The sequence below is a fragment of the Achromobacter sp. UMC71 genome (assembly GCF_014170305.1).
Lineage (GTDB): Bacteria > Pseudomonadota > Gammaproteobacteria > Burkholderiales > Burkholderiaceae_B > Achromobacter.
Map to the genome: position 1 here is coordinate 1 of NZ_LZZT01000058.1, position 57,428 is coordinate 57,428.

A 57,428-nucleotide genomic window follows, 5' to 3' on the forward strand; every position below is an offset into this window, starting at 1 on the left:
CGGGCTCGGCGGCCGGCGCCGCCGGGGCTGCCACCGGAGCGGGGGCTTGTTCGGCCTGGGCCGGAGCCGAGGCTTCAACCGGGCGGGCTTCAACTTGCGTGGCCTGGGCTTGCGCCGGGGCGTGCGGGGTGTCGGCCTGGGGCGCTTGCGCCGGGGCGGCTGCGGGGGCCGTGGTCACGGCCTCGGCTTGTTCGCCGGCGTCGTCGTCCGAGCCATCGTCCAGTTGCTCGTCGTTGCCTGCCACGCCGGATTCTTCCTGGCTGCGGCGGCCACGGCGGCTGCGGCGGCGACGGCGCTTGCGTTCCGGATCGGCGCCGGCTTCGGCGCCTTCCGCGGAAGCGGGAACGCCATCGGCGGTCTGTTCGGCGGCGTCGGCCTGTTCGGCCGAGGCATCGGCGGGCAGCTTGGCTTCAGGCAGCGCGGTCGCGACCGTCTGGGCCAGGGCGGCAACCATGCTTTCCTGTTCGCTCATCGGCGCGTCGGACTGGCCCTCTTCGCGGCGGTTACGGCCACGGCCGCGGCGGCGGTTGCGGCCAGCGCCAGTGTCGTCGCCATTGGCGTCCACGGCGACGTCGGGACGGTTCGACGCTTGCGCGGTTTGCACGGCCTGATCGCGTTCACCGCGGTCGCTACGCTCGTTGCGGTTGTTGCGTTCGCCGCGTTCTTGGCGCTCGCCACGCTCGCCTTCGGGGCGGCGGTTGCCACGGATGTGGTGGCGGCCGCCTTCGCTGGCCTCGGCGCTTTCAGCGCGAGGTTCGCCACGGCGGTTGCGGTTGCGGTCGGAGCCGTGGCGTTCGCCGCGGCGTTCCTGGCCGTCGTGGCCGCTGCGGCCCTTGCCGCCGCGCGAGGACGACGAGGCGCGCTTGGCGCTGGTGTCTTCCTGGGCGGCGGGGGCTGCCTTGGCGGGTTCGGCGTTGCCGGTCAGCCAGCCGACCAGGCGCTTGAACAGGCCGCCCAGGCCGCCCGACTGCGCTTGGGCAGCGGCGGGGGCCGGCGCCGGAGCGGGCGTCGACACGGGAGCGGGCTGCGACGGGGTGATGCCCTTGACCAGCGCTTCCGGACGGGCCTTGATTTCGCTTTCGCGCGGCTGCCAGGGGGCGTCGGTGGCCGGCGCTTCAACCAGTTCGAAGCTGGTCTTCAGTTCTTCCAGGCGCGGGTCATCGTGGCGCAGGCGCTCGATGTGGTGGTGCGGGGTTTCCAGATGCTTGTTGGGGATCAGCATCAGGTTGACCTTCAGGCGGGCTTCCATCTTGGTGATGTCGGCGCGCTTTTCGTTCAGCAGGTAGGTCGCCACGTCGACCGGCACCTGGGCGTGGACCGCCGCGGTGTTTTCCTTCATGGCTTCTTCCTGCAGCAGGCGCAGGACGTGCAGTGCGCTGGACTCGGCGTCGCGGATCACGCCGGTGCCGTTGCAGCGCGGGCAGGTGATGTGCGAGCCTTCGTTCAGGGCCGGACGCAGGCGCTGGCGCGACAGTTCCATCAGGCCGAAGCGCGAGATCTTGCCCATCTGGACGCGGGCGCGGTCGAAATGGAGGGCATCACGCAGGCGCTGTTCGACGGCGCGCTGGTTCTTGCTGTCTTCCATGTCGATGAAGTCGATGACGATCAGGCCGCCCAGGTCGCGCAAGCGCAGCTGGCGGGCCACTTCGTCGGCGGCTTCCGAGTTCGTCCGCAGGGCGGTTTCCTCGATGTCGGCGCCGCGGGTGGAGCGGGCCGAGTTGACGTCAACGGAAACCAGCGCTTCGGTGTGGTCGATGACGATGGCGCCGCCGGAAGGCAGCGTGACCGTGCGCGAGTAGGCCGTTTCGATCTGGTGTTCGATCTGGAAGCGCGAGAACAGCGGGATGTCGTCGCGGTAGCGCTTCACGCGCTGGACGTTGTCCGGCATCACCACGCTCATGAACGCGGTGGCCTGGTCGGCGATTTCGTCCGTGTCGATCAGGATCTCGCCGATTTCGGGCGAGAAATAATCGCGGATGGCCCGGATGACCAGGCTCGATTCCAGATAGATCAGGATGGGCGCGGAATTGTCGCGCGCGGCGCCGTCGATGGCCGTCCAGAGTTGCAACAGGTAGGACAAGTCCCACTGGAGCTCTTCGACGTTGCGGCCGATGCCGGCGGTGCGGGCGATGATGCTCATGCCCTGGGGCAGCTCGAGCTGCTCCATGGTGTCGCGCAATTCCTGGCGGTCTTCGCCCTCGACGCGGCGCGAAACGCCGCCGCCACGGGGGTTGTTGGGCATCAGGACCAGATAGCGGCCGGCCAGCGAGATGAACGTGGTCAGGGCTGCGCCCTTGTTGCCGCGTTCTTCTTTTTCGACCTGGACGATCAGTTCCTGGCCTTCGCGCAGGGCGTCCTGGATGCGGGCGGTGCGGACGTCGACGCCTTCCTTGAAGAAGCTGCGGGCCACTTCCTTGAAGGGAAGAAAGCCGTGGCGGTCTTCGCCGTAGTTGACGAAGCACGCTTCAAGGCCGGGTTCGATCCGGGTGATGACACCTTTGTAGATGTTGCCTTTGCGTTGTTCGCGGCCGGCAGTCTCGATGTCTAGGTCGATGAGTTTTTGCCCATCGACGATAGCGACGCGTAGTTCTTCCTGGTGCGTCGCATTGAACAGCATGCGCTTCATGAGAGGGTTTCTCCGTTGTCATGACGCGCCGATATCGGCGCGTGACCTCGGGCCACTCGGGCTGCGGCTGAAGCGAGCAAGAAGATGCGGACCGTACCTGGGCGGCGCCCAGGCGTATCCGCCGCGGGTCAGGCGGGCACGTCGTGCCGTGGGGCACGGGGTTCTTTCAGCAGGAGGGTCAGCTTCACTGAATGTGGTTTGACGGAAATGTGCTGTGAACGGCAGTTGCGGTCGGATTGGTTGCCTACACGCAGCTGGTGCTTTAAATATGCGACGATTCTTGCAGTGCTTCAAGCCGCTTGCGGCATGCAACGGACCTGCTGGGACAGCGGGCAAAGTGAATGCCACACCACTATCCGGCAGGGCGCGGTTGCGCCGGCGACCAAATGACCCAGGGGTTGAATGAGCAGGCAGTACAATGGCGGCCCACGCGCTCGACGGAGTTGCGTACTTGAGTTGCATCTCTACGCCAGCGGCTGATTCAGCCCCTTAAGGCTGTCCCGATTATATGTCGCTTTCCGCAATGCGCAAAGAAACTTCCTCCCCTATGGCAACCCCTTCCGTCCGCATGGTGGAGGTCGGTGCCGAGCATGCCGGCCAGCGCCTGGATAATTACCTGATGCGCCTGTGCAAGGGTGTCCCCAAAACCCACATCTACAAGGCCATCCGTGGCGGCGAGGTCCGGGTTAACAAGGGACGCATCTCCGCCGACTACCGCATCGTCGAAGGCGACATGGTCCGCATCCCGCCGTTGCGGCTGCCGGATCCGGGCACGCCCAAGCCGGTCCCCGGTGCCGAATTCCCCGTGGTGTTCGAGGACGACGCGATGCTGGTGGTCGACAAGCCCGCCGGCGTGGCCGTCCATGGCGGCAGCGGTGTGTCGTTCGGCGTCATCGAGCAGTTGCGCGCCGCCCGCCCCGATGCCAAGTTCCTGGAGCTGGTGCACCGGCTGGATCGCGAAACCTCGGGCCTGCTGATGGTCGCCAAGAAGCGCAGCGCGCTGCTGGCCCTGCACGCCATGCTGCGCGAGGGGCGCAGCGACAAGCACTACCTGGCCCTGGTCGAGGGCGATTGGGTCAATGACCGCCAGCACATCAAGCTGGGGCTGTCCAAATGGACCACCCAGTCGGGCGAGCGCCGGGTCAAGGTCGATCCTGACGGTCAGACGGCCCACACCATCATCACCCTGAAACAGCGTTTCGGCGGCTACAGCCTGGTGGATGCCGAATTGCGCACCGGCCGCACCCACCAGATCCGGGTGCACCTGGCCGCCAGTGGCTTTCCCATCGTGGGCGACGATAAGTATGGTCACGACGAGGTGCGCGCCGAATTCTCGCGCCTGGGCTTTGGCCGGATGTTCCTGCATGCCCACCAATTGACCCTGGCCCACCCCCTGACGGGAGAGCCGATGACGCTGACAGCGGAATTGCCGCCTGCCTGCCGGAAAATACTGAAACAACTGGAGTCGGTCTGATATGTCGTATTCGCTGGTCGTTTTTGACTGGGATGGAACCCTGATGGATTCCACGCACAGCATCGTGGCCGCCATCCAGGGCGCCTGCCGCGATCTGGAGCTGCCCGTACCGTCGGCGTCGGAAGCCAGCTGGGTGATTGGTCTGTCCCTGGAAAGCGCCTTGCGCCGCGCCGTGCCGGAACTGACCCAGGCGATGCTGCCGCGCTTCCTGGAGCGCTACCGCACCCACTATCTGCTGCGCGATCCCGAGCTGCGCCTGTTCGACGGCATTCCCGAGCTGCTGACGGAATTGGCCGGCCAGAACGTCCGCCTGGCCGTGGCCACGGGCAAGAGCCGGGTCGGGCTGACCCGCGCGCTGGCCGCCACCGGCCTGGGTCCCATGTTCGACGCGACCCGTACCGCCGACGAAACCTTCAGCAAGCCGCACCCGGCCATGCTGCACGAACTGATGGTCGAGCTGGACGTCGACCCCGCCCGCGTGGTGATGGTGGGCGACACTTCGCACGACCTGCAGATGGCCGCCAACGCGGGCGTGCATGGTCTGGGTGTGACCTACGGCGCGCATACCCTGAAGGAACTTGAGGGTTGTTCGCCCCAGGCGGTGCTGGAAAGCGTGCCCTTGGTGCGCGAATGGCTGCTCAGCCGGACGCTGGCGGCCGCCGCCTGACGCGGCATTTCCCCTGAATCAAGGCGGCAATGACCGGCGGGCGGCGGGCAAGTGGCCGCCTGTTTCGGGAACGCCCGCGTCCGGTCCGGGTCTATCCCTGATGCCCGCTGGCGCTGCCGGCGGAATATCATGGGGCCGCGCAACGTCCATGGTTTGCGCGCGGGCCGGCAGCGATCCGCGCTGGCCCCCAGGAGACCCCGATGCTGATACGCAAGCCCGATGACATCCTTCCGTCCGATATCACCCCCGAGACGATGTGGCGCTCGCGCCGCGAGCTGATCCTGCGCGCGGGCGTGGCGGCGGCGGGGCTGGGGCTACCCGGCTGGGCAGCTCGCAGCGCGTTTGCACAGGATGCCGACGCGCTGGTCGGACGACCCAATGCCGCGTTCAGCGTCATGGACAAGCAGACGTCCCTGGCGGATGTCACGTCATACAACAACTACTACGAGTTCGGCGTGGACAAGGGCGAGCCCGCGGCCAACGCCGGTAAGCTGCAGACGCGGCCCTGGACGGTCAGCGTCGAGGGCGAGGTCGGCAAGCCGCGCACCTTCGGCATCGAAGATCTGCTCAAGCTGGCGCCCATGGAAGAGCGCGTCTACCGGCTGCGCTGCGTCGAAGGCTGGTCCATGGTGATCCCCTGGGTCGGCTACTCGCTGTCGGCTTTGCTCAAGCAGGTCGAGCCTACGGGCAACGCCAAGTACGTGGAATTCGTGACCGCCGTGCAGCGCGAGAACATGCCGGGTGTGCGCGCGGCCATCCTGGACTGGCCCTATGTCGAGGGGTTGCGCATCGACGAGGCCATGAATCCGTTGGCAATGCTGGTCTTCGGCGTCTACGGCAAGGTGCTGCCCAACCAGAATGGCGCGCCCGTGCGTCTGGCGGTGCCCTGGAAATACGGCTTCAAATCGGGCAAGTCGCTGGTCAAGATCCGGCTGGTGGAAAAGCAGCCGGTGTCCTCCTGGATCAAGGCGGCGCCGCAGGAATACGGCTTTTACGCCAACGTGAATCCCACGGTGCCGCATCCGCGCTGGAGCCAGGCGACCGAGCGGCGCATCGGCGAAGACGGCCTGTTCTCGCCTAAGCGCAAGACCTTGATGTTCAACGGTTATGCCGACCAGGTCGCCTCGCTCTATCAGGGCATGGACCTGAAGGCCAACTACTGACGCCATGACCGAAGCGAGCAGGGTGGCCGGCGCGGCCGCCACGCGCAAGCCGCAGTGGTCGGCGCGGGCCGTGGGGCGTTTCAAGCCTCTGCTGTTCCTGCTGGGGCTGACGCCTTTCGCCCGCTGGATCTGGCTGGGTTTCAACAATGGCCTGACCGCCAACCCGGTGGAATTCCTGACCCGATCGTCCGGCACCTGGACGCTGGTCTGCCTGCTCGTCACGCTGTCGATCACACCCTTGCGGCGATTGACCGGTCAGCCGGCGCTGGTGCGCCTGCGCCGCATGTGCGGGCTGTTCGCGTTTTTCTACGGGGCCATGCACTTCATGGCCTGGGTCTGGTGGGACCGCGGCTTGGACCCCGCGGCCATGCTGCAGGATATCGGTGAGCGACCATTCATTACGGTGGGTTTTGCCGCTTTCGTGCTGATGACGGCGCTGGCGGCCACTTCGACCCAGTGGGCCATGCGCAAGCTGGGCAAGCGTTGGCAGCCGCTGCACCGCGCCATCTATCTGATCGGCCTGCTGGCGTTGCTGCATTACTGGTGGCACAAGGCCGGCAAGAACGACCTGACCCAGCCCGCCCTGTATGCCGCCGTGCTGGCGTTGCTGCTGGGGTGGAGGCTGGCGGCGTGGTGGCGCCGGCGCCGGGGCTAGGCCCGACGCCGTTGCCATCCGTGCATGTTGGCGGGGTGCCGGCCGCGGGTCACAGCATCGCCAGCATGATCGCCGCCGTTTCGGCGTCCGGCTGGCCGTCGTGCCGGGCGGGACGGTAGTGCATCTGGAAGGCGGCCAGCACATTGATCGTGGCGCGATCCAGCGTGCCGTTTTGCGGGCAGGCGTAGCCCAGCCGCTGCAATTGCTGCTGGAACCAGGCGGCATCGGGCGTGCCCTGGATCTGCAGGCGCGCCAGGTGCGAAGCGGCGCCCGCTTCGTCGTACCAGCGGCCGATGCCGGCCGCGGCCAGTTGCTTCCAGGGGAACAGGGGGCCAGGATCCACCTTGCGCTGGGGCGCAATGTCGCTGTGGCCCACCACGTTCTCGGGGGCAATGCCGTTGCGCTGGATGACGTCGCGCAGCAGCAGGGTCAGGGCGCGGATCTGCTTGTCGCCATAGGCGTGCCATTGCGGCTTGCCATCATCGCCGTCGGTCCAGCCCAGGTTGACGATTTCGATGCCGACCGACGTGCTGTTCATGGCGTTCAGGCCAAACCACGAGCTTTCGCCGGCATGCCAGGCAGCGCGGGTTTCGTCGACCAGCCGGTAGGTCCGACCTGATGTATTGATCAGGTAGTGGGCGCTGACCTTGCCCTGCGACAGCAGCCGCATCGACAGGGCGTCGTCGGCCGAGGTGTAGTGCAGCACCACGAAACGCACCCGGCTGCTTTGGCTGACGGCGGTGACGGAAGTGTCCAGGTCCAGGCCGGCGGGGCCTCGGTGCGCGCAACCCGCCAGGGCCGCGGCGGCCAATAGAACGGCGGCGAAACGGATCATGTCAGCGCGCCAGGTACAGGAACAGCGTGGGCATCTTGTCCAACTGCGGCGCGGGCTGCTTTTTCCAGTCGGCGATGCTGCGGGTGGCGATCCATTCGTCGGTGGTGGTCAGGGCGCGCGCCACGCACAGCTTGGTGTCGCCTTTCAGGCTGGCCAGCAGCGTCGCGAACATGGCGGCATTGCGGTAGGGCGTTTCGATCAGCAACTGGGTCTGGTTGTGCTTGGCCGAGTGCAGTTCCCAGGCCTTGAGCTGCTTGGCGCGCTCGGCGGCATCCACCGGCGCATAGCCGTGGAAAGCGAAGCGCTGGCCGTCCAGTCCGCTGGCCATCAGGCCCAGCAGGATGGACGAGGGGCCAACCCAGGGCTTGACCGTCACGCCCAGCCGGTGGGCGGCGTCCACGACCTTGGCGCCCGGGTCCGCGACGGCCGGGCAACCGGCTTCGGAAACCAGGCCGATATCGGCGCCTTGGCGCACGGGTTCCAGCCAGGCCTTGATCTGCGCTGCGTCGGTCTTGTCCGTGAGCGTGTGGATGGTGATTTCCTGCAGGGGGCGGCTGGTCCCGATCTGCTTGAGGAAGGCGCGCGCCGTCTTGGCGTTTTCGGCGATATAGGTGTCCAGCTGGCTGGCCAGCGCCCGGGCGTCGGCGGGCAGCCAGCTTTCGGGCGCGGCTTCGCCCAGGCCGACGGGGATCAGGTGCAGCGAGCCGCTCATGCGGGCGCTCCCGGGGCGTGCAGTGGATCCAGCCCGAACTGGCCCAGCATCCGCGTCAAGGCGATCAGCGGCAGGCCGATGATGGCGGTGGGGTCGTCGCTCTGGATGCTTTCCATCAGGGCGATGCCCAGGCTTTCCGCCTTGGCGCTGCCTGCGGTATCGTAGGGTTCTTCGGCGCGCAGGTAGGCGTCGATGGCGTGGTCGGACAACTGCCGGAAGCGGCACCGCGTAACAATGTCGGCTTTTTCCACCCGCTGGCCGTCAGTGACCGCCAGCGCGCTGTGAAATTCCACGATTTGTCCCGAAAGCGCCCGCAATTGGGCCTGGGCGCGCGGAAAGTCCCCCGGCTTGCCTATCGGCTGGCCGTCAATCGTGGCGACCTGATCCGATCCGATAACGATGCTGCCCGGGTGCGAAGCCGCCACCGCCATGGCCTTGGCCACCGACAGGCGCAGGGCCAGCGCCTCGGGCGTTTCGCCCGGGTGTGGCGTTTCGTCTACATCGGGCGAAATGGCGGCAAAGGGCAGCCGCAGGCGGGTAAGCAACTCTTTGCGGTAGCGCGAGCTGGAAGCGAGGATCAGGCTAGGTCGTTGGGGCATGCGGTATTTGACGCTGATACGTAAGTCACAGTATTATCTAACGTTTTGCGGCATTTTTGCAGTGCAATAGCAGCGCAGTGAGGTACAGCGGTCTAGAAGCGCGGTACTGGAAGTGCGGTGCTGGGGTGCGGTACTGCGGTACTAGAAGCGCGGTGCTAGAGGCACAGTGCCAGAGGCACGGTACTAGGCGGGCGAGCTGAAAGCAGCGAGCCTGAAAGCAAAAGCGGCCGCGAATGCACAGGACTCTGTGCGAAAGGACTGATTATCAAGCCCATCGACGCATTCGCATTCGCCCACCAGGGCAGGGAAGCGCAAGGCACCATACCTCTTGTGCGGTTGACGCGCGCGGTTGACGGGTTACCCGAGCAGCCGCTGGGCGACGCCGGGCTCGTGACGTGGTCCGCGCGCGGCGAGATGGGCAAGACGGGGCTGGTGCTAGGCCAGCCGCTCTTGCGCATCCGTGTGCAGGCGAATCCGGTCGTGGTGTGCCAGCGGTGCAATACGCCGTTCGCCTACCCGGTCGACAGCGAAGTTCTGCTGCAGCTGGTCAAGTCTGAAGACGATCTCGACGACGGCATTGCCGGTGGCGACCACGCCGCCGGTCTTGACGACGAGGACGACGAAGACGGAGAAGTGGAAGGTAAAGGTTTTGTGTCCAACCAACCTGAAAAGGTGGTGGGGTCGCATCATTTCGATCTGCTGGCCCAGATCGAAGATGAGCTCATTCTGAGCGTTCCGTATGTGCCCAAGCATGATGTATGCCCGGGCGCGCAGGCCAACGACAACGAAGCTTCCCAAGAGCCCGTTGTCAAGCGTCCGTCGCCGTTTGCGGTGCTGGAACAACTGAAGCACAAAGATTGAGATCAACATCGGGCCGCATCGCGTACAATGCGCCCCGTTTCTAGGAGTCATCATGGCTGTTCAACAAAACAAGAAGTCCCCGTCCAAGCGCGGTATGCACCGCTCGCACGATTTTCTGGTGAATCCGTCGACGGCTATCGAACCCAACACGGGCGAGACCCATCTGCGTCACCACATCAGCCCCAACGGCTTCTATCGTGGCCGCAAGGTCCTGAAGACCAAGGCCGACGAATAAGGCCCCGGGCCGAACTCGTACTCGGACCAATTCGGCTGAGCGCTGATACCTGGCACCCGTGATACGCATCGCCATAGACTGTATGGGCGGAGACTTCGGTCTGCCCGTCACGATTCCGGCTGCGATCGAGTTCGCCCGGCAATTTCCGGATACCCGGCTATTGCTGGTCGGGCTTCCCGACGCTATCGAAGCGGCGCTCTCCGAGCACCGCGGCGTGGCGCGTGATCGTCTTGAAATCGTGGCGGCTTCCGAAGTCGTCACCATGGACGACCCGGTCGAGGTCGCCCTGCGCCGCAAAAAAGACTCCTCCATGCGCCTGGCCGCCCAGTCCGTCAAGGACGGGCGCGCCGACGCCTGCGTTTCCGCGGGCAATACCGGCGCCTGGATGGCCATTTCACGCTACGTGCTCAAGACGCTGGACGGCATAGACCGGCCCGCGATCGCCACGTCCATTCCGAACCAGACGGGCCGCGCCACCACGGTGCTGGACCTGGGTGCGAATGTGGACTGCACGGCCGAGCACCTTCTGCAATTCGCCATCATGGGCGCCGCGCTGTCGCAGGCGGTGGACCATCGCGAGAACCCCACTGTGGGCTTGCTCAACATCGGCGAAGAGGTCATCAAGGGCAACGAGGTCGTCAAGGAAGCCGCCGAGCTTCTGCGCGCCAGTCCCCTGAACTTCTACGGCAACGTGGAAGGCAACGACATTTTCAAGGGCACGGTCGACGTCGTCGTCTGCGACGGTTTCGTCGGCAACGTCGTGCTCAAGTCCGTCGAAGGCCTGGCCAAGATGTTGTCCAGCGTCATTCGCGAAGAGTTCAAACGCAACCTGATCACCCTGCTGGCCGGCGTGCTGGCCAAGCCGGTGCTCAACCGCCTGCGCAACCGCGTCGACAACCGCCGCTACAACGGCGCGGCGCTGCTGGGCTTGCGGGGCGTGGTCATCAAGAGCCACGGCTCGGCCGATGCCTACGCTTTCGGCTTTGCGCTGCAACGGGCGCGCGAAGCCGTAGTGAGTAAACTGCTTGAGCGCACCGCTCAGACGGTCGCACAGATCAACCAGCGCGTTCAGTCGGGCTCGGGCGCTTCGGCGCTCGAATCGGGCGCGGCTGGGGACACCGCTTGATGGATACCGCAATGAAATATTCCGTGATCGCGGGCACCGGCAGTTTCCTGCCGGAACGCGTGGTTTCGAATGATGCCCTGGCAGCCGAGCTGGCAACCCGCGACATCGCCACTTCCGACGAGTGGATCGTTGAGCGCACCGGCATCCGCCAGCGCCATCTGGCCGAACGCGGCGTCACCACCAGCCAGCTGGCCACCGAGGCCTCGCGCCGCGCGCTGGCCGATGCGGGCGTCGATGCTTCTGACGTCGACCTCATCGTGCTGGCCACGTCCACGCCCGATTTCGTCTTTCCCAGCACTGCCTGCCTGGTGCAGGCCAATCTGGGCGCCAAGGGCTCGGCCGCCTTTGACGTACAGGCAGTGTGCAGCGGTTTCGTCTACGCGCTGACCACCGCCGACAGTTTCATCCGTGCCGGCCGCGCGCGCTGCGCCCTGGTGATCGGCGCCGAAGTGTTTTCGCGCATCCTCGACTGGAACGACCGCAGCACCTGCGTGCTGTTTGGCGACGGCGCTGGCGCAGTGGTGCTCAAGGCTTCCGACAAGCCCGGCATCATGGCCGCGCAACTGCACGCCGACGGCAGCCAGATGAAGATCCTCAGCGCCGCCGGCAACGTGGCCTATGGCGACGTCACGGGCGACCCTTTCCTGCGCATGGACGGACAGGCGGTGTTCAAGCAGGCCGTCACGGTGCTGGACCGCTCGGCGCGCGATACCTGCGCCGAAGCCGGCATCGAGGTCAGCGACGTCGATTGGCTGATTCCGCACCAAGCCAACGTCCGCATCCTGAATTTCCTGGCGCGCAAGCTTGCCGTGCCGGTCGAAAAGGTTGTCATTACCGTCGACAGCCACGCCAATACCTCCGCGGCCAGCGTGCCGCTGGCCCTGGACGCCGCGCGCCGCGATGGCCGTGTCAAGCCGGGTCAGCTCATCCTGATGCAGGGCGTAGGCGGCGGATTCACCTGGGGTTCCGTACTGGCCCGCATGTAAGGGCAAGTCCGGCCTGGGCGCGTTACCGCGTCCATCCGGATGGTGCGCCCGACATTCCCACAGACTCTGAATCAATCCACACGGTCAAACATGAAAATCGCTTTTGTCTTTCCTGGCCAGGGTTCCCAGTCGGTCGGCATGCTGGACGCCTGGTCCGATGTCGCCGCCGCGACCGACGCCGTGGCGCGCGCCTCGCAGGCGCTGGGCCAGGACCTGGGCGCGCTGATCGCGCAAGGCCCCGCTGAACAACTGAACCTGACCACCAATACCCAACCGGCCATGCTGACGGCCAGCGTCGCGTTCTTCGCAGCCTGGCGCGCGGCCGGCGGCCGCATGCCCGATGTCGTGGCCGGTCACAGCCTGGGCGAATACGCCGCGCTCACCGCCGCCGGTTCGCTGGCGCTCGAAGACGCGGTGCGCCTGGTGCGCGTGCGCGCCGACGCCATGCAGGCTGCCGTGCCCGTGGGCACCGGCGCCATGGCTGCCATCCTGGGTCTGGACGACGACGCCGTGCGCGCCGCCTGCGCTTCGGCGGCCCAAGGCGAAGTGGTCGAAGCCGTCAATTTCAATGCCCCGGCGCAAGTCGTGATCGCGGGCCACAAGGCCGCCGTCGAACGCGCCTGCGAACTGGCCAAGGCCGCGGGCGCCAAGCGCGCGCTGCTGCTGCCGGTGTCCGCGCCGTTCCACTCCAGCCTGCTCAAGCCTGCCGCCGACGTGCTGGCCGGCGCCCTGGCGACGGTGAACGTGTCCGCGCCCCAGGTGCCGGTGATCAACAACGTCGACGTCGCCTCGCCCGTCGAGCCCGGGGCAATCCGGGATGCGCTGGTGCGTCAGGCATGGCATCCTGTGCGCTGGGTGGAAACGCTGCGCGCCATGAAGGCGCAGGGCGTGACCCACGTCATCGAATGCGGTCCCGGCAAGGTACTGGCCGGCCTGACCAAGCGCATCGATCCCGAACTTACCGGCTTGGCCATCACGGATCCGGCTTCGCTTGAAGCCGCGCTGGCCGCGGTTAACGGAAATTAAGAGCATGGAAAACACCTCGATCGAATTGCAGGGCAAGATGGCCCTGGTCACCGGCGCCACGCGTGGCATTGGCCGTGCCATTGCCCACGAACTGGCCGCGCGCGGTGCCGTCGTCGTAGGCACCGCCACGTCCGAGTCCGGCGCTGCCTCCATCACCGAAGCCCTGGCGCCGTTCGGTGGCCGTGGCGTGGTGCTGGACGTGACCAACGCCGAAGCCTGCGACGCGCTGATCGAAACGCTGGGCAAAGAGGGGGGCGGCCCCCACATCCTCGTCAATAATGCAGGCATCACCCGCGATACGCTGGCAATGCGCATGAAAGACGACGACTGGTCCGCCGTCATCGACACCAATCTGGCATCCGTCTTCCGCCTGTCGCGGGCCGTGCTGCGCAACATGATGAAGGCCCGTTGGGGACGCATCATCAACGTCACCTCGGTGGTGGGTTCCAGCGGCAATCCCGGCCAGGCGAACTACGCCGCCGCGAAGGCCGGCGTGGCCGGCATGTCGCGTGCGCTGGCCCGCGAACTGGGCAGCCGCAACATCACCGTCAATTGCGTCGCGCCGGGCTTCATCGATACCGACATGACGCGCGCCTTGGGCGAAAACCAGACCGCCGCGCTGCTGCAGCAGATTCCGCTGGGCCGTCTGGGCTCGCCCGCGGACATCGCCCATGCGGTGGCCTTTTTGTCCGGGCCGCAGGCGGGTTACATTACCGGCACCACCCTGCACGTCAACGGCGGGATGTACATGCAATAAGTCACGAAGCGCGCGGGCGGCCCAGGCCGCCACGCCGTTGCCGGGCAACCGGCGAGGCAACGCGCGATTCACCGGAAACGCCGCACGCCGGTATTCCTGCGCCCCAAGGGCGACAGATCGAAGTGCGCGGTGTTATTTTTGTCACGGCCTGGCGTTTGCAGTACTCTGCGCTTGGCTATAATTCGCGGGATTTTTCCCATTTGGAGATCTGCATGGAAAGCATCGAACAGCGCGTCAAGAAGATCGTCGCTGAACAACTTGGCGTGAACGAAGCCGAGATCAAGAACGAATCCTCCTTCCTTGACGACCTCGGTGCCGATTCGCTCGACATGGTCGAACTGGTCATGGCGCTCGAAGACGAATTCGAGACCGAGATCCCCGACGAAGAGGCCGAAAAGATCACGACCGTGCAACAAGCGATTGATTACATCAATTCGAACGGTAAGCAGTAAGCTCAGCCTATATCCTTCTGGTTGCCCGAAATTCGATTTCGGAGTCAACCGGGAACCGGGGCGGTTTCAGGAATTTGCCGTGTGGTTCACGCGCGGGACGGGGGTTAAAGCCCGACCCGCTTTTGCGTGTTCCGCACGTGCAGTGCATCCCGAAAACCGCCTTTCTTTTGTCTGTTTGAGGAGTCATCCGTGAAGCGACGAGTCGTCATCACTGGCCTTGGTATCGTTTCGCCTGTTGGCAACGACCTGACCACCGCTTGGGACAATATCGTCAACGGACGTTCTGGCATCAGCCGCATCAGCCGTTTCGATCCCTCGGCCATCACCACGCACATCGCCGGCGAAGTCAAAGACTTCGACATCAGCGCCTATATCTCGTCCAAAGAAGCCCGCCAGATGGATACCTTCATCCATTACGGCCTGGCTGCCGGGATGCAGGCCTGGCGCGACAGCGGCCTGGAAGTCACCGACGCCAACGCCGAGCGCATCGGCGTGATCGTGGGCTCGGGCATCGGCGGCTTGCCGCGCATCGAGGAAACCCAGGTCGAGTACATGGCCAAGGGGCCGCGCCGGATCTCGCCGTTCTTCGTGCCGGGTTCGCTGATCAACCTGATCTCCGGCCACCTGTCTATCGCCTACGGCATGAAGGGTCCCAGCTACGCCGTCGTGTCGGCCTGCACCACGGGCCTGCATTGCATCGGCGACGCAGCCCGCCTGATCGAGTACGGCGACGCCGACGTCATGCTGGCTGGTGGCGCCGAGTCGACCGTGTCGCCGCTGGGCATCGGCGGTTTCGCCGCCATGCGCGCGCTGTCGACCCGCAACGATGATCCTCAGACGGCATCGCGTCCCTGGGACCGCGACCGCGACGGCTTCGTGCTGGGCGAAGGCGCCGGCGTGCTGGTGCTGGAAGAATACGAACACGCCAAGAAGCGCGGCGCGCGCATCTATGGTGAGTTCGCAGGCTACGGCATGAGCTCGGACGCGCATCACATCACGGCCCCCGACAAGGACGGCCCGCGCCGCGGCATCATCAACGCGCTGCGCAACGGCGGCCTGAACCTGGAAGACATCCAGTACGTCAACGCGCACGGCACCTCGACGCCCCTGGGCGACAAGAACGAGACCGACGCGCTGAAGCTGGCTTTCGGCGACCATGCCAAGAAGCTGGTGGTGAACTCGACCAAGTCCATGACCGGCCACCTGCTGGGCGCGGCCGGCGGCATCGAGGCCGTGTTCACGACCTTGGCGGTCTACAACCAGGTCTCGCCTCCGACCATCAACATCTTCAATCAAGATCCGGAATGCGATCTGGATTACTGCGCCAACGAGGCGCGGCAGATGAAGATCGACGTCGGCCTGTCCAACTCGTTCGGCTTCGGCGGCACCAACGGCTCCATGGCCGTTCGCCGGGTCTGATTTGGAAGGCCCGGGCCAGGGGCGCTGGACGTTTCGCGTGCCTGTCTTGCGGCCGCGCGGCGTCGCGGCGCTTCCGGCCTTGGCGCTGGCCGCCGCGGTGGCCAGCACGGTGACCGCGGCCACCTGGCATGGGGCGGCCTGGACGGCAGCCGCCATCCTGGCGTCCCTGCTGGCGGCGGCCGGGCTGTTACACTCGATCCGTAGCAGCCTGTCCCCGGTATCGGCATTGCGCACGGCGCCCGGGGCCGGCCGCTGGCAGGTGCGCCTGCCAGGCGGCTGGCAGGACGCGGCGCTGGTGGACCAGCACCGCGGGCCGGCGTGGCTCACGCTCACCTTGCAGCCCTTGCCCTCCGGGAGTACGGCCTTTAACCACAACAATGTAACTTTCACCGTCTGGCAGCGGACGTCACGACCCCAGGCCTGGCGGCGTCTATGCCTGCTGGCTGGCGCGGCGCGGCGTGCGTCCACGGCGGTCCGCCTGCGGGAGGCCTCATGAGCGAGCGCGAAGTCGACGCCGAGCTTGTCGCCCGCGTCCAGCGGGGCGACAAGAAGGCCTTCGATCTGCTGGTGCTCAAGTATCAGCGCAAGATTCTTCGCCTGCTGGCCCGGATGATCCGGGACCCGTCCGAAATCGAGGACGTGGCCCAGGAAGCGTTCATCAAGGCCTATCGGGCCTTGCCCCAGTTCCGGGGCGAAAGCGCGTTCTATACCTGGTTGTATCGCATCGCCATCAATACGGCCCGCAATTGGCTTGCCTCGCAGGGCCGACGGCCGAGCGCGCCCAATGCGATAGAAACGGAAGACGGTGAAACTTTTAACGAAACCGACAACCTAACCGATATAAGCACGCCGGAATCCATGGTCGCCAGCCGCGAAATCGCCGAAACGGTGAACGCGGCCATCGAGGAATTGCCCGAGGAATTGCGTACCGCAATTGTCCTGCGTGAAATCGAAGGTATGAGTTACGAAGACATCGCCCAGAGCATGGACTGCCCCATTGGTACGGTGCGTTCCCGCATTTTTCGTGCGCGCGAAGCCATCGCAACCAAGTTGCGCCCATTGCTTGGCACCGATGCCGAGCGTCGCTGGTAAGGAGTGGCAGTCATGCAGACAACAGCAGCCAAGTCCGTCGTTTCTTCCGATATCTCCTGGGAGGAATCCGTTTCCGCCTGGATGGACGGTGAAGAATCCGACGATATTCTCCCTGGCCTGTCGACCCGAGAAGGGCGGCAGACCTGGGATACCTATCACCTCATCGGTGATGCCCTGCGCAATACCGATCTGGCGTTGACGCCCAGCGCGGGCTTTCACGCCCGCCTGTCGCGCGCCCTGGACGCCGAATTGCCGATCGTGGCGGCGCCCCGGCGCCGTTCGCCGTTGCGCATGGGCCTGTCTGGCCTGGCCGTGGCGGCCGCGGTGGCTACCGTCGCCTGGGTGGCCCAGCCGTACCTCGCGGGCGGCTCGCCCGGCACCGAGACGCGCGTGCTGGCCGACGCCAGCCTGAGCGGCACCGACACTTCGGGCCTGAGCGACTACCTGGAGGCCCATCGCCAGATGGCCGGCCCCAGCGCGGTGCGCCAGGTGTCGTTCGATGTCGGAGCGGGACGCTGATGGCCTTAGTGCTTCCGACCCGCTGGCCGGTGCTGGGACGGGCTGCCTCGTGGCAAGCCCACCGCGCTGGCTGGTTTGCCGCTACGCTCCTGACCGCTTTCCTGGCCGCGCACGAACCCGCGCGCGCCGCTGATTCCACGCCGGCCCAGCAGGGCGACGACGTGGTTCAGCTGCTCTCGCGCATCCAGCAGGCGGCGCGCAAGCAGGACTACGCGGGCGTGTTCATGTATCAGCAGGGCGAGATGATCCAGTCCTCGCGCCTGGTGCACATCCTGGACGGCACCGGCGAACGCGAGCGACTCGAGATCCTGGACGGCCAGCCGCGCGAATATCTGCGCCACAACGAAGACGTCCAGTGCCTGATCCCCGAGCGCAAGACGGTCCTGATCGAGCGCCGCCGCGGCGACCGCTTCCCCGGCCTGTTGCTGGGCAATCCGGCCAACCTGACCGAACACTACAAGATCCGTACTGAATCGGCCTTGCACCGGGTGGCCGGGCGCGAGTGCCGCCTGATCACTATCGAACCGCTGGACAAGTTGCGCTATGGCTATCGCCTGTGCGCGGACGTCGAAACCAATCTGCTGCTGAAGGCGCAGACGCTCAACGCCGCCCGCGGCGTGGTCGAGCAGGTGTCGTTCACCTCGCTGCGCCTGGGCGCCGAAGTCGATCCGCAATCGCTGACCTCGCGCTGGAACACGCGCGACTGGAAGGTGCTTGAACCCTCCATGAAGCCGGTCGACCTGGGCGCGCTGGGCTGGCGCATTCCGGCGCCCAAGGGCTTTTCCGTGGTTATGCAGGTGTCGCGCGCGATGGGGCGCGGCGCGACGGTGAACCAGATGGTGCTGTCCGATGGGCTGGCGGCGATCTCGGTGTTCATCGAACCCTACGACAGCCAGCGCGATCATCACCCGCCGCCTGGCGCGGCGCAGCGCGGTTCGATCACCGTCTACGGCACCCGCATCGCCGATTACTGGCTGACCGCCGTGGGCGAAGTGCCCGTGGCAACGCTGGAACAATTGGCGGAAGCGACAGAATACGTACCCGTGGCGAACGCTCCGGCGGCCGGCTCCAAGTGACCGGCCTCTGCGGCAAGAAGTAAATTCGGAGCAATCTATGAAAGCATTGATGGTGTCGAACCCTGGTCTGCGGCGCTTTCTGGCGGCCGCGACGGCGGGGCTCTTGATGTCGGCCGCCTTGGCACCGGTGTCGCAGGCGCAGACCGCCGCGGCCGCCGCGACCGATACGCCTACCCCGACGGTGGCGTTGCCTGACTTCACCAGCATCATCGAGAAGGCCGATCCGGCGGTGGTGAACATCCGTACCACCGCGACCGTGCCGATCCGCGGCGTGGGCCCGGGGGGCAACGACCCCGCCGAGCTGTTCCGCTGGTTCTTCGGCCCGGACTTCCAGCCGCCGGGCCAAGCCCCGGGCCAGCGCCAACGTCCGCAGCCGCAGCAGCCGCAACCCGAAGAGCGCACCGTGCCGCGCGGCGTGGGTTCGGGCTTCTTCATTTCCGATGACGGCTACATCATGACCAATAATCACGTGGTCAGCGATGCAACCGACATCTTCGTCACCCTCACCGACGGCCGCGAATTCAAGGCCAAGGTGATCGGCACCGACGAACGCACCGACGTGGCGCTGATCAAGATCGAAGCCAAGGACATGACACCCCTGGTCATCGGCGATCCCAAGAAACTCAAGAAGGGCCAATGGGTGCTGGCCATCGGTTCGCCGTTCGGCCTGGATTCCACGGTAACGTCCGGCATCGTCAGCGCCATCGGCCGCGACACCGGCGAATACCTGCCGTTCATCCAGACGGACGTAGCGGTCAACCCGGGCAACTCGGGCGGTCCGCTGATCAACCTGGCCGGCGAGGTGGTGGGCATCAATTCCCAGATCATTTCGCGCAGCGGCGGTTTCATGGGCATTTCGCTGGCCATCCCGATCGACGAAGCGATGCGGGTGGTGGATCAGCTGCGCGCAACCGGCAAGGTCACACGCGGCCGTGTGGGCGTGCAGATCGGCGAAGTCGGCAAGGACGTGGCCGAAGCCATCGGCCTGCCCAAGGCCGAAGGCGCCCTGGTCAGCAGCGTCGAAGTCGACGGTCCGGCGGAACAGGCCGGCGTGCAGCCGGGCGACGTGATCCTGTCGTTCAACAAGGAACCGATCAAGCGCTGGTCCGATCTGCCGCGCATCGTCGGCGAAACCAAGCCGGGCACCCGCGCCGACATGGACGTGTGGCGCAAGGGCAAGAAGATGACCCTGTCGGTCAAGGTCGGCGAGATTCCCGCCGAGAAGGCTGCCGCGGGCAAAAAGGCCGCGACGCCGGCGCCGGAAATCACCAATGCGCTGGGCCTGGGGGTGGTGGACGTGCCCGCCGACGTGCAGAAGAAGCTGCGCATCAAGGGCGGCGTGCAGGTCAAGGTCGCGGAAGGGGCTGCCGCCAAGGCCGGCCTGCAGGAAGGCGATATTGTGTTGGCCTTGAACGACACCGACGTCACCGGCGCCAAGCAATTCGCCGAGCTGGTGGGCAAGCTGGACAAGGGCCGCGCGGCGGGCTTGCTGGTGCGCCGCGGCGAGCAGACTCAGTGGGTAGCGGTACCCGCAAGCAAATAAGGCCCAAGACCGGCTAAAATGGCTGGTTGCCGCAAGAGGGGGCGCCTGGCGCCCCCTCGTTTTTGCCTGGAACGCCGTGGGAATCGCGGCCCGGCAGGGCGGCCGGGTCAGTGACCCGAGGCGTTTGCCTAAAACCCCGTCAGCCGTGCCTACCTGGGTGGCGGCGTCTTCCGGCAGTTTGCCGAGTGTTCCGTCCCTTTTAAATTCAAGCATGCAGCATATTCGCAACTTCTCCATCATTGCCCACATCGATCACGGCAAATCGACCCTGGCCGATCGCCTGATCCAACGCTGCGGCGGGTTGGCGGATCGCGAAATGTCGGCGCAGGTGCTCGACTCCATGGAGATCGAGCGCGAGCGCGGCATTACCATCAAGGCCCAGACCGCGGCCCTGCACTACAAGGCGCAGGACGGCAAGGTCTACAACCTGAACCTGATCGACACCCCGGGGCACGTCGACTTCTCGTATGAAGTCAGCCGCTCGCTGTCGGCCTGCGAAGGCGCGCTGCTGGTGGTGGACGCCTCGCAGGGCGTGGAAGCCCAGACTGTGGCCAACTGCTACACCGCCATCGAGCTGGGCGTGGAAGTGCTGCCCGTACTGAACAAGATGGACTTGCCCCAGGCCGACCCGGAAGGGGCGCGCCAAGAGGTCGAGGACGTGATCGGCATCGACGCCTCGCAGGCCGTGCTGGCCAGCGCCAAGACCGGCATGGGCATCGACGAGATTCTGGAATCCATCGTGGCGCGCGTGCCGCAGCCCAAGGGCGATCCGGACGCGCCGCTGCAAGCGCTGATCATCGACTCGTGGTTCGACAATTACGTGGGCGTGGTGATGCTGGTGCGCATCGTCAACGGCGTGCTCAAGCCCAAGGACAAGATCCTGCTGATGGCCTCCGGTGCCACTCACCTGTGCGAGCAGACCGGCGTGTTCACTCCGAAGTCGCAGCAGCGTCCGCATCTGTCGGCGGGCGAGGTGGGCTTCATCATCGCTGGCATCAAGCAGCTTGAAGATGCCAAGGTCGGCGACACGGTCACGCTGGCCAACAAGCCGGCCGCCGCGGCCCTGCCTGGCTTCAAGGAAGTCAAGCCACAGGTGTTCGCCGGCCTGTACCCGGTCGAAAGCTCCGAATACGACCAGCTGCGCGATTCGCTCGACAAGCTCAAGCTGAACGACGCCGCGCTGATGTTCGAACCTGAAGTGTCGCAGGCGCTGGGCTTCGGTTTTCGCTGCGGCTTCCTGGGCCTGCTGCACATGGAAATCGTGCAGGAGCGTCTGGAGCGAGAATTCGACATGGACATCATCACCACCGCGCCGTCGGTGGTGTACGAAGTCGAGCAGCGCGACGGCACCGTGATCACGGTCGAAAGCCCGTCCCGCATGCCGGAAGTGGGCAAGATCCAGGACATTCGCGAACCGATCGTGAAGGTCACGCTGTTCATGCCGCAGGACTACGTCGGTCCGGTCATGACGCTGTGCAATAACAAGCGCGGCTCGCAGATCAACATGAGCTACCACGGGCGCCAGGTGCACCTGGTGTACGAAATCCCGCTGGCTGAAATCGTGCTGGACTTCTTCGACAAGCTCAAATCGGTGTCGCGCGGCTATGCCTCGATGGACTACGAGTTCCTGGAATACCGCTCGGCCGACGTGGTGCGGGTGGACCTGCTGATCAACAACGACCGCGTCGACGCGCTGGCCGTGATCGTCCACCGCAGCAACGCCCGTCACCGCGCCCGCGACGTCGTTACGCGCATGCGCGGGCTGATTCCGCGCCAGATGTTCGACGTGGTGATCCAGGCCGCCATTGGCGCCGAAATCATCGCCCGCGAAAACGTCAAGGCGCTGCGCAAGAACGTGCTGGCCAAGTGCTACGGTGGCGACATCTCGCGCAAGAAGAAGCTGCTTGAAAAGCAGAAGGCCGGCAAGAAGCGCATGAAGCAGGTCGGCACGGTGGAAATTCCCCAGGAAGCATTCCTGGCCATCCTGCAAGTGGACGACAAATAGAACCCAAGAAGGCGGTTAGCTGATGAGTTGGAACTTTGCCCTGATCCTGTTTGTTTTGCTGGTCCTGACCGGCATTATCTGGGGGCTCGATCTGGCCGTATTGCGGCGCGGCCGCGAGCGCCGGGCCCAAGAGGCGATGGCGCAGTACGACACGGCCCTGGCCGGCGGCGACGCGCAAGAGGCCGAGCGCCTGCGGCGCGAAGCCGGCGACAAGGCGCGTCGCGTGCCGTGGTGGATCGAATACGCGGTCAGCTTCTTTCCCGTGATCCTGTTCGTGTTCGTGCTGCGTTCGTTCGTGGTCGAACCGTTCCGCATTCCGTCCGGTTCGATGCTGCCTACGCTGCAGTCGGGCGATCTGATCCTGGTGAACAAGTTCAGTTATGGCCTGCGCCTGCCCGTCGTCGACAAGAAGGTGGTCGATATCGGCAAGCCGCAGCGCGGTGACGTGTTCGTGTTCCGCTATCCGGTAGATCCCGATGTCGATTACATCAAGCGCGTGGTCGGCTTGCCCGGCGACGAAGTGGCCTACATCGACAAAAAGCTGTACGTGAACGGCGAATTGGTGACGCATGTACGCGACGGCGACTATTTCGAACCCGACCGTGTCTCGTATATCGCACAATATAAAGAGAAGTTGGGCGAAGTTAGCCACCAAATACTGCTTGATGAAAGCCGGCCGCAAGAATATCGGCCGCAGTACCAATTTCCGTCCCTTGGGAACTGCCAATATTCCCGCGATGGGGTACGCTGCAAAGTACCCGAGGGGCATTACTTCGCCATGGGCGATAATCGGGATAACAGCGCCGACAGCCGATACTGGGGTTTCGTACCTGAAGCCAATATCGTCGGGAAGGCGTTTTTCATCTGGATGAATTTCAGCGATCTCAGCCGGATCGGCCGGTTCAACTGATTATGTCGCTAGCCACGCTAGAAAACCGGCTGGATCACCACTTCGGTGATCCAGCATTGCTTGAACAGGCACTGACGCATCGTAGCCACGGTGCGCGCCACAACGAGCGGCTGGAATTCCTTGGGGATTCCGTGCTGAACTTCGTCGTCGCGGCGATGCTGTTCGAGCGCTATTCGAAAATCGACGAAGGCGACCTGTCGCGTTTGCGGGCCAACCTGGTCAAGCAGGCGTCGCTGGCCGACATCGCCCAGCGCCTGGAATTGTCCCAATACCTGCGCCTGGGCGAAGGCGAACTGAAAAGCGGCGGTTTCCGCCGTCCGTCGATCCTGGCGGACACGGTCGAGGCCCTGTTCGGCGCCGTGTTCCTGGATGCCGGGTTCGATGCCGCCCGCCGCGTGATCGTGCGCCAGTACCAGCCGGTGCTGGCCTCGGTCGATCCCAAGACCCTGGGCAAGGACGCCAAGACCTTGCTGCAGGAATTTTTGCAGGGCCGCAAGCTGGCCCTGCCCGTGTATACGGTCGTGGCCACGCATGGCGCGGCCCATAGCCAGCAATTCGAGGTCGAGTGCGCCATTCCGGCGCTCGAGATCAAAGTGACGGCTCCCGGCGCCAGCCGCCGCGCCGCCGAGCAATCGGCGGCCAAGTTGGCGCTGGAAGCCGCGCTGGCCGTCAGCCCGGCGGCCAAAGCTGCCCGCAAGTCGGGCAAGGCGCGCAAAACCGCGCAATTGTCGCTGCCCGTGGCAGTGTCCCAAGAGACTAAATGAGCGATACCCCTTTTCGTACCGGCTTCGTGGCCATCGTCGGCCGCCCCAATGTGGGCAAGTCCACGCTGACGAATGCCCTGATCGGTTCCAAGATTTCCATCGTGTCGCGCAAGGCGCAGACGACGCGCCACCGCATCCATGGCGTGCTGACGCGCGACCATGAGCAGTTCGTGTTCGTCGATACGCCCGGCTTCCAGACGCGCCATGGCGGCGCCATGAACCGCATGATGAACCGTGTTGTGACCCAGGCGCTGGCCGATGTCGACGTGGTGGTGCATGTGGTCGAGGCCGGCAAGTGGTCCGAAGGCGATGCCAAGCTGCTGCCGCTGCTGCCGTCGCCCGAGCGCACCATCCTGGTCGTCAGCAAGATCGACGCCCTGAAGAACCGCGACGAGCTGTTCGCTTTTGTCTCCAAGATCATGGCGCTGCATCCGTTCGGCGCCGTGGTGCCGGTCAGCGCCACCAAGAACCAGCAGCTGGACCAGCTGCTGCAAGAAATCGCGACGCGCCTGCCGGAAGGCGAGGCGATGTTCGAGGAAGACACCCTGACCGACCGCCCGATGCGCTTCATCGCGGCCGAGCTGGTGCGCGAGAAGATCTTCCGCCTGGTGGGCGACGAGCTGCCCTACGGCTGTACGGTCGTCATCGAGCAATGGGAAGAAAACGACAAGGGCGCGCGCATCGCGGCCTGCGTCGTCGTGGAGCGCGACAGCCACAAGCCCATCCTGCTGGGCACAGGCGGCATGCACATGAAGCGCATTGCTTCCGAAGCGCGGCAGGACATCGCCAAGCTGTTGGACAAGCCTGTACACCTGGAGATCTACATCAAGGTGCGCAAGGGCTGGTCCGACCGCGAGAGTGCGCTGCGCGATTTGGGCTATGAGTAAACGGGCGCCACGCGTCCAGGATCGCCCGGGATACATGCTGCACGCCACCGCGTGGCGTGAGACATCCCTCATCGTTCAGACTTTCTCGCGCGACCATGGCTGCGTCGCCATGGTCGCCAAGGGCGCCAAGCGCCCGTATTCCGTTTTGCGTCCCGTGCTGTCGGCCTTTCAGCCCTTGTTGCTGTCCTGGACGGGCAATGGCGAGGTCAAGACTCTGACACGGGCCGAGATCATGGGGGTGCGCGCCCTGAGCGGCACCGCGCTGATGTCGGCCTGGTACATGAACGAGCTGCTGCTGCGGCTGCTGCCGCGCGAAGACGCCCACCCCCTGCTGTTCGACGCGTACGACATGGCTTTGCAGCAGTTGTCGGGCGGCACCCGTGCCGCGGGCGCTCTGCGCCGTTTCGAGTGGACGCTGCTGCGTGAAACCGGCTATGGCGTGGACGAAGCCGAACCCGACTTTGACGATCCGGTCATCGAGCCTGCCCTGCGCCGCGATCTGCGCGAGCGCCTGGCCGAGAACCTGGCCGGCCGGCCCCTGGCGACGCGCCGGGTGCTGATGGACCTGCAGCGCATCTGAACTTGCGGCGCGCCCGGCCATGACCTTCACGCTCAAACAGGTTGAGACCTTCCGCACGGTCTATGAGACAGAAAGCGTGACCGCCGCGGCCCGGCGGCTGGACGTATCGCCCGCCACCGTCAGTGCCACCTTGGCCGCTCTGGAAGCCAGCATCGAATTGCGCTTGTTCGAGCGCGTGCGCCAGCGCATGCTGCGCACGCCCGAAGCCACGCTGCTATACGAGGAAATCCGCCGCCTGAACGTCGGCCTGGAAAGCCTGGGCCGCAAGATCCGGGCTATTCGCGGCGCGGCGCAGCCGCGTTTGCGCATCGGTTGCATCCACGCATACAGTGGCGCGGTCGTCAGCGATGCCATCGCGCGCTTCCGTCAACGCTATCCGGATACGCCGCTGTACCTGCAGATCCGCGATTCAAACACCTTGCGCGACATGGTCGTCTCCGGCGAACTGGACCTGGCGGCCGTGGCCGACGAGTCCGAGCTGGAAGGCTTGCGGGGCCATCGCCTGGCCAGCCTGCGCGCCGTGGTGGTGTTTCCCAAGGGGCACCCCTTGGCGCGGCTGGAGCAGGTAGGCTTTGCGCAGATGGCTGATGCCGATGTTATCGCGTTGAATGCCGAGGACGCCTCGCGCCAGCGTCTGGACGCGTTGTTGCTGCAGGCCGGGCTGAACCTGAAGATCGCGATCGAGACGCCGTATTCGGCCACCATCTGCCAGCTGGCACTGGACGGCCATGGCGTCGGCATCGCCAATCCCGCGACCGCGGTAAGCCTGGAAGCCGCCGGGCTGAGCCACCGGCCGCTCAGCGCGCCGGTGCATTTTGAATGCCACATGATCGTGCATGGCAGCCGGCCCCTGTCCGAGGCCGGCAAGTTCTGGGCCACTTGTTTGCGCGCGGCGCTGGCGCCGCTGGTGGAGCGCTACGGGGTCGACCTGGCCTAGGGCCTGTTCACACTAGAAGGCGCCTCGCATGAGTACCCAAATGAGTGGCTATCAAGGCGCGAAGCGCAGTCGTGGTCGACCCCCGGCGAGCATTCGCAACGCCGAGAGGCGCTCATTTGGGTGCTCACCCTTCGGGCAGGCCGGTAATCGGGCGCCAGGCGTCGTTGCGCTCACCTTGCGTGGCACAGCCACGCGGCGGCGACCGCGCCTAGCCTGGCGCCCGATTACCGGCCTGTGCGAGGCGCCTTCTAGTGTGAACAGGCCCTAGGGCCTTTTAGTGTTAACAGGCCCTAGGTCCTGCTAGCGCATTCGCTTGCGCTGGCGTGCTACCCGTTCAAGCCATCAACCGCGGCGTCCGTCAGACGTCAGGATCAGCACCACCGAGGACTCCGCATCCAGCTGCCCGGCGCGGCGCAGCCGCGTCACCGCGGCCAGTGCGGCGGCCGACGACAGCTCGGCCGCCAATCCCATGCGTTCCAGGCGTTGCTGCGCCTGGGCGGCGGCGGGGTCCGATACTTCCACCGGCGAGCCTCCCGAGCGCGCCAGGGCCGCCAATGACTGCAGCGTGGTGGTGCCGCCGGCGATCGAGTACTGGTCCGTGGCGCCATCCCATTGCCCTCGCGCATCGCCGGCAGCCCGGGCCCGCGACAGGCGGGCATAGGGTTCGACCGCGTGCAGGCGCGGCAGCCGCGGGATCAGGCCCGCAGCCAGCAGATGCTGCCAGCCCAGCAGGATGCCCCACAGCAGGTCGCCGCGCGCGGTCGGCACGACGATGTCCGTCGGCAGCCCGCAAGTATCGAAAATCTCCTGGGCGATGGGCTTGTAGCCCTCGACGCCATAAGGATGGGTGCCGACCGGCGGATTCAGGTAATTGGTGCCGGCGAAGGCCCCCTGGTTGCGGCATAGGTCCGCCACGTAAGGCCAACGCCCCAGACTGTCGTCGAACGCGGTCAGCCGGGCGCCGAAGCGTTGCATGGCCTCGCGCTGCAGCGGCGGACAGCTGCGGGTGATGGCGATGTCGGCCTGCAAGCTGGCCGCGGCGCAGTACGCCGCCAGCGACACGCCGGCGTTGCCGCTGGAGGCCGCGGCCACGCGCGACGCGCCGGCCAGGCGGGCCCGCGAAACCAGCTGGGCCGCCATGCGGTCCTTGTGGCTGCCGGTGGGATTGGCACTTTCGCACTTGAGCCATAGCCGGCCGACGCCTTCGGCCTGCGCGAGCGCGGCGGCGTCCAGGCAGGGCGTGGCGCCTTCGCCCAGCGTCACCGGATTGAGCACCGGCAATGCCATGGCGGTTTCGCCGGCCGGGGTGTCGTAGCGGCACTCCAGGGAGGCGGGGTGGCCGGCTTGCAGGCATTGGGGGCAGCCTTCGGAATAGTCGGCGGGCGGCAGCAGGGCTTCGCAGCGGATGCAGCGCAGGCCGGACAAGCGGGGATTCATCTGCATGGGAAATGGTCAGTACAACGAGGGCAGGGAGTCCAGGGGAAGGGCGGGCGCCACCTGCAGCAGGCAGTCGCCGTCGTCGCTGCGGGCGATGGCGCGCAGGCACACGACGGTGCCGGCCTGCGGACTGGCCAGGCTGCGCAGCGGAGAATCGGGGCGCGCGGGCTCGATCAGTTGGCCGATGGTCTGTCCGGCGGTCACGGTCTGGCCCAATGTCACGCCGGGGATGAAGACACCGCTTTCCCGCGTGCGCAAGGTGGCAGCGGGCGCGTCCAGGTCGTAGAGTGCGGGGCTGGCGGCGGGGGGCGGCGGGTTTGCCAGCAGGCCCAGTTCGGCCAGGCATCCCAGCAAGCCGTCGCGGCAGTGTTCGACCAGGGCTTGAGTGGTTTCCCGGCCGCCGCCGATTTCCGCGCTCAGCCGCAGCACGCCCAGGCGGCTGGCGGCGGCGGGCAGGGAGCCGGATTCAGTGCCGCGGAAAAACACGCAATGGGGCAGGCCGAAGGCACGGGCCAGCGCCGGCAGACGTTGATCGAACGCGTCGTTGCCGTAGCGGGTGATGACCGACGACGGCAGGTAGCGCAGGGATGCGCCGCCGCTGTGCACGTCGATCAGCGCCTGGATGCGGGGCAGCAGCCGGGATTCCAGCGCGGCGGCCACGCTTTCGGTGTAGCCCCGCACGGGGGCGCCGAGGAAGGCGCGGTTGAGATTGCCGGCATCTGACGGGGACAGGCGGGTGCCGGCCAGCGAGGCCTCGGCATTGGCGGCGGGCAGGAGATAGACGGTGCCGCGTTGCAGGACGCCGGGCAGCAGGTGCCACAATTGCAGGATGGCGGCCTGGCCTTCCCATTCGTCGCCGTGCACGCCGGCCATCAGGGCCACGGCCGGGCCAGGGCCGGCTTCGATCTTCAGCATGGGCACGGTGACGCGCCGGTAGGCCGAGGCATTGGTCGCGGCGGCGCAGGTGAAGTCTTCGCGGCTTACCTTGACCATGAGACGGCTCCGGGCAATCGGGGGCGCGGCGTCAGTCCAGCGTGGTGCCGGCGGCTTTGATGATGCTTTCCCATTTGGGCAGTTCCTTCTGGATCTGGGTTTTCACGGCGTCGGGCGTGCCGCCCAGCGGTTCTTGCGAGCGGCTGCGCAGTTCCTTGCTGACGGTGTCGGAACGCAGCGCGGCATTCATGGCGGCATTCAAGCGGGCGATCGCCGCGGGCGGGGTGCCGGCCGGCGCCACCAGCGCGCTCCAGGCCGATTGCTCGTAATCGGGGTAGCCTTGTTCGGCCACTGTCGGCACGTCCGGATTGGACGCCGCGCGGGTCTTGGTGGTGACCGCCAGCGCGCGCAGGCGGCCATCTTTCAGGTTGCCGATCAGCGGCGGCAGGTTTTCCATCATCGAGTCCACATGCCCGCCCAACAGGTCCGAGAGCTGGGCGGCGGTGGCCTTGTACGGGATCTGGCGCACGGCCGCGCCAGTCTGGGCGATGAAGAGCTTGACGCCGACTTCGCTGGTGGTGCCGGGGTCGGCCGAGGTCATGGTCAGGCGGTCGGGCTGCGCTTTACTGGCCGCGATGAAGCTCTTGAGGTCGCGATAGGGCGAGGCCGCGTTGACGACGATGACGTTGGGGGTTTCAGCCACCAGCCCGATGGGAACAATGTCACGGTCCAGGTCGTACAGCTGCTGCTTGAAGAGATAGCGATGCAGCACCAGGGTGCCGACGTGCGCGTAGCCGATGGTGTAGCCGTCGGGCGCGGCGCGCACCAGCGCCTGCGTGCCGATGCGTCCGCCTGCGCCCACGCGGTTTTCCACCACGACCGGCTGCCCCAGCGTGCGGCTCATTTCCTGGCCGACGAGGCGGGCGGTGATGTCGGCATTGCCGCCGGCCGCGGCCGGCACGATCAGGGTGATCGGACGTTCGGGATAGTCGGCCAGCGCGGGTTGCGCGGCAAGGCAAAGCAACAAGGCGGCGAGGCGGGTGGTGCGTGTCATGACGGATTCCCGGAACATGGAGGGCGGCGCGGTCAGGCTGCGCGATGGGCTGCGCTATTGTGCGGCGGTCCGTCAGGAAATCCGTTCGGTCTATTGAGATGGGTGTTCAGAGGAATCTAACGTTTTAGGCGTGAGGTCCGCGCAGGGCTGACGGTCCGCGCGGCGCCCCAGGCCATAGCCGAGCGCCGCGGCCGCGAGCGCGCACACGGCGCCCAGCGTGGCGATCAGCGCGACGCCGTGGCCCAGCGCGTCGACGCCTGCCTTGACCCAGCCGCTGGCGGCATCGCCGGCACGGTAGATCACGGTGTCGATGACGTTCTTGGTCTTGTATTTGTCCTCGGGCGAGACCGCCGTGAACAGCATTTCGCGCCCGGGCCGGATCAACGCGTATTCGCCTGCGCGGCGCAGGATCATGGCGCCCGCCAGCACGGCAAACACCGGGTAGGCCGCCAGCGCCAGGAAGGCCAGCGCCATCGCTAGCGGCACCGCCGTCATCAGGAAGCGCACGCCCAGCTTGGCGGCCACGCGGCCGGTGATGAACAGCTGCGACAGCAGCGCCAGCGCCTGGACCGTGAAGTCCAGCGCCGCGAACACGCGGATGCGCTGGGCGGTATCGGCAAACGCGCCTGCCACCAGGCGGGCCTGCTCCATGTAGAGAAAGGTATTGAGGGTGGCCAGCAGCACGACCAGCGCGGCGATGCCCAGCAGATAGCGCGACTGGAATACGCGCGCCAGGCCAGCAAGCAGGGCGCCCGGAATCGGCCGGGCCATGTCGGCGGTGTCGGCGTCGGAACGCGTTGCCGCGCGCCAGCGCAGCAGCCAGCGCTTGAGCGGCAGCGTTGCTGCCAGCAGCAGGGCCGACAGCAACAGCAGGCCCGCCGGGCCCAGTGCCCCGGCCAGCAGTCCGCCCAGCAGCGGACCGCACAGGCCGCCAGCGCTGGCACCTGCTGCGATGAAGGCGAACAGGCGCTTGGCCGAGTCCATGCGGAACACGTCGGCCATCAGGCTCCAGGCCAGCGACACCACGAACAGGTTGAACACCGACAGCCATACATAGAAGCTGCGCGCGGCCCAGACGCTGTCGGGGCGCCAGTGGAACAACGCGGCATAGCCGGCCATGGTGGCGGCGAAGGCGGCGTAGACCCAGGTTATCAGCGTGGCCCGCGGTACCCGCGCGGACAGCCAGCCGAACAGCGGCACGACCGCCAGCATGGCGACGAAGGTGGCGGTGAACAGCCATTGCAACTGATCCACGCCGGCCTGGATGCCGAGCGTTTCGCGGATCGGCCGCAGCATGAAATAGCCGCAGAACAGGAAAAAGAAGAAGGCGAAGCCGCAAGCCCCCGGCGCCAGTTCCTCGGCGCGGATGCCGAAGGCTTGCGCCGCGCGCTGGCGCCAGGAGCCGGCAGCCAGGGGCATGGCCTCAGTCCAGCAGGGCGGCGATGCGTTCGCGCTGCGCGGGGTTCGGCAGGGGCCCGAAACCCGCCAGGATGTTGTCCGCCATATTGGCCGGCTTGGAGGTGGCGGGAATGACGGCTGTGACGGCGGGGTGGCTGATGATGAATTTCAGGAACAGTTGCGCCCAGGAACCGCAGCCGATCTCCGCAGCCAGGTCGGGCAGCGCCCGCCCCTTGACCCCGCGGAACAGGGCGCCATCCTGGAACGGGCGGTTGATCAGGACCGCGACGCCGTTCGCCAGGCAGGCCGGCAACAGGCGCTTTTCGGCGTTGCGGGCGCCCACCGACAGGTTGACCTGCAGGAAGTCGGGCTTTTCGCGTTCGACCAGATCGGTGAGTTCGTCATGGGCGTAATCGGTGTAGTGCGTGATGCCGATATAGCGCGTCAGGCCCTGTTGCTTCAGTTCGCGCAGCAGCGCCAGCTGGTTGCGGGTGTCGATCAGGTTGTGCACCTGGATCAGGTCCAGTTTGTCGGACTTGAGCGCGCGCTGGGAGTTCTGGATCTGGCGCATGGCCGACTCATGCCCTTCGGTGCCGATCTTGGTGGCCAGGAACACGCGGGGCCGCGGGTCCGGCGCACGCGCCAGCAACGCTCCGGTGACGGCTTCGGCTTGCCCGTAGCTGGGCGCGGTGTCGATCAGCGTGCCGCCCGAATCCAGCAGCGTGCCCAGCACCTGCGCCAGGGGCGCCATGGCGGCCGCGTCGGACGGCGCTACATTGAAGGTGTCGGCCGTGCCCAGCCCCATCACCGGCAGCATTTCGCCGCTGGACCAGATTTCGCGGACGCGCATGGGGCGCTTGGTGCTCAGGGCGTTGGCCGTCCAGGGGTGGGCGAGCAAGGGCAGGCAGGCGGCGGTCTGGAGGAATCGACGGCGGTCGGACATGGCGCGCTCCAATGAAAAAGGGCCTGCACATTCCATGCAGGCCCTGCTTTGCCGGTAAAGCGGTGCGCGATTACTCGCGGTTGCCGCCGAAGATGCCCAGCAGCATCAGCAGGTTCGAGAAGACGTTGTAGACGTCCAGGTAGATGGCCAGCGTGGCGGAAACGTAGTTCGTTTCGCCGCCGTTCACGACGCGTTGCAGGTCAACCAGCATGAACGCCGAGAAGATGACGATGGCCAGCACCGAGATGGTCAGCATCAGGGCAGGCAACTGCAGGAAGATGTTGGCCAGGGCGGCAACCAGGATGACGACCGCGCCGATGAACAGGAACTTCTGCAGACCGGACAGATCGCGCTTGATCGTGGTGGCCAGCGTGGCCATGGTGCCGAACACGATCGCGGTACCGCCGAAGGCCGTCATGACCAGCTGCGAGCCGTTGCTGAAGCCCATCACGAAGCCCAGCAGGCGCGACAGCATGACGCCCATGAAGAACGTGAAGGCGAGCAGCAGCACCACGCCCAGGGAGTTGTTCTTGTTCTTTTCGATCGCGAACATCATGCCGAAGGCGCCCACCAGGAACACGATGGCGGACAGGCCGGGGCTGGCGCCCATGACCCGGTTGATGCCGGTGTAGAGGCCGACAGCCGCGCCGAGCACGGTCGGGATCAGCGAGAGCGCCAGGAGCCAATAGGTGTTGCGCAGCACTTGGTTGCGCGCGACCTCGCCCGGCGCGCCGGCGATGGTGCCGGAACGGTTAAAGGGGGACGGACGATATTCGTTCATGGAGGACTCCTGTGTACGGCAGAAATTTATTTGCCTTGAAGGCTTAGATGCCAAGGATACCTTACAGTTCCCTGAAGAATCCAGTTTTTGGAAGAATGAGGGCAGGTGTAGCGGAGTGTAGTCGGGTTGTGGGGGCGGCAGGGCCGCTTTCAACCCGGCCGCAGGTCCTGCAGCACCCGGGCCACGATGCGGGGCAGTTCTTCGTCCATGCGGGCCTGGAGCTGCTCGACGGCATCGGCCAGGGCCAGGCGCATGGCCTGCTCGACTTCCGCCTGTAGACGGGCGGCCAGGATGGAGGCCGGCGGCGGGGACGTCAAGGCGGCGGGTGCCGGAGCGTTGGCCGCCGCGGAAGGCAGATCGGCCGATTCGGTCAGCAGGGGGAAATCGTCCGCATCTGCCGCGTCCGTCAGAACCGGAAAGTCGTCCGCTTCGGCCACGTCGGTCAGCAGCGGAAAGCTTTCGTCAGGGTACGCCCGTCCGCCGCCGTCCGCCACCTCGGTCAATACGGGGGTGTCCGGCAGCGACGCCGAGGGCGACAGGGTGGGTTCGGCCCGCTGGGTCAGGGTGGGAATGCCGGGATCGGAGGGGTGGGGCATGAGGGGCTCCCGAGGGTCGAGATGGCGCCGCCCGGGGACGGCGCGCGGGTACGGGGGGCGGTCAGTTGCCGGCCTGCTGCCGGGACAGGTCGTGGCTTTGCGGCGTATGGCCGGCACCCACATAGGTGCGCCAGCGTTGGCGCGCGGCCAGTTTGTCGTCGGGGTCGTCCGAGACGATTTCGAGCACGCGCTCGAAGGCGTCGAAGCCCGGCGGACAGCCGTCGTCCAGGTTGAGCAGCCAGGGCAAGGCTTGGTCTTCCTGGGCGGGCGCCTGGATCGCCTGGCGCGGATCGCCGGCAGTCAGGACGACCGGGGTTTCCGCCGCCAGCGGATCGTTGGCCAACACGTGCGGCACGAAGGAGGTGTCGTCGAACGCCCACAGCATGCGGTCGAAGGCGGTCAGCCGCGAGCCTTCCTTACAGTACACCACCAGCCGCTGGCCTGCCAGGTAGCGCTTGCGCACGACCTGGCAGGCCATGCGCAAGCGGTCTGGCGCGCCGAAGGCGAAGTCGATGCGCGTCATGCCGGGTTCCGTGGCCGGGAGATCAAGCCTGATCCAGCAGGAACTGCATCAGCAGCGGCACGGGGCGGCCCGTGGCGCCCTTGTCCTTGCCGCTTTTCCAGGCGGTCCCGGCGATGTCCAGGTGGGCCCAGCGGTACGACTTGGTGAAGCGCGACAGGAAGCAGGCGGCCGTGACGGCGCCGGCCGGAGGGCCGCCGATGTTGGCCAGGTCGGCGAAGTTGGACTTGAGCTGCTCCTGGTAGGCGTCGTCCATGGGCATGCGCCATGCGGTGTCCAGCGCCTGGCGGCCGGCGGCGGTCAGGGCGTCGGACAAGGCGTCGTCCTTGGTGAACAGGCCGGTGTTGACGTGGCCCAGGGCCACGACGCAGGCGCCCGTGAGGGTGGCGATGTCGATGACAGTGGACGGCTTGAAGCGTTCGGCGTAGGTCAGGGCATCGCACAGCACCAGGCGGCCTTCGGCGTCGGTATTCAGGATTTCGATGGTCAGGCCGGCCATGCTGGTGACCACGTCGCCCGGCTTGTTGGCGGTGCCGCTCGGCAGGTTTTCGCAGGCCGGGATCAGGCCGACGACGTCCAGGGGCAGCTCGAGTTCGGCCAGGGCGCGGAACGAGCCCAGCACGCTGGCGGCGCCGCACATGTCGTACTTCATTTCGTCCATCGTGGCGGCGGGCTTGAGCGAGATGCCGCCGGCGTCAAAGGTGATGCCCTTGCCGACCAGCACGATGGGGCCTTGCGCGGCCTTGGCGCCCTTCTTGACGGGCTTGCCGGCATGGCGCAGCACGATGAAACGCAGGGCTTCCTCGGAGCCGCGCGCCACCGACAGGAACGAGCCCATGCCCAGGGCCTCGACCTGCTTCTTGTCCAGCACTTCGACCTTGATCGACTTGAACTCGCGGGCCAGCTTCTTGGCGGTTTCGCCCAGGTAGGTGGGGGTGCAGATGTTGCCCGGCAGGTTGCCCAGGGTGCGGGTTAGCTCCATGCCGTTGGCGATGGCCGCGCCTTCGCGCAGGCCTTTCTGGGCCTGGCTGGCGTCGGCGCGCTCGACGATCTGGACGATCTTCTTGAGCTTGGGGCGAGCATCGCGGTCGGGCTTGCCGAAGCTGGCGTCGTAGTGATACGTGGCGCTGCCGGCCGCGATGGCGGCGCTGCGGGCGCGGGCGATGATGGCGACGTCCGGGATCGGATTGGCGGCCAGGGTCGACACGCCTTCGGTCAGCTGGGCCGACACGCAGGCGGCGGCAAAGGCCTGTTCGGCCGAGGCGTGGGCGCGGGCCGAGTATTCGTCCTGCTTGCCCAGGCCCACCAGGACCACGCGCTGGGCCGCCACGCCCGGCAGGGAACGCAGCACCAGGGTGGCGCCGGCGCGGCCGCGGAACTCGGTCTTGGCGACGGCGCGCACGGCACCGTTGGAGGCTCGGTCGATGAGGTCGGCGGCGGGGCTCAACACGCCGTCGGCAAAGACCCCGACCGCCAGCGCGGCCGTTTTGACTTGGTGCAGGGAAGCGGTGGTCTGTGTGCTAAATTCCATGAGGGTTTCCCGTGTGCGTCTGTATGATGCGGTCGATTATCCCGCATATTCTCCCATGTCTCTATTCAAACGCTCTGTCGTCAGCGAGATCACCAGTCACGCTGGCGTTGTCTTTTCCACGTTGCTCATCGTATGGCTCAGCGTGCTGCTGGTGCGCCTGCTCGGTGAAGCGGCGGGCGGCAACATCGGGGCGGACGTCGTGCTCGTGCTGGCCGCGCTGTCCACCATCACGGCGCTGCCGACCATCCTGGCGGTCTCGATCTTCATCGCCGTGCTTACCACCGTCACGCGCAACTACCGGGAATCCGAAATGGTCGTCTGGTTCGCCAGCGGCCTGTCGCTGGCGGATTGGCTCAAGCCCGTGCTGCGCGTCGCGATTCCCGTGGCCATCGCGGTGGCGGGCCTGACACTGGTCGCGGCGCCCTGGGCGTACCGCCAGATCGGCGAATACCACGAACGCTTCGAACAACGCTCCGACCTGTCCAAGGTCACGGCGGGCCAGTTCGCGGAATCCGCCGGCGGCAACCGCGTGTTCTTCGCCGAAGACCCGGCCAAGCCCACCGACGAACTGGGCAACGTGTTCGCCCGCGAAACCGGCCCCGAGTGGCTCAGCGTCCTGACCGCCAGCAGCGCCCACAGCGAAACCCTGCCCAACGGTGACCGCTTCCTGGTGCTGGGCGAAGGCCATCGCTATGACCTGAAGCCGGGCACGCCCGAGATCCGCCTGGTGCACTTCGACAAATACGGGCTGCGCCTGGAAAGCAAGGGCGGCGATGATCCGGTCGCCTCGGCCCGTGCCGCCGCCGAGCGCTCGTCCAAGGCCCGCACCACGCCGCAACTGATGGCCGACAACACCACCAGCAGCTGGTCGCAGGTGATGTGGCGCATCTCGCTGCCGCTGGCCGCGCTGAACCTGGCGCTGCTGGCGATTCCGCTGGGCGCGGTGAATCCGCGCCTGGGCCGCTCCGGCGACCTGCTCATCGCCGGCCTGGTGGGCCTGCTGTACATGAACCTGATCAACCTGTCGCGCGCCTGGATCTCCAACGGCAAGCTCAGCTTCGGCGTGGGCACGTTCGCGATCCACATCATCGTGGCCATGTTGACGGCCTTCCTGCTGATGCGCCGCCTGCGGGTCAAGGCGCCCAAGAACAGCTAGGGGCCGCGGCCCGCGCCGCCCGGCGCGGGCGCCAGGCCGGGGCGCGGGCCCCGGCGGCCCGTTTCAGGGCAGATACTTCATCGTGCCGCGCTTGCCGGCCAGCAGGTCGGCGTTCTTCAGCACCGACTTGCGGATGAATTCCCACAGCACCGTCACGCGCTTGAGCTTGCGCAGGTCTTCGTGGCAGTACATCCAGAACGACCGCGTGATTTCCACTTCGTTTTCCAGCACGGGCTTTAACCGCGGGTCCTGCGCGGCGATGAAGCAGGGCAGGATGGCCAGCGACTGGCCCTGCAGCGCCGCGTGGTATTGCGCCACGACGCTGGTGCTGCGCAGCACCACCCGGCTGGCGGGCAGCAGGTCTTCCAGGTAGCGCAGGCGTTCGCTGAACAGCAGTTCGTCCACATACCCGATGAAGCTGTGGCCGGCCAGGTCGGCGCGGCTTTCGATGGGCGGGTGACGCGCCAGGTAGCCTGGCGTGCCATACAGGCGCAAGGTGTAGTCGCACAGCTTGCTGCAGACGTATGGACCGCGCTGGGGACGTTCGATCGTGATGGCCAGGTCGGCTTCGCGCTTGGACAGGCTGACAAAGCGCGGCACCGGCAGGATGTCCAGCGTGATGTGCGGATAGCGGCGCTGGAAATCGGCCGCCAGCGGCGTCAGCACATAGCTGCCGAAACCTTCCGTCGCGCCGATGCGCAGGTGGCCCGACAGGGCCTGCCCGATGCCGGACAGGTTCTCGCGCGCGGTGTGCACCGTGCTTTCCATCTGCTCGGCATGCACGAACAGGCGCTGGCCGTCTTCGGTCAGCACGAAGCCGGCGCTACGCGATTTCTCGAACAGCAGGGTGTCCAGCTCGGTCTCCAGCGCGCGGATGCGCCGCGACACCGTGGTGTGTTCGACCCCGAGTTTGCGCGCTGCGGCGCTGACCCGCTGGGTGCGGGCCACTTCCAGGAAATACCGCAGGCTGTCCCAATCAAGCACGTCGCTGGCCTTTATTCTGGTTGTGCATTGATGCACAAGGAATGTGCATTTCTAGTGTTGCTTGTTGATTTTCACACATCTACACTGGGTCGGCAGGCCCTAGGGCAATGCTCCTGGAGCCGCAGGCCGCAAAGACGGTCCCATAACGTATAAAACTCAGGAGACAAATCCATGGAATTGCACGTACGCGGACTGGCCGCAGGCTTGTGTCTGGGCGCAGCGCTGGTCAGTCAGGCACACGCGGCGGACAAGCCGCCGGTAAAGATCGGCATTCTCACGGACATGTCCGGCACCTATGCCGGCATGGGCGGCGCGGGTTCGGTGGCGGCGGCGCAACTGGCGATCGACGACTGCCTGGCGGCCGAGTGCAAGGGCATGAAGATCGAACTGGTCTCGGCCGACAACCAGAACAAGGCCGACGTGGGGGCGGCAAAGGCGCGTGAATGGTTCGACCGCGACGGCGTCACCGCCATCGCCGACCTGACCAATTCCGCGGTAGCGCTGGCGGTGCAGGGCATCGCGCGGGAAAAGAACAAGGTCGTGATGTTCTCGGGCCCGGCCACCACGGCGCTGACCAACAAGGAATGCTCGCCGGTCGGCTTTCACTGGATGTTCGACACCTATTCGCAGTCGGCCGGCGGCGCCAAGGCCACGGTCAAGGCGGGCGGCAAATCCTGGTATTTCATCACCGTGGACTATGCCTTCGGCCACTCGCTCGAAGCGGACACGGCCAAGGCGGTCAAGGCGCTGGGCGGCACGGTCGCCGGCAGTGTGCGCCATCCGCTGAACGCGCCGGACTTCGCCTCGTATCTGCTGCAGGCGCAAAGCTCCAAGGCACAGGTCGTGGCGCTGGCCAACGGCGGGCAGGACACGGTCAACGCGGTCAAGCAGGCGCGCGAGTTCGGCATCGTGGCCGGCGGCCAGCGCCTGGTGTCGCTGCTGATCTTCCTGTCGGACCTGCGCGCGCTGGGGCTGGAAAGCGCCCAGGGCCTGTCTTACGTGGACGGTTTCTATTGGGATTACGACGACGCCTCGCGACAATGGGCCACGCGTTTCGAGAAGGCCTTCCGCGGCCTGAAGCCCACCATGACGCAGGCCGGCGTGTATTCCAGCGTGCTGCACTATCTGCGTTCGGTCGCGGCCTCGGGCAGCACGGACGGCAAGGTGGTGGCCGACAAGATGCGTGAACTGCCGATCAAGGATCCGATCATGCGCAACGCGTCGATCCGCCCCGATGGCCGCGTGATCCACGACATGTACCTGTATGAAGTGAAAAAGCCCGCCGAGTCCAAGGGCGGCTGGGACTATTCCAAGCTGGTGGCAACCATTCCGGCCGCCGAAGCCTTCCAGCCGCTGGCCGATTCGACCTGCCCGCTGGTCCAGAAGTAAGACGCGGGTGCGGCGCCGGACCTGTGCCGGCGCCGCGCCCGCAACGATTCATGAACGCGGATTCCATCCGCATCGACGAAGCAGTGTGAGGAGCATCAAATGAGTGAAGTCCCCCGCGTTCCGCTATTGATCGGCGGCAAGCTCGTGCAGTCCAAAACCACCGAATGGCGCGACGTGATCAACCCCGCCACCCAGGAGGTCGTCGCCAAGGTGCCCTTCGCCACGCGTGAAGAACTGGACCTGGCTGTCTCCAACGCCAAGGAAGCCTTCAAGACCTGGCGCAACAGCGGACAGGGCATGCGCATGCGCGTCATGCTCAAGTTCCAGGAACTGCTGCGCGCCAACACCGGCAAGCTGGCCGAGATGATCACCCGCGAACACGGCAAGACGCTGCCGGACGCCGAGGGTGAAGTCGGCCGCGGCCTGGAAGTGGTCGAACATGCCTGCTCTATTGCCAATCTGCAGCTGGGCGAATACGCCGAGAATGCCGCGTCCGGCATCGACGTCTACACGCTGATCCAGCCGCTGGGCGTGTGCGCGGGCATCACGGCGTTCAACTTCCCCGTGATGCTGCCTTGCTTCATGTTCCCCATCGCGGTGGCCTGCGGCAACAGTTTCGTGCTTAAGCCGTCCGAGCAGGATCCGACCGCCTCGCTATTCCTCGCACAGCTGGCGCTGGAAGCCGGCCTGCCCCCGGGCGTGCTCAACGTGGTGCACGGCGGCCCGGACACGGCCAATGGCCTGTGCGAGCATCCGGACATCAAGGCGGTGTCGTTCATCGGCTCGACCCGTGTCGGCACCGAGATCTACAATCGCGCCTCAGCCGCGGGCAAGCGTTGCCAGTCCATGATGGGCGCCAAGAACCACTGCGTGATCCTGCCGGATGCCGACCCGGAAGTCGCGCTGAACCAGTTGGTGGGCGCCGCCTTTGGCGCGGCCGGCCAGCGCTGCATGGCGTCGTCCGTAGCGGTGCTGGTGGGCGATGCCCGCAATTGGCTGCCTGACTTTGTGGAGCGCGCCAAGAAGCTCAAGGTGAATTCCGGCATGGATCGTGCCGCCGACCTGGGCCCCCTGGTGTCGCCCAATGCCAAGAAGCGCGTCGAAAGCCTGATCCAGAAGGGCGTGGACGAAGGCGCCAAGCTGCTGCTGGACGGCCGCAATCTGAAGGTGTCCGGCTTCGAGCAGGGCAACTTCGTCGGCCCCACGATTTTCGACGGCGTTACCGAGAACATGACCATCTACACCGAAGAGATCTTCGGGCCGGTGCTATGCGTGGTGGGCGTGGAAACGCTGGAAGACGCGGTGGAATTCATCAACCGCAACCCCAACGGCAACGGCGTGGCCCTGTTCACGCAGGATGGCGGCGCCGCGCGCTACTTCCAGAACAACATCGACGTGGGCCAGGTGGGCATCAACGTGCCGATTCCGGTGCCGGTGGCCTGGTTCAGCTTCACGGGCTCGCGCGGTTCCAAGCTGGGCGACCTGGGCCCCAACGGCAAGCAGGCGGTGCAGTTCTGGACGCAGACCAAGACCGTGACGGCGCGCTGGTCGGCCCATGCCAAGACCGTGAACACCACGATCTCGATGCGCTGAAAGAGGGACGCCTTGCGCCTAAGCTTATACAAATAAGTTATAAGACAAGGCGTCCTTATTACTTATAATTGGCCCGTCTATCAGGGGCCAATTCATGAACCTGCAGCAATTTCGTTTTGTACGAGAAACCATCCGGCGCGACTTCAACCTGACCGAAGCCGCCCGGATGCTCTACACCTCCCAGCCGGGCGTGTCCAAGGCAATCATCGAGTTCGAAGACGAACTCGGCATCAAGATCTTCGAACGCCATGGCAAGCGCATCAAGGGGCTGACCAAGCCCGGTCTGGCGGTCTCGCAGGTGATCGACCGCATCATGCGCGAAGTCGACAACCTCAAGAAGGTCAGCGATGAATTCGCCCGCCGCGACGAAGGCGGCCTGGTGATCGCTTGCACCCACACCCAAGCCCGTTATCTGCTGCCGCGCGTCATTCCGGCATTCCGCAAGCAGTTCCCCAAGGTGCATCTATCGCTGGCCGAAGGCAGCCCTGCGCAACTGGCGGAAATGGTGCTGCACGAACAGGCCGACCTGGCGCTGGCGACCGAATCGCTGGCCCTGACCCCCGGCCTGGCGACGTTGCCCGTCTATGCCTGGGAACATACCGTGGTGGTGCGCCCTGACCATCCGCTGGCCGAGCTGACCTCCAGCGCCGCCAAGCGCCTGTCGCTGGCGCAACTGGCTGAATTTCCCATCGTGACCTACGACCGCGCCTTTACCGGCCGCAGCACGATCGACGAGGTCTTCGCCAACCAGGGCATCCACCCGGATATCGTGCTGGAAGCCATCGACGCCGACGTCATCAAGACCTATGTGGACGTGGGCCTGGGGATCGGCATCATCGCTGGCGTGGCCTACGACCCGCGGCGCGATTCGAACCTTGTCGGCCTGCCGGTGGGCCACCTGTTCGGCACGCACACCACCCGCGTGGGCGTGAAGGCGGGCGTGTTCCTGCGCGACTACGTCTACACCTTCCTGGAAATGCTGGCGCCGTCCCTGACCCGCGCGGTCGTGACCGAAGCCGTGCAGGGCGCGCCGAAGTAGGCGCGGCCGGCATGGGCGCCCCAACACAAGACGCGGCTTCCTTCGGGCGCCGCGTTTTTTTTGGCCGTCTAGCCTCTGCGGGAGAGGGCGGAACGGGTGTCTCGCTATCTCTTTCCATAAGCTCATAAAAATAATTAAATAAGAACTGATCTCATTTAAGTTGACTAAAAAATAGGAATCATTATCATTACATCCAGTCTCAACGACCCAGTGAGGTTCAACATGACGGCAGGATTGAGTGCAGTGGTAGTGGGCGCCGACAGGCTCGGCAACATCCCGGATCTGCTTAAAGGACACAATATTTCGATCACGCACCACATCAGTGGCCGTGACCCCTCGCATCAGAAGAAGACGTTGCAATTGCCCTCGGGCACCCAGCTGGTCATTTTGCTGACGGATTTCCTGGGCCATAACGTCATGAAGACGTTCCGCAATGCGGCGCAGCGGGGCGGCATCCGTGTCGTGGCTTGTCGCCGTTCGGTGTGCAGCATGCAGCAGGCCCTGCAGCAGTGCGGGCTGTGCTCGAGAGCCGCGGTTCACTGACGGCTCGCCGCGCCGCTGCGGACACTAAGAACTGGGGAGGCCGAAACGGCCTGCGGCCCCAAGGCCGCGAAGAGAAATGAAAAACGCCGCCGGACTGGAAAGTCCGGCGGCGTTTTGCTTGTTGGGGGATGGCGCGGGGCAGGCCGCCGTGCGAGGATGCCGGATCAGTTGGCCGCGCGGGCGCTGGCCATCAGGCTGTTGTCCAGGCGGCGGGCGCCGTTGTAGCGCTTGGTCCAATAGGCCATGGTCATGTTTTCGACGCGCACTACGCCGCCGGCGCTGGGCGAGTGCACGAAGCGGTCGTCGCCCAGGTAGATGCCCACGTGGGAGTAGCGGCGGCCCATGGTGTTGAAGAAGACCAGGTCACCGGCCTTGAGTTCGTTCTTGCTGACGGAGGTGCCTTGCTGGGCGATTTCGGCGGCGTTGCGGGGCAGCTTCAGGCCCAGCGAACGTTCGGCCGAGTAGGCCACCAGGCCGCTGCAGTCGAAACCGGTGTCGGGGGAACTGCCGCCGAAGCGGTAGCGGATGCCCAGGTAGTTCAGGGCTTCGCTGACCATGGCGTTGTCGCTGCTGACGCCCGACTGGGCGCGCTGTTGGCGGTCGCGCTTGAATTTCTGCACCACCAGCATGCCGATCGGGTCATCGGCGGTGGCAACCCATTCCGTCTCGTAGGGATCGATCTCGGACGAAAAGGCGGTGGATTTTTGATTGGTGTTTGCACAACCCGCCAGACCCGCGACGCAAGCCACCAGCGCCAGCAAACGCAGACCGCGGTTTGCCTGGCCAGAGGATGAATTCAGTCGCGCGCTTTTGGAGTGTCGATGCATTCGCCTGGGGATGGCCAACCGCTTATTTCGCGCATCAGGGGCAATAAAGCGTCAAAAACGCTAAAAAACACCTGAACAGCTGGAATAAAGCAGCGAACCAACAGATATGTTGTCACAACTTCGCGGGGATTCTACCAAACTTTTAAGACTGGTTCGTTACTGTAACCAGCCGAGCGCCCGTGAGGCGTAGACGCGTGGCAGAATTTTTTGATCTGCGGCAAGCCTGGTGCAAGGTTTGCCAACCAAAATGACCGAAGAATTCAAAAAGAAAGCAATCGGCCATAAGGCGTATGCACAATAACAGGAGACAAAAATGCAAAAAACCAGGGATTTCCATTACCGCTCGGTGCATGACCGCGACGCCTTCTGGCGCGAAGAGGCCGGCCGAGTGCATTGGGACACGCCTTTCGAGTCGGTTCTGGACTTTTCCCGGCCGCCGTTCGCCAAGTGGTTCGTGGGCGGCACCACCAACCTCTGCTACAACGCCGTGGACCGCTGGCTGCCGACCCAGGCCGACAAGCCGGCCCTGATCTGGGTGTCGACCGAAGTCGATCGCGAACGGGTCTACACGCGCCAGGATGTCTATGACGAGGTCAACGCAGCGGCCGCCATGCTGCGCGACCTGGGCGTGGGCCGCGGCGACCGGGTGCTGCTGTACATGCCGATGGTGCCCGAGGCCGTTTTCACCATGCTGGCCTGCGCGCGTATCGGCGCGGTGCATTCGGTGGTGTTCGGGGGATTTGCCTCGGTCAACCTGGCGCAGCGCATCGACGACGCCTCGCCCAAGGTGATCGTGTGCACCGACGGCGGGTCGCGCGGCGGCAAGGTGGTGCCCTACAAACCCCTGCTGGACCGGGCGCTTGGCCTGTGCAAGACCCCGCCGGCTTCGGTGGTGGTGTTTGATCGCGGCCTGGCGCCGTTCGAACCGGTGGCCGGCCGCGACCTGGACTACGCCACGCTGCGCGCCGCCCAGCATGGCGTGCACGTGCCGGTGACCTGGCTGGAGTCGTCCGAGCCCAGCTACATCCTGTATACCTCTGGCACCACCGGCAAGCCCAAGGGCGTACAGCGCGACACGGGGGGCTATGCGGTGGCGCTGGCCTCGTCGATGGAATACCTGTTCAACGGCCGCGCCGGCGATACGTTCTTCTGCACCAGCGACATCGGCTGGGTGGTGGGGCACTCCTATATTGTGTATGGCCCGCTGATCGGCGGTCAGGCGACCGTGCTGTACGAAGGCACACCGGTGCGTCCGGACGGCGCCATCCTGTGGAAGCTGGTCGAGCAATTCGGCGTCAACACGCTGTTTTCGGCGCCCACCGCGGTGCGGGTGCTCAAGCGCCAGGATCCGGCGCTGCTGGCCAAGCATGACCTGTCCACGTTGCGGGCGGTGTACCTGGCGGGCGAGCCGCTGGACGAGCCCACCGCGAAATGGATTTCGGAAGGGCTGGGCAAGCCCATCATCGACAATTACTGGCAGACCGAGTCCGGCTGGCCCATTCTGTCGGCCCAGCCGGGCGTGGAAAAGGTGGCGACCCGCTACGGCAGCCCGTCATTCCCGGTGTATGGCTTTGACGCGCGCATCGTCAGCGAAGCCGATGGCCAGGACCTGGGGCCCGACCAGAAGGGCGTGGTGGCCATCGTGCCGCCGTTGCCCCCCGGCGCCATGTCCACCATCTGGGGCGACGACGAGCGCTTCGTCCAGACCTATTTCACGTCGATCCCGGGCCGTCAGGTCTATTCCACCTTCGATTGGGGACTGGTCGACGCGGACGGCTACTGGTTCATCCTGGGCCGCACCGACGACGTGATCAACGTGGCGGGTCACCGCCTCGGGACGCGAGAGATCGAGGAGTCGGTCAACAGCCACAGCGGCATTGCCGAGTGCGCGGTGGTGGGCGTGGCCGATGCGCTCAAGGGCCAGGTCGCGATGGCCTTCGCGGTGCTGAAGAATCCCGCGATCGCGGACAGTTCCGAGGGCGCAAAGCAGCTGGAAGGGGATATCATGCGGCTGGTGGAAGATCAGCTGGGAGCGGTGGCTCGGCCGGCCCGGATCCGGTTCGTGGGCGCGCTGCCCAAGACCCGTTCCGGCAAGGTGCTGCGCCGCGCGATCGTCGCCGTCTGCGAAGGCCGCGACCCCGGAGACCTGACCACCATCGAAGATCCCACCGCTCTCGAACAAATCAAGGAGTCGCTGCAATGAACACCAAACCCGTGCTGACCGCCGAAGACGTCAAGAAAATCCTGGCCGCGGCCGAAGCACACGCCCTGCAGAACAAGTGGGCGGTCACCATCGCCGTGTCGGACGATGGCGGTCATCTGCTGGGCATGCTGCGACTGGACGACGCCGCACCCATTTCCTCCCATATCGCGCCGGCCAAGGCCAAGACCGCGGCGCTGGGCCGCCGTGAATCGCGCATCTACGAAGAAATCATCAACAACGGCCGCTACTCGTTCCTGTCGGCGCCGCTGCTTGAAGGCATGCTGGAAGGCGGCGTGCCGATCCAGGTCAACGGCCAAGTGGTTGGCGCCGTCGGCGTGTCGGGCGTGAAGTCCACCGAAGACGTCCAGGTCGCCCAGGCGGGCATCGCCGCGCTGGGCCTATGAGCCAGGAAACGCCGCGGCAAGCGCCCACCAGCCTTGCCGCGCCGGCCGGGGGGGCGGCGGACTCCGGTCCGCTGAACCCCGGCGTGGCCAAGCGCGAAGTCTGGGCCTGGGCCATGTACGACTTCGCCAATTCCGGCTACACCACCGTGATCCTCACGGCGGTGTTCAGCACCTATTTCGTCAGCGTGGTGGGCGGCCGTGCGCCGTGGGCCACGCTGGCCTGGACGGCGGCGCTGTCGCTGTCCTACCTGCTCATCATGCTGACCATGCCCACGCTGGGCGCCCGGGCCGATGCCCGCGCCAGCAAGCGGCGCCTGCTCTACACCAGCACCACCGGCTGCGTGGCGGCCACGCTGGTGCTGACCCAGGCCGGCCCGGGTGATGTCTGGCTGGCCCTGGCGGCCATCGTCGTCTCCAATTACTGCTATTGCATCGGCGAGTCCGTGGTGGCGGCGTTCCTGCCTGAACTGGCCAAGCCTTCGGCGCTGGGCCGGGTGTCGGGGTGGGGCTGGAGCTTCGGCTATTGCGGCGGCATGCTCACGCTGGGTTTGTCGCTGGTCGTGGTCAAGCTGGCCGAGGCCGATGGGCTGGATGCCGAGCATTTCGTGCCGCGGGTCATCCTGGTGACCTGCGCGGTCTTTGCGCTGGCGGCGTTGCCGTCGTTCTTCATGCTGCGCGAACGCGCGCGGCCGCAGGCCGAGCCCAAGCAGGCGCTGGATGTGTTCAAGCGGCTGGCCTACGCCTGGCGCGAAACCGGCCAGCACTTTCCCGAATTCCGCCGCCTGCTGATGTGCATCGCCTGCTACCAGGCGGGCATCTCGGTGGTGATCACGCTGGCGGCGGTCTACGCGTCCGAGGTCATGGGCTTCACCACGCCGCAGATCATGCTGCTGGTGTTCACGGTCAACATCGGCGCCGCCGCCGGCGCATTCTCGTTCGGCTATGTGCAGGACCGCATCGGGCACAAGCCCGCGCTGGCCATCACGCTGTGCGGCTGGATCGTGATGGTGCTGGTGGCCTATGCGGCTGTGACCGCGCCGGTGTTCTGGGTGGCCGCCACGCTGGCGGGCCTGTGCATGGGCACCACCCAGAGCGCGGGCCGCGCCATGACCGGCGCGCTGGCGCCGGCGGGGCGCCTGGCGGAATTCTTCTCGCTGTGGACCTTCGCGGTGCAACTGGCCGCCGTCATCGGTCCGCTGACCTACGGCCTGGTCACCTGGGCCACGCACGGCAACCACCGCCTGGCCATTCTGGTCACCGGGCTGTTCTTCGTGGGCGGCCTTGCGCTCCTGTCGCGCGTGGACATGGCGCGCGGGCTGGCGCGACAGGCCGCGTAGCGGACGCGCCCGCCGCAGCCACCCGCTGCAACTGATATTCTTACGAAGTCCCGGACGCTGTCCCGCGCGCGGCGCGGCGTCCGGTGGTTTGCGTATGCGCTGTCAGGTTGTCGATGCCGTTTGCCGCCGTGGCCAGCGGTTGCGCTCTTGTAGCGATGCGGGCTCTGGCCCGCATTTTGCGTAAGGTGCCCGTAAGAGCGTGGCGATACGGTTGCGAGTGGGCAATAAAAGAAAACAGCATCAACAACAGAATCACAGATTGGAGACAAAGATCATGTCGAATGCTATTGAGTCCGTACTGGTAGAAACCCGGGTCTTTCCGCCGCCCGAGCGCGCGGCGCAGGGCGCCGCGATTCCCAGCATGGATGCCTACAACGCGCTGTGCGCGCAAGTCGAAAAGGACTTCGACGGCTTCTGGGCCGGCCAGGCCCGCGACAACCTGCAGTGGACCAAGCCGTTCACCGAGGTGCTGGACGAATCGAACGCGCCGTTCTACCGCTGGTTCGGCGACGGCGAACTGAACGTCTCGGCCAACTGCCTGGACGTGCACCTGACCAACGGCAACGCCGACAAAACCGCCATCATCTTCGAAACCGATGACGGCAAGGTCAACAAGGTCAGCTACCGCGAACTGCTGGCGCGCGTGTGCCGCTTCGCCAACGGCATCGCCGCGCTGGGCTACAAGAAGGGCGACCGCGCCATCATTTACATGCCCATGTCGATCGAGGCCGTGGTGGCCATGCAGGCCTGCGCTCGCCTGGGCGTGACGCACTCGGTCGTGTTCGGCGGCTTCTCGGCCAAGAGCCTGCAGGAGCGCATCGTCGACGTCGGCGCATCGCTGGTCATCACCGCCGACGAGCAGGTCCGCGGCGGCAAGACCATTCCGCTCAAGCCGGCGGTGGAAGAAGCCATCGCCATGGGCGGTTGCGAAGCCGTGCGCCAGGTGATCGTCTACCGCCGCACCGGCGGCAAGGTGCAATGGAACGACACGCGCGACCTCTGGATGCATGACGTCGAGGCGGGCCAGCCCGACACCTGCGAGCCGGTACCGGTCAACGCCGAGCATCCGCTGTTCATCCTTTACACGTCCGGTTCGACGGGCAAGCCCAAGGGCGTGCAGCATTCGTCCGCCGGCTACCTGCTGTGGGCGCTGTTGACCGTCAAGTGGACCTTCGACGCCCGCAAGGACGACGTCTATTGGTGCACGGCCGACGTGGGCTGGGTGACCGGCCACACCTACATCACTTACGGCCCGCTGGCCGCGGGCCTGACGCAAGTGGTGTTCGAAGGCGTGCCCACGTTTCCCAACGCCGGCCGCTTCTGGGACATGATCGCGCGCCACAAGGTCACCACGTTCTATACCGCGCCCACCGCGATCCGTTCGCTGATCAAGGCCGCCGAGGCCGCGCCCGAAACCCATCCGTCCAAGTACGACCTGGACAGCCTGCGCATCATCGGCACGGTGGGCGAGCCCATCAATCCCGAAGCGTGGATCTGGTATCACAAGAACATCGGCCGCGAGCGCTGCCCCATCGTCGATACCTGGTGGCAGACCGAAACCGGCGGCCACATGATCACGCCGCTGCCGGGCGCTACGCCCACCAAGCCGGGTTCCTGCACGCTGCCGCTGCCGGGCATCGCCGCGGCGATCGTGGACGAGACGGGCGGTGACGTCGACCAGGGCAATGGCGGCTTCCTTGTCATCAAGCGTCCGTGGCCGGCCATGATCCGCAATATCTGGGGCGACCCCGAACGCTTCAAGAAGAGCTACTTTCCGCCCGAGCTGCGCGGCTACTACCTGGCCGGCGACGGCGCGCAGCGCGACGCGGATGGCTACTTCTGGATCATGGGCCGCATTGACGACGTGCTGAACGTGTCGGGCCACCGCCTGGGCACCATGGAAGTCGAATCGGCGCTGGTCGCGCACGAACTGGTGGCGGAAGCTGCCGTGGTCGGCCGCCCCGACGACACAACCGGCGAAGCCGTGGTGGCGTTCGTGGTGCTCAAGGGCGCACGTCCCGAAGGCGCCGATGCGCAAGCCATCGCCAAGACGCTGCGCGACTGGGTGGCCAAGGAGATCGGCCCGATTGCCAAGCCCAAGGACATTCGCTTCGGCGACAACCTGCCCAAGACCCGTTCCGGCAAGATCATGCGCCGCCTGCTGCGCGTGGTCGCCAAGGGCGAGGAAGTGACCCAGGACGTGTCGACGCTGGAAAATCCGGCCATCCTGGAACAGCTGTCCAAGCCGCTGTAAATGGCTTGCGCCCGTCCGCAACGCGGACGGCGTGGCCCGATCCCCGCGCGGCGGGAGCATAATGCGAGATGCCCATACCGGTTTGCCGGTATGGGCATCGTCGTTTTGTTCCCTTTCAAAAATAATCCACCGGAGACGCCGCCGTGAGCCGCAGCAGTTTTGATCGCGCAGGGCTTGCCCTGATGTTCAGCACCATCCTCGTGTGGGCCGGCAGCTGGATCGCGATGAAACTGATCGTGCCCTACATCGGGCCCTTCGATTTCGTGGCGTTGCGGTATGTGGTGGGCAGCCTGGTGCTGTTCGCGCTGGCGATCGCGACCCGCCGGCCGCTGGCCATGCCGCCATGGAAACTGACCCTGTTGATCGGCCTGACCCAGACCGCGGGGTTCCAGGGCTTCGTGCAGACCGCGCTGGTGTCCGGCGGCGTGGGCAAGGTGTCATTGATGGCCTATACGATGCCGTTCTGGGTGGTGCTGTTCGCCTGGGGCATGCTGGGCGAGCGGCCCACGGCGCGGCACGGCGTGGGCATCGGCATGGCGGCGATCGGCCTGGTGCTGTTCATCGAGCCGTGGCATGGCCTGGGCGACCTGAAGCCCGTGCTGCTGGGGCTGGGCAGCGGCTTGTGCTGGGGCGTCGGCACCGTGCTGTCCAAGCGCATGTTCGACCGCCATGCACCCGATGTGATGACTTTCACCGCCTGGCAGATGCTGTTCGGCGGCCTGGTCGTGACGCCTGTGGCGTTCCTGGTGCCGCAGATTCCCGCGCAATGGGGCTGGCAGCTCTGGACCGGCATGACCTATATCGTCCTGATCGCCACGGCCGCTGGCTGGCTGCTGTGGCTGCAGGTGGTGCGACGGGTGCCGGCATCCATCGCCGGTCTGTCCAGCCTGGGCGTGCCGGTGGTGGCGATGCTGATGGCGTGGGTGGTGCTGTCCGAACGTCCGTCGCTGGTTGAGCTGGGCGGCATGGCCTTGATCCTTGCCGGTATTTTCGTGGTGAGCCGCGCGGCGCCGGCGGTGCGCGCGGACTGAACCCGCGGTTTTCCGAATTCCGTTTTCTATCCGAGGCATTTTCATGATCGATTTGCGCAGCGATACCGTCACCCGGCCGACGCCGGGCATGTTGCAGGCCATGACCAGCGCCCCGCTGGGCGATGACGTGATGGGCGACGACCCCACCGTCAACCGCCTGCAGCAGGCCGTGGCCGAGCGCGCCGGCAAGGCCGCCGGCCTGTTCTTCCCGTCGGGTACCCAGAGCAACCTGGCCGGCCTGATGGCCCACTGCGAACGCGGCGACGAATACCTGGTGGGCCAGCTAGCGCACACCTACAAGTACGAAGGCGGCGGCGCCGCGGTGCTGGGCAGCATCCAGCCCCAGCCGATCGAACACGCCGAAGACGGCTCGCTGCCGCTGGAAAAGCTGGCCGCCGCGGTCAAGCCCCAGGGCGATCCGCATTTCGCCCGTACGCGCTTGCTGGCGCTGGAAAACACCTTTCACGGCAAGCTGATTCCGGCCGACTACATCCGCGCGGCCACCGATTGGGCGCGCGGCCAGGGACTGGGCACGCACCTGGATGGCGCGCGCGTCTTCAATGCGGCGGTCGCCAGCCGCAAGCCGCTGGCCGACCTGTGCGAGCCGTTCGACTCGGTCTCGATCTGTTTTTCCAAGGGCTTGGGCGCGCCGGTGGGTTCGGTGCTGGTGGGCAGCGCCGAGCTGATCGCCCGCGCGCGCCGCTGGCGCAAGATGCTGGGCGGCGGCCTGCGTCAATCGGGCGTGCTGGCGGCGGCCTGCCTGTACGCGCTGGAACACCATGTCGACCGCCTGGCCGACGATCACGAGCATGCGCGGCAATTGGCCGCCGGCCTGCGCGGTATTGCCGGCGTGCGGGTGCTGAGCCAGGACACCAATATGGTGTTCGCGGAATTCGAGCCGGCGCGTTGCGATGCGCTGACCGAAGGCTTGGCCGCCGACGGCATCCTGATGCGAGCGGTCTACGGCGGCCCGACCCGGCTGGTGACGCATCTGGACGTGTCCGCCGAGGACGTGCGCCGGGTGGTCGAGGCCGTGGCGCGCCGTCTCGGCTGACGAGGGGGGCTACGGGCTTTGCCGGGCGCAGGATGCAGGATGCGGCGCGGCCCGGCAAAGCCGCTGCCCTGGATGGCGCCCGCGCTCAGGCTGCGGCGCGCAGCACGTCCGACAGCACCGAGAACAATTCATCGATCTGCGACCGCTCGATGATGAGCGGGGGCGACAACAGCATCGTGTCTCCGGCCGAGCGGATCAGGCAGCCGCGTTCCAGGCAGGCTTGGTGCACGGCAAAGCCGCGCTGGCCCGGCTTGCCGTCCTGAGACGCAAGCTCGATCGCGGCCAGAAGGCCGATGTTGCGGATGTCCACCACATGCGGCAGGCCTTTCAGGCTGTGCGCCGCGTCCTCCCAGTAGCGCCAAAGTTCGCGGCTGCGCTGGAACAGGCCTTCGCGCCGGCAGATGTCCAGCGTCGCCAGCCCGGCTGCGCAGGCCACCGGATGACCCGAGTACGTGTAGCCATGGGCCAGTTCGATGGCGCTGCCCGGGCCTTGCATGAAGGCATCGTAGACATGCTGGCGCACCAATGTGGCGCCCATCGGGATCGCCCCGTTGGTCAGGCCTTTGGCGCTGGTGATGAGGTCGGGCGTGACGCCGAAATGCGCCGAGGCGAAGGCGCCGTCGATGCGGCCGAAGGCGCAGATCACTTCGTCGAAGATCAGCAGGATGCCGTGGGCATCGCAGATCTGCCGCAGTTTTTGCAGATAGCCCTTGGGCGGCACCAGCAGGCCGGTGGACCCCGCCACGGGCTCGACGATGACGGCCGCGATGGTGGAGGCGTCATGCAGCGCCACGATGCGTTCGAGCGCATCGGCCAGGTGCGCGCCCCAATCGGGCTGGCCGCGGGTGTAGGCCATCTGATCGCGGTCATAGGTATGCGGCAGGTGGTCGACGTAGGGCAGCAGGTTGCCGAAGGGTTTGCGGTGGCCGGCGATGCCTGACACCGACAGGCCGCCGAAACCCACGCCGTGATACGACCGTTCGCGTCCGATCAGGCGCACGCGCTGGCCCTGGCCGCGCGCGCGGTGATAACCCAGCGCGATCTTCAGCGCGGTGTCGACGGCTTCGGAGCCGGAATTCGAAAAGAACACATTGGAAAAGCCGGCGGGGGCTTCCTGGCAGAGCGTCTCGGCCAGTTCGAACGCGAGCGGATGGCTCATCTGGAACGACGGCGCGTAGTCCAGTTCGTAGGCGGTGCGGGCGATGGCGTCGACGATCTCGGGGCGGCGGTGGCCGGCGTTCACGCACCACAGGCCCGCGATGCCGTCCAGCACGCGGCGGCCGTCGGGCCGGATGTAGTGCATGCCTTCGGCGGCGCTGAACAGCACCGGATCGCGCTTGTACCGCCGGTTGGCGGTAAAGGGCATCCAATAGGCTGCGGCGTTGAGGGCGGGAGCGGGGCGGGACGCGGGCGAAGACATGGGAATCCTGGTTTCTGGAAGTTCAGGGTCCGTCTATTTTGTATTAATACAAAGAAAAATACAATTTTGGGGGTTGCGAAGGCCGGCGGCCAGATGGCAGCCAGGCAGGCGGGGCGGTCCGGCGTGAAGGCCGGCGGATATCGAAGGGGAAATGCCGAAGCGGGCAGAGGGGGCGCCGGCCGCCGGCGTCAGGACGCCTGCAGCGAGGCCTGCAAATGGCGCCGCATCAGCTGCGCCGCGCGTTCCTGGTCGCCGGCTTCCAGGGCGTCGATGATTTGCAGATGCTCGCGGGTGGAGCCGATGTAGCGCGCGTCGCGGTGGAAGGCGGCGTGTTCCTCCAGGCGGCGCAGCTGGTTCTGCTGCTGCACGGCCTGCAAAAGGTAGCGGTTGCCCGAGAAGCGCGCCAGCAGTTCATGGAACGAGGCGTTCAGAGCGAAGAATTCGGTGGCCGAGATGGCGGCGTCGTCGCGCTCGGCCAGCGCTTCGTGCGCGGCCCGCATGCGGGCCAGGGCGTCGCGATCCACTTGGAAGGTGGGTTCCAGCAGGCCGGCGCATTCGATCGCCATGCGGAAGCGGTAGCTTTCATCGAGCGCTGCGCGGCTTTCCAGCGACGGCGCGAATTGCCAGCCGTGGCCCTTGCGCTTTTCGATCAGGCCGTCGGCCGACAGTTGCAGCAAGGCCTTGGCCAGCACGCTGCGCGGCGCGCGATAGCGTTGCAGCAGGTCGCGTTCGGTGAATTGGTCGGGCAGCACGCGGGCGGCACGATCGTCGATCAGGCGGCGGTAGAGCTCCTGCTGGGTCGGGCCGGCGCCGGCAATGGCGGCATCCGCCAGCGCGGCATTGTCGGCCACGGTATAGCCGCTGTTGGGCCGGTGCGTGATCAGGCCCTGCGTCGCCAGCAGCTTGAGCGCGCCGCGCACCGGGGTGCGCGACACTTCGTAGCCAGCGGCAAGCGCTTCCTCGGACAAGTGGGTGCCGGGCATGTAGCGCCGGGTCACGATGTCCTGCGCGATCAGGCGGGCCAGATCGACTTGCAGCGGGGTGGGGCGGGCAGGGGCGGCGGCGGACATGGATGGGCGCGGGATCGGCGATGGGGCAATGGTAACGGACAGAAGCGGCAAGCAGGCTGGCGGTGACGCGCGCGCTGATGCGGATTCCGGCTTCGCTGGAGAAAAAAAGGCGTACCAACTCGCGTTGGTACGCCCCAAGAGACCCAGTTGGCCCACCAGGCCCCTCTCCAGCGATATCCGCGCTTGCGCGCGGATATCCAGCGAATCTGCCTTTAAAAGCGCCAGCTCACGTTCACGGTGCCCGTGTTCTGCTGGTTGCCATTGCCGAACTGGCCGGAATAGGCCAGGCCGAGCGTGGCGTTCTTGCTCATTGCCATGTCCACGCCCAGCGCGACCACGGCCGCGTCGCGCGACAGCGGCGTGCCTGCCACGGTGAAGGGCTGGCTGCCGTCGAACGACATCGTGGTTTCCGGGTTGACGTCGCCGTAGGCATGGCGCCAGCCCAGCGTGCCGCGCAGGCGGGCGGCGTTCTGGCCCATGTCGAACGTGGTCTGGGCGTGCAGGCCCAGGGTAGTGGTGGCCACCTTGTTGCTGTTGCCACGGCCGCTGAGAGCGGCGTCGCCGCCCGACTCCGAGAAACCGCGGGTGCGCAGGTCGCTGAAGTCCGCGCCGACGAACGGCTCGAGCGTGACGCGGTCATTCAGCGGGATGGCATAGCCGACCTCGGTGAAAACCTGGCCCGTGCTGGCGCTGTAGTCCGCCTTCAGGGCCTGGAGCTGGCCCGCCGCGTTGATATTGCGCTTGCTGCGCACGTCATGCCACGTGTAGGCCACGCCGCCGCTGACGTTGAGTTTGCCAGCGCCGGCCTCGAAGGCCTTGCCGCCGTAGACGATCGCGCTGTAGCTGTCGACGTCGGTCCGGGCCGAACGGTCGTTCACGGTGATGCGGCTGCCGGTGTAGCCCAAGGCGCCGCCCAGGCGCCAGCCATTGCCCACGCCGTGATCGCCGCCGACGAACAGGCCGGCGTCGGTTTCGCGGGCTTTGGCCGCATTGCCGTTGCCGTCCATGGTGCGCCAGTTGCCGAACACCTGGGCCCACATCGGCTGCGCGGCCGAACGCGGTAGGGCGGATGCGTCGCCGCGGCCGACCTGGGCCGTGGCGGGGCCCGGCACCCAGCCGGCGTTCATGTTGGCATGCAGATGGGCCAGCGGCAGGTTCACCACGTTGTTGGTGACGTTTTGCATGGCCGACACTGTGCTGACGTGCGACTCGCCCGCCAGGTCGGCGAACACGCCGGCCGGCGCGCCTTCGGGCAGGTTCAGCACGCGGCTGTACAGGGTGTTGGTGGTCGGCAGGCTTTGCAGCGCGCGCGCGGTCGAACGCTGATTGCCGGTCACGGCCAGGTCGGCGAATTCGATGGGGCGGGTGGTGCCGCCCGATCCGCCCGGGGTAACGGGCGGCGTGCTGGTGTCGACCGGCACGCTCTTGAGATCGACTTGCAGCACGACATCATTGCCGTTGTAGGCCAACTTGGGGTCCAGGAAGGCCAGGTTGCTGGACACGCTGGTGAACTTGCTGCCGTTCAAGCCGCCGTCCGCCGTCAGGATGGTGTAGGCGGTGGAGGCCGCGTAAGAACCTCCGGAACCCACGTGCAGCACGGAACCGGCCAGGTTGGCCACGCCCAGTGCGTGGACCTTGTCGCTCCTGCCGTCGGCGGTGGCGTCGACCCGATAGGTCGAATTGGCGTCAAAGGTCAGGTCGCCGTTGACCTGCAGGGTGCCGACCGGGGTAGCGGCCGAACCCGGCGACAGGGTCGCGCCGGCCAGCAGCGTGGTCGGGCCGACTTCGCCCGATCCGGCCAACGTGCCGGCCACCGACAGCAAGCCCTTCACTTCGCTGCTGCCCATCGTCAGGGTGGCGCTGCGGGCTACGTTGACGTTGCGCCCGCGGATGACGGCCACCGGGGTGTAATCGATATTGATGTTGACAGTGCCGGCGCTGCCGTCGACGACACCCGTGATAAGGCCGCCATTGATGTCCAGCGTTCCCGAGCCCAGCCGCACGATGCCGTTGATCGTGCCGGTGTTGGCGATATTGATGGGCGTGGTCGCGCCTGACACATCCACCGCGACACCGTCGATCTTGCTGTTGATGGTGCCCGTGTTGGTGATGCCGCGCCGAACCGTTGCGCCCGACACCACGATGCCCGCGTCGATGGTGCCGCTATTGCTGATGCGTCCGCTGATCGTACTGCCGCCGGTCACTTCAAGGCCCACGCCGGTGCCGTAGCTGCCGGAGATGCGGCCGACGTTGACGATATCGCCAGTGATCGAGCTGGCATTGCGGATGCTGATGGCGGAGTCGCCGGTCACCTGCCGGGTGTCTTCATTGCGGATCGAGCCGTCCACGGTCGACGTGTCGATCTTGATGCCCGAGCCCCCCGTGGCCGAGTTCCACAGCGTGCCGTTGTTGATGAGATTGCCGCGAAGAATGGCGCCGTTGGTGAGGTTGACGGCGGTGTCTGTACCCGTGTTCGTGAGGTTGCCGATTTGCGTCGTGCCATTCAGGTCGACCGCGAGGGCGGGCGTGGCAGCCAGGGGCGAAAAGCTGACGGCCAGGACAAGCGCCAGCGGGGTGAGTTGGAAGCGGGGATGCATGTGTAGAGACCATGTAAATTTCGTGTCTGAAATATACCGATCATTGCATCCTCAAATCTGAGCAAATCTGAGCGTTTTGTAAAGCGATGGGAAAACGAGGGAATTGGGCGATCAATGGGCTGAAAATAAAATCAGATACCGGAAGTTGTGGTTTTTCCGGATCGGCGGGAAAGATACAAATAGATGCTTTCGCGCAACATATTGTCGACAGATCCTCGGGGCACCCTACCTGCCGGCGCGCTGCGGCAAGCTGAGCCGAAAGCACACCGGTTCGTCGCCTCCGGCGCCCGCCAGCGCCACCGTGCCGCCCAAGCGTTCGGCTATCGCCTTCACCAGATACAGCCCCAACCCGGCGCCGGGGTGGCGCAGCGCGTTCTGGCCCCGATAGTATTTCTGGAACAGGCGTTCCTGTTCTTCGGTGGGAATGCGCTTGCCCGGGTTGGCGACCTCAATGTGCAGGCTGTCGTCCTGGGCATGTACCGAGACAGTCACCGCTCCCTCGTCGGTGCAGTGTCGGTCCGCGTTCGCCAGCAGGTTGCGCAGGGCGATGTGCAGCATGCTGGCATCGCATTCCAGACCGTGTTCGCCCGGGCCATAGATGCACTGGATGCGGCCGGGTGCGAAGTCCCGTTCCAGGTCGGCCAGCATGGCCGGCACGTCGCAACACGCCAGGCGCAGTTCGGCCCGCGGCTCACGCATGCGGTCGTGGGTCAGGTATTCATCCACCAGCGCCAGCAGGCGCACGGCGGCATCGCGGATATTGCCGCAGCGCGCCAGGCTTTTCTCTACAGGCGCGGCCAGGTTGCGGCCCAGTTGCTGCGCCGACGTGGTGATGATCGCCAGCGGGGTGCGGAATTCGTGCGACACCATGGCGACGAAGTCGCGCTGCTCCGCGAACACCTGCCGTTCCTTGTCCAGCGAGGTCCGCAGTTCACCCTCCAGTTCGACGCGGCGTTCGATCTCTTTCTGCATTTCGGCCGTGCGCAATGCCACCTCTTGCTCCAGCCGATGGCTGTGCTGCCGCGCCAGGTCGGCGGCCAGGTTGGCTTGCTGCCGTTCGCGGATGCGCCGTTGACGCTCATGTCGTCCGACAATGAACAGGCTCAAGAGCAGCATGTGCAGCATTGTGCCCAGCGTGGACACATACTCGGTGAATGCATTGACCGGCAGCACGCCCAGGTTTCGCAGGAAGGCGATCAGCACGCTGATGTAGAACACCCCGAAGGCCAGCGCGAAAAAGCGCGCCGGGCGCCAGCCGCGTTTCAGCAGGTAGGCCGCCAGCGTCGAAAAGCCGACGATCAGCAGCAGGGCCAGCAACTGGATCGGCTGCACGCCCCAGGCGTACCGTCCGGCCACGACCAGCCCCGCGCAGACCAGCGCGATGCCCCAGAACAGCCGCTCCAGCCAGCGCACCGCCCGCGGATACAG

General features: G+C 66.1%; 52 protein-coding genes (1 of these 52 running past the window's edge). 33 read left to right on the forward strand and 19 right to left on the reverse strand.

The window, feature by feature from the left end; all coding sequences use genetic code 11:
* Positions 1–2,626: Rne/Rng family ribonuclease (locus A9974_RS27925; protein ID WP_255468353.1), on the reverse strand; the 2,626-nt coding region annotated here is incomplete at its 3' end.
* Between the two features lie 508 nt (positions 2,627–3,134).
* On the opposite strand from A9974_RS27925, the gene A9974_RS27930 reads away from it, so the two are divergent.
* From A9974_RS27930 to msrQ, 4 genes are all read left to right on the forward strand, one after another.
* On the forward strand, positions 3,135–4,100 hold the full coding sequence (locus A9974_RS27930; protein WP_183007424.1) for an RluA family pseudouridine synthase: 966 nt from the start codon (positions 3,135–3,137) through the stop codon (positions 4,098–4,100).
* Position 4,101: 1 nt separating this feature from the next.
* Positions 4,102–4,767: an HAD family hydrolase gene (locus A9974_RS27935; RefSeq protein ID WP_183007425.1), complete on the forward strand. Its 666-nt coding sequence runs from the start codon at positions 4,102–4,104 to the stop codon at positions 4,765–4,767.
* A gap of 200 nt (positions 4,768–4,967) precedes the next feature.
* A complete protein-coding gene (msrP, locus tag A9974_RS27940) occupies positions 4,968–5,930 on the forward strand; it encodes a protein-methionine-sulfoxide reductase catalytic subunit MsrP (protein ID WP_183007426.1) in 963 nt (320 codons plus the stop codon).
* A 4-nt stretch (positions 5,931–5,934) separates the two neighbouring features.
* Positions 5,935–6,585 (forward strand): protein-methionine-sulfoxide reductase heme-binding subunit MsrQ, encoded by a 651-nt coding sequence (msrQ, locus tag A9974_RS27945; RefSeq protein ID WP_183007427.1) that lies wholly within the window; start codon positions 5,935–5,937, stop codon positions 6,583–6,585.
* 49 nt (positions 6,586–6,634) lie between these two features.
* Here the strand turns inward: msrQ and A9974_RS27950 are convergent, their stop codons facing one another.
* Genes A9974_RS27950 through A9974_RS27960 form a run of 3 tightly spaced genes read right to left on the reverse strand, consistent with a single transcriptional unit; the run spans position 6,635 to position 8,731 of the window.
* Positions 6,635–7,420, reverse strand: a complete 786-nt coding sequence (locus A9974_RS27950; protein WP_183007428.1) for an N-acetylmuramoyl-L-alanine amidase — start codon at positions 7,418–7,420, stop codon at positions 6,635–6,637.
* Between the two features lies 1 nt (position 7,421).
* Positions 7,422–8,132: an SAM-dependent methyltransferase gene (locus A9974_RS27955; RefSeq protein ID WP_183007429.1), complete on the reverse strand. Its 711-nt coding sequence runs from the start codon at positions 8,130–8,132 to the stop codon at positions 7,422–7,424.
* Positions 8,129–8,731 (reverse strand): Maf-like protein, encoded by a 603-nt coding sequence (locus A9974_RS27960; protein WP_183007430.1) that lies wholly within the window; start codon positions 8,729–8,731, stop codon positions 8,129–8,131. The genes A9974_RS27955 and A9974_RS27960 overlap by 4 nt, the downstream gene beginning before the upstream one ends.
* Positions 8,732–8,989: 258 nt before the next feature.
* Between A9974_RS27960 and A9974_RS27965 the strand changes: the two genes are divergently transcribed.
* From A9974_RS27965 to A9974_RS28050, 18 genes are all read left to right on the forward strand, one after another.
* The gene (locus tag A9974_RS27965) at positions 8,990–9,592 is read left to right on the forward strand and encodes a DUF177 domain-containing protein (RefSeq protein ID WP_183007486.1); all 603 of its coding nucleotides are present in this window, start codon (positions 8,990–8,992) and stop codon (positions 9,590–9,592) included.
* A 52-nt stretch (positions 9,593–9,644) separates the two neighbouring features.
* Complete coding sequence (gene rpmF / locus A9974_RS27970) at positions 9,645–9,827, forward strand: 50S ribosomal protein L32 (protein ID WP_025137127.1); 183 nt, start codon at positions 9,645–9,647, stop codon at positions 9,825–9,827.
* Between the two features lie 58 nt (positions 9,828–9,885).
* Entirely contained in the window at positions 9,886–10,953 is a 1,068-nt protein-coding gene (plsX, locus tag A9974_RS27975; protein ID WP_183007431.1) for a phosphate acyltransferase PlsX, read from the forward strand.
* Positions 10,953–11,939 carry a beta-ketoacyl-ACP synthase III gene (locus A9974_RS27980; RefSeq protein ID WP_183007432.1) on the forward strand — a complete coding sequence of 329 codons (987 nt, stop codon included), beginning with the start codon at positions 10,953–10,955 and terminating at the stop codon, positions 11,937–11,939. Before plsX ends, A9974_RS27980 begins: the two co-directional genes overlap by 1 nt.
* A gap of 90 nt (positions 11,940–12,029) precedes the next feature.
* Positions 12,030–12,965: an ACP S-malonyltransferase gene (gene fabD, locus A9974_RS27985; protein ID WP_183007433.1), complete on the forward strand. Its 936-nt coding sequence runs from the start codon at positions 12,030–12,032 to the stop codon at positions 12,963–12,965.
* 4 nt (positions 12,966–12,969) lie between these two features.
* Positions 12,970–13,722, forward strand: a complete 753-nt coding sequence (gene fabG, locus A9974_RS27990) for a 3-oxoacyl-ACP reductase FabG (protein ID WP_183007434.1) — start codon at positions 12,970–12,972, stop codon at positions 13,720–13,722.
* Positions 13,723–13,934: 212 nt separating this feature from the next.
* Complete coding sequence (acpP, locus tag A9974_RS27995; RefSeq protein ID WP_005012191.1) at positions 13,935–14,174, forward strand: acyl carrier protein; 240 nt, start codon at positions 13,935–13,937, stop codon at positions 14,172–14,174.
* Positions 14,175–14,363: 189 nt separating this feature from the next.
* Complete coding sequence (fabF, locus tag A9974_RS28000) at positions 14,364–15,593, forward strand: beta-ketoacyl-ACP synthase II (protein ID WP_183007435.1); 1,230 nt, start codon at positions 14,364–14,366, stop codon at positions 15,591–15,593.
* 492 nt (positions 15,594–16,085) lie between these two features.
* Entirely contained in the window at positions 16,086–16,685 is a 600-nt protein-coding gene (gene rpoE, locus A9974_RS28005; protein WP_006223829.1) for an RNA polymerase sigma factor RpoE, read from the forward strand.
* 12 nt (positions 16,686–16,697) lie between these two features.
* On the forward strand, positions 16,698–17,204 hold the full coding sequence (locus A9974_RS28010; protein WP_183007436.1) for a sigma-E factor negative regulatory protein: 507 nt from the start codon (positions 16,698–16,700) through the stop codon (positions 17,202–17,204).
* The gene (locus A9974_RS28015; RefSeq protein ID WP_183007437.1) at positions 17,204–18,280 is read left to right on the forward strand and encodes a MucB/RseB C-terminal domain-containing protein; all 1,077 of its coding nucleotides are present in this window, start codon (positions 17,204–17,206) and stop codon (positions 18,278–18,280) included. Before A9974_RS28010 ends, A9974_RS28015 begins: the two co-directional genes overlap by 1 nt.
* 37 nt (positions 18,281–18,317) lie before the next feature.
* A complete protein-coding gene (locus tag A9974_RS28020) occupies positions 18,318–19,823 on the forward strand; it encodes a DegQ family serine endoprotease (RefSeq protein ID WP_183007438.1) in 1,506 nt (501 codons plus the stop codon).
* 211 nt (positions 19,824–20,034) lie between these two features.
* On the forward strand, positions 20,035–21,828 hold the full coding sequence (gene lepA / locus A9974_RS28025; RefSeq protein WP_183007439.1) for a translation elongation factor 4: 1,794 nt from the start codon (positions 20,035–20,037) through the stop codon (positions 21,826–21,828).
* Positions 21,829–21,850: 22 nt separating this feature from the next.
* Positions 21,851–22,738, forward strand: coding sequence for a signal peptidase I (gene lepB, locus A9974_RS28030; RefSeq protein WP_183007440.1), 888 nt, complete (start codon positions 21,851–21,853; stop codon positions 22,736–22,738).
* Between the two features lie 2 nt (positions 22,739–22,740).
* Positions 22,741–23,502 carry a ribonuclease III gene (gene rnc / locus A9974_RS28035; RefSeq protein WP_183007441.1) on the forward strand — a complete coding sequence of 254 codons (762 nt, stop codon included), beginning with the start codon at positions 22,741–22,743 and terminating at the stop codon, positions 23,500–23,502.
* Positions 23,499–24,389 carry a GTPase Era gene (gene era / locus A9974_RS28040; protein ID WP_183007442.1) on the forward strand — a complete coding sequence of 297 codons (891 nt, stop codon included), beginning with the start codon at positions 23,499–23,501 and terminating at the stop codon, positions 24,387–24,389. The genes rnc and era overlap by 4 nt, the downstream gene beginning before the upstream one ends.
* Positions 24,382–24,969, forward strand: coding sequence for a DNA repair protein RecO (recO, locus tag A9974_RS28045; RefSeq protein WP_025137141.1), 588 nt, complete (start codon positions 24,382–24,384; stop codon positions 24,967–24,969). Before era ends, recO begins: the two co-directional genes overlap by 8 nt.
* Positions 24,970–24,988: 19 nt before the next feature.
* The gene (locus tag A9974_RS28050) at positions 24,989–25,906 is read left to right on the forward strand and encodes a LysR substrate-binding domain-containing protein (protein ID WP_183007443.1); all 918 of its coding nucleotides are present in this window, start codon (positions 24,989–24,991) and stop codon (positions 25,904–25,906) included.
* A gap of 342 nt (positions 25,907–26,248) precedes the next feature.
* Here A9974_RS28050 and A9974_RS28055 read toward each other — a convergent pair whose 3' ends face one another.
* From A9974_RS28055 to A9974_RS28095, 9 genes are all read right to left on the reverse strand, one after another.
* Positions 26,249–27,349 (reverse strand): pyridoxal-phosphate dependent enzyme, encoded by a 1,101-nt coding sequence (locus A9974_RS28055; protein ID WP_183007444.1) that lies wholly within the window; start codon positions 27,347–27,349, stop codon positions 26,249–26,251.
* Between the two features lie 9 nt (positions 27,350–27,358).
* Positions 27,359–28,336 carry a succinylglutamate desuccinylase/aspartoacylase family protein gene (locus A9974_RS28060; protein ID WP_183007445.1) on the reverse strand — a complete coding sequence of 326 codons (978 nt, stop codon included), beginning with the start codon at positions 28,334–28,336 and terminating at the stop codon, positions 27,359–27,361.
* Between the two features lie 31 nt (positions 28,337–28,367).
* On the reverse strand, positions 28,368–29,330 hold the full coding sequence (locus tag A9974_RS28065; protein ID WP_183007446.1) for a tripartite tricarboxylate transporter substrate binding protein: 963 nt from the start codon (positions 29,328–29,330) through the stop codon (positions 28,368–28,370).
* A 90-nt stretch (positions 29,331–29,420) separates the two neighbouring features.
* Positions 29,421–30,749 (reverse strand): NTP/NDP exchange transporter, encoded by a 1,329-nt coding sequence (locus tag A9974_RS28070; protein ID WP_183007447.1) that lies wholly within the window; start codon positions 30,747–30,749, stop codon positions 29,421–29,423.
* A 4-nt stretch (positions 30,750–30,753) separates the two neighbouring features.
* Positions 30,754–31,671: an aldo/keto reductase gene (locus A9974_RS28075; protein ID WP_183007448.1), complete on the reverse strand. Its 918-nt coding sequence runs from the start codon at positions 31,669–31,671 to the stop codon at positions 30,754–30,756.
* Between the two features lie 70 nt (positions 31,672–31,741).
* Positions 31,742–32,452, reverse strand: coding sequence for a Bax inhibitor-1/YccA family protein (locus tag A9974_RS28080; RefSeq protein WP_025137148.1), 711 nt, complete (start codon positions 32,450–32,452; stop codon positions 31,742–31,744).
* 149 nt (positions 32,453–32,601) lie between these two features.
* Positions 32,602–33,048, reverse strand: a complete 447-nt coding sequence (locus A9974_RS28085; RefSeq protein ID WP_183007449.1) for a hypothetical protein — start codon at positions 33,046–33,048, stop codon at positions 32,602–32,604.
* Between the two features lie 61 nt (positions 33,049–33,109).
* Positions 33,110–33,571, reverse strand: coding sequence for a DNA polymerase III subunit chi (locus A9974_RS28090; RefSeq protein WP_183007450.1), 462 nt, complete (start codon positions 33,569–33,571; stop codon positions 33,110–33,112).
* A 22-nt stretch (positions 33,572–33,593) separates the two neighbouring features.
* The gene (locus A9974_RS28095) at positions 33,594–35,099 is read right to left on the reverse strand and encodes a leucyl aminopeptidase (protein ID WP_183007451.1); all 1,506 of its coding nucleotides are present in this window, start codon (positions 35,097–35,099) and stop codon (positions 33,594–33,596) included.
* A gap of 55 nt (positions 35,100–35,154) precedes the next feature.
* On the opposite strand from A9974_RS28095, the gene lptF reads away from it, so the two are divergent.
* Positions 35,155–36,255 (forward strand): LPS export ABC transporter permease LptF, encoded by a 1,101-nt coding sequence (gene lptF, locus A9974_RS28100; protein ID WP_183007452.1) that lies wholly within the window; start codon positions 35,155–35,157, stop codon positions 36,253–36,255.
* 63 nt (positions 36,256–36,318) lie between these two features.
* Here the strand turns inward: lptF and A9974_RS28105 are convergent, their stop codons facing one another.
* Positions 36,319–37,239, reverse strand: a complete 921-nt coding sequence (locus tag A9974_RS28105) for a LysR family transcriptional regulator (protein WP_183007453.1) — start codon at positions 37,237–37,239, stop codon at positions 36,319–36,321.
* Between the two features lie 171 nt (positions 37,240–37,410).
* On the opposite strand from A9974_RS28105, the gene A9974_RS28110 reads away from it, so the two are divergent.
* The 4 genes from A9974_RS28110 (at position 37,411) to A9974_RS28125 (ending at position 41,803) form a co-directional block, all read left to right on the forward strand.
* On the forward strand, positions 37,411–38,628 hold the full coding sequence (locus tag A9974_RS28110; protein ID WP_183007454.1) for an ABC transporter substrate-binding protein: 1,218 nt from the start codon (positions 37,411–37,413) through the stop codon (positions 38,626–38,628).
* Between the two features lie 99 nt (positions 38,629–38,727).
* Complete coding sequence (locus A9974_RS28115; RefSeq protein WP_183007455.1) at positions 38,728–40,221, forward strand: CoA-acylating methylmalonate-semialdehyde dehydrogenase; 1,494 nt, start codon at positions 38,728–38,730, stop codon at positions 40,219–40,221.
* Between the two features lie 94 nt (positions 40,222–40,315).
* Positions 40,316–41,260 (forward strand): CysB family HTH-type transcriptional regulator, encoded by a 945-nt coding sequence (locus tag A9974_RS28120; RefSeq protein ID WP_025137156.1) that lies wholly within the window; start codon positions 40,316–40,318, stop codon positions 41,258–41,260.
* 222 nt (positions 41,261–41,482) lie between these two features.
* Positions 41,483–41,803 (forward strand): DUF2325 domain-containing protein, encoded by a 321-nt coding sequence (locus A9974_RS28125; protein WP_183007456.1) that lies wholly within the window; start codon positions 41,483–41,485, stop codon positions 41,801–41,803.
* A 164-nt stretch (positions 41,804–41,967) separates the two neighbouring features.
* On the opposite strand, the gene A9974_RS28130 is transcribed toward A9974_RS28125, so the two are convergent.
* Positions 41,968–42,630, reverse strand: coding sequence for a C40 family peptidase (locus tag A9974_RS28130; protein WP_183007457.1), 663 nt, complete (start codon positions 42,628–42,630; stop codon positions 41,968–41,970).
* A gap of 313 nt (positions 42,631–42,943) precedes the next feature.
* Here A9974_RS28130 and A9974_RS28135 point away from each other — a divergent pair, with 313 nt between their 5' ends.
* From A9974_RS28135 to ltaE, 6 genes are all read left to right on the forward strand, one after another.
* On the forward strand, positions 42,944–44,833 hold the full coding sequence (locus tag A9974_RS28135) for a propionate--CoA ligase (RefSeq protein ID WP_183007458.1): 1,890 nt from the start codon (positions 42,944–42,946) through the stop codon (positions 44,831–44,833).
* Complete coding sequence (locus A9974_RS28140; RefSeq protein WP_183007459.1) at positions 44,830–45,237, forward strand: heme-binding protein; 408 nt, start codon at positions 44,830–44,832, stop codon at positions 45,235–45,237. The genes A9974_RS28135 and A9974_RS28140 overlap by 4 nt, the downstream gene beginning before the upstream one ends.
* Positions 45,234–46,574, forward strand: a complete 1,341-nt coding sequence (locus A9974_RS28145; protein ID WP_183007460.1) for an MFS transporter — start codon at positions 45,234–45,236, stop codon at positions 46,572–46,574. Before A9974_RS28140 ends, A9974_RS28145 begins: the two co-directional genes overlap by 4 nt.
* Positions 46,575–46,848: 274 nt before the next feature.
* Positions 46,849–48,828: an acetate--CoA ligase gene (acs, locus tag A9974_RS28150; RefSeq protein WP_183007461.1), complete on the forward strand. Its 1,980-nt coding sequence runs from the start codon at positions 46,849–46,851 to the stop codon at positions 48,826–48,828.
* A gap of 143 nt (positions 48,829–48,971) precedes the next feature.
* On the forward strand, positions 48,972–49,859 hold the full coding sequence (locus tag A9974_RS28155) for a DMT family transporter (protein WP_183007462.1): 888 nt from the start codon (positions 48,972–48,974) through the stop codon (positions 49,857–49,859).
* A 43-nt stretch (positions 49,860–49,902) separates the two neighbouring features.
* Positions 49,903–50,913, forward strand: coding sequence for a low-specificity L-threonine aldolase (gene ltaE / locus A9974_RS28160; RefSeq protein WP_183007463.1), 1,011 nt, complete (start codon positions 49,903–49,905; stop codon positions 50,911–50,913).
* Between the two features lie 85 nt (positions 50,914–50,998).
* Here the strand turns inward: ltaE and A9974_RS28165 are convergent, their stop codons facing one another.
* From A9974_RS28165 to A9974_RS28180, 4 genes are all read right to left on the reverse strand, one after another.
* Positions 50,999–52,333, reverse strand: coding sequence for an aspartate aminotransferase family protein (locus tag A9974_RS28165; RefSeq protein WP_183007464.1), 1,335 nt, complete (start codon positions 52,331–52,333; stop codon positions 50,999–51,001).
* Between the two features lie 188 nt (positions 52,334–52,521).
* Positions 52,522–53,403: a GntR family transcriptional regulator gene (locus tag A9974_RS28170; protein WP_183007465.1), complete on the reverse strand. Its 882-nt coding sequence runs from the start codon at positions 53,401–53,403 to the stop codon at positions 52,522–52,524.
* A 212-nt stretch (positions 53,404–53,615) separates the two neighbouring features.
* The gene (locus A9974_RS28175) at positions 53,616–56,000 is read right to left on the reverse strand and encodes an autotransporter outer membrane beta-barrel domain-containing protein (RefSeq protein WP_183007466.1); all 2,385 of its coding nucleotides are present in this window, start codon (positions 55,998–56,000) and stop codon (positions 53,616–53,618) included.
* A 225-nt stretch (positions 56,001–56,225) separates the two neighbouring features.
* A protein-coding gene (locus tag A9974_RS28180) for a sensor histidine kinase (RefSeq protein WP_183007467.1) crosses the window boundary here: on the reverse strand, positions 56,226–57,428 show its 3' portion. The gene runs 837 nt beyond the window's last position; only the last 1,203 of its 2,040 coding nucleotides appear in the window; its start codon lies off the right edge, out of view — the gene reads right to left on this strand; its stop codon occupies positions 56,226–56,228.

Coding starts and splice junctions, on each gene's coding strand:
- acs (WP_183007461.1), top strand. CDS start 46,849: ATGTCGAATGCTATTGAGTCCGTACTGGTAGAAACCCGGGTCTTTCCG.
- A9974_RS28110 (WP_183007454.1), top strand. CDS start 37,411: ATGGAATTGCACGTACGCGGACTGGCCGCAGGCTTGTGTCTGGGCGCA.
- A9974_RS28115 (WP_183007455.1), top strand. CDS start 38,728: ATGAGTGAAGTCCCCCGCGTTCCGCTATTGATCGGCGGCAAGCTCGTG.
- lptF (WP_183007452.1), top strand. CDS start 35,155: ATGTCTCTATTCAAACGCTCTGTCGTCAGCGAGATCACCAGTCACGCT.
- A9974_RS28065 (WP_183007446.1), bottom strand. CDS start 29,330: ATGACACGCACCACCCGCCTCGCCGCCTTGTTGCTTTGCCTTGCCGCG.
- A9974_RS28085 (WP_183007449.1), bottom strand. CDS start 33,048: ATGCCCCACCCCTCCGATCCCGGCATTCCCACCCTGACCCAGCGGGCC.
- A9974_RS28175 (WP_183007466.1), bottom strand. CDS start 56,000: ATGCATCCCCGCTTCCAACTCACCCCGCTGGCGCTTGTCCTGGCCGTC.
- A9974_RS27980 (WP_183007432.1), top strand. CDS start 10,953: ATGGATACCGCAATGAAATATTCCGTGATCGCGGGCACCGGCAGTTTC.
- A9974_RS28050 (WP_183007443.1), top strand. CDS start 24,989: ATGACCTTCACGCTCAAACAGGTTGAGACCTTCCGCACGGTCTATGAG.
- A9974_RS27950 (WP_183007428.1), bottom strand. CDS start 7,420: ATGATCCGTTTCGCCGCCGTTCTATTGGCCGCCGCGGCCCTGGCGGGT.
- A9974_RS28095 (WP_183007451.1), bottom strand. CDS start 35,099: ATGGAATTTAGCACACAGACCACCGCTTCCCTGCACCAAGTCAAAACG.
- rnc (WP_183007441.1), top strand. CDS start 22,741: ATGTCGCTAGCCACGCTAGAAAACCGGCTGGATCACCACTTCGGTGAT.
- A9974_RS28165 (WP_183007464.1), bottom strand. CDS start 52,333: ATGTCTTCGCCCGCGTCCCGCCCCGCTCCCGCCCTCAACGCCGCAGCC.
- rpoE (WP_006223829.1), top strand. CDS start 16,086: ATGAGCGAGCGCGAAGTCGACGCCGAGCTTGTCGCCCGCGTCCAGCGG.
- A9974_RS28020 (WP_183007438.1), top strand. CDS start 18,318: ATGAAAGCATTGATGGTGTCGAACCCTGGTCTGCGGCGCTTTCTGGCG.
- A9974_RS28070 (WP_183007447.1), bottom strand. CDS start 30,749: ATGCCCCTGGCTGCCGGCTCCTGGCGCCAGCGCGCGGCGCAAGCCTTC.
- acpP (WP_005012191.1), top strand. CDS start 13,935: ATGGAAAGCATCGAACAGCGCGTCAAGAAGATCGTCGCTGAACAACTT.
- A9974_RS28140 (WP_183007459.1), top strand. CDS start 44,830: ATGAACACCAAACCCGTGCTGACCGCCGAAGACGTCAAGAAAATCCTG.
- recO (WP_025137141.1), top strand. CDS start 24,382: ATGAGTAAACGGGCGCCACGCGTCCAGGATCGCCCGGGATACATGCTG.
- A9974_RS28055 (WP_183007444.1), bottom strand. CDS start 27,349: ATGCAGATGAATCCCCGCTTGTCCGGCCTGCGCTGCATCCGCTGCGAA.
- A9974_RS28090 (WP_183007450.1), bottom strand. CDS start 33,571: ATGACGCGCATCGACTTCGCCTTCGGCGCGCCAGACCGCTTGCGCATG.
- A9974_RS28125 (WP_183007456.1), top strand. CDS start 41,483: ATGACGGCAGGATTGAGTGCAGTGGTAGTGGGCGCCGACAGGCTCGGC.
- A9974_RS28060 (WP_183007445.1), bottom strand. CDS start 28,336: ATGGTCAAGGTAAGCCGCGAAGACTTCACCTGCGCCGCCGCGACCAAT.
- A9974_RS28135 (WP_183007458.1), top strand. CDS start 42,944: ATGCAAAAAACCAGGGATTTCCATTACCGCTCGGTGCATGACCGCGAC.
- A9974_RS27935 (WP_183007425.1), top strand. CDS start 4,102: ATGTCGTATTCGCTGGTCGTTTTTGACTGGGATGGAACCCTGATGGAT.
- msrP (WP_183007426.1), top strand. CDS start 4,968: ATGCTGATACGCAAGCCCGATGACATCCTTCCGTCCGATATCACCCCC.
- A9974_RS28010 (WP_183007436.1), top strand. CDS start 16,698: ATGCAGACAACAGCAGCCAAGTCCGTCGTTTCTTCCGATATCTCCTGG.
- A9974_RS28130 (WP_183007457.1), bottom strand. CDS start 42,630: ATGCATCGACACTCCAAAAGCGCGCGACTGAATTCATCCTCTGGCCAG.
- A9974_RS27955 (WP_183007429.1), bottom strand. CDS start 8,132: ATGAGCGGCTCGCTGCACCTGATCCCCGTCGGCCTGGGCGAAGCCGCG.
- A9974_RS28145 (WP_183007460.1), top strand. CDS start 45,234: ATGAGCCAGGAAACGCCGCGGCAAGCGCCCACCAGCCTTGCCGCGCCG.
- A9974_RS28015 (WP_183007437.1), top strand. CDS start 17,204: ATGGCCTTAGTGCTTCCGACCCGCTGGCCGGTGCTGGGACGGGCTGCC.
- msrQ (WP_183007427.1), top strand. CDS start 5,935: ATGACCGAAGCGAGCAGGGTGGCCGGCGCGGCCGCCACGCGCAAGCCG.
- A9974_RS27930 (WP_183007424.1), top strand. CDS start 3,135: ATGTCGCTTTCCGCAATGCGCAAAGAAACTTCCTCCCCTATGGCAACC.
- A9974_RS28120 (WP_025137156.1), top strand. CDS start 40,316: ATGAACCTGCAGCAATTTCGTTTTGTACGAGAAACCATCCGGCGCGAC.
- era (WP_183007442.1), top strand. CDS start 23,499: ATGAGCGATACCCCTTTTCGTACCGGCTTCGTGGCCATCGTCGGCCGC.
- fabG (WP_183007434.1), top strand. CDS start 12,970: ATGGAAAACACCTCGATCGAATTGCAGGGCAAGATGGCCCTGGTCACC.
- ltaE (WP_183007463.1), top strand. CDS start 49,903: ATGATCGATTTGCGCAGCGATACCGTCACCCGGCCGACGCCGGGCATG.
- rpmF (WP_025137127.1), top strand. CDS start 9,645: ATGGCTGTTCAACAAAACAAGAAGTCCCCGTCCAAGCGCGGTATGCAC.
- lepA (WP_183007439.1), top strand. CDS start 20,035: ATGCAGCATATTCGCAACTTCTCCATCATTGCCCACATCGATCACGGC.
- A9974_RS28170 (WP_183007465.1), bottom strand. CDS start 53,403: ATGTCCGCCGCCGCCCCTGCCCGCCCCACCCCGCTGCAAGTCGATCTG.
- fabD (WP_183007433.1), top strand. CDS start 12,030: ATGAAAATCGCTTTTGTCTTTCCTGGCCAGGGTTCCCAGTCGGTCGGC.
- A9974_RS28080 (WP_025137148.1), bottom strand. CDS start 32,452: ATGAACGAATATCGTCCGTCCCCCTTTAACCGTTCCGGCACCATCGCC.
- A9974_RS27960 (WP_183007430.1), bottom strand. CDS start 8,731: ATGCCCCAACGACCTAGCCTGATCCTCGCTTCCAGCTCGCGCTACCGC.
- lepB (WP_183007440.1), top strand. CDS start 21,851: ATGAGTTGGAACTTTGCCCTGATCCTGTTTGTTTTGCTGGTCCTGACC.
- A9974_RS28075 (WP_183007448.1), bottom strand. CDS start 31,671: ATGTCCGACCGCCGTCGATTCCTCCAGACCGCCGCCTGCCTGCCCTTG.